Below are 57671 nucleotides of genomic sequence, written 5' to 3' on the forward strand. Positions count from 1 at the left end.
AGGACGGCGTCCCCGGCGTCGTGACCGCGCACATCGTTGACGTTCTTGAAGCCATCCAGGTCGAGCAGGAGCAGAACGCACGGGGTGCCCTGCTCCGCGCAGCGGTGCAGGGCCCGCAGCAGTCCCCGCCGGTTCGCCAGGCCGGTCAGGGCGTCGGTGTGTGCCAACTCCCGGAAGTGCGCCTCTCCCTCGACCAGCCGGCGCGCGTACCGGCGGACGTCGTGCAGGGTCAGGTACTGCCGGGCGACCAGGGCGAAGACCACGACGCTGGCAGCGGCCACGCCGCACGGGTCGAAGCGGCCATCCTGGAGGAAGTGGTACGCCGCCGCGCCCGCCATCACCAGGATCGGCAGGACGGCGTGCTCCCCCTCGCGCCGGGTCGGGTCGATGTCCGACTGGCAGGGACGATCGAACCCACGAAGCACCAGCGCCACGGTCAGGAGACCGGCGACGCCCACCGTCGCGCCACCGAGCGCCAACCCCGCCTCGGCCCGGAGCAACCCGGTGGCGACGCCGAGCCCACCGACGGTCGTCGCGGCGGAACCGGCGCCGAGCGCGGCGAGCCGGCGCCGCGGCGACGAGACCCGAAACACCACGACGGTGGCGAGGCCCACGATCAGCGCCGCGCTGGCGGTGGCGAGCAGGATCGGCGCACCGGCCTCCGGGGCGGATCCGAGCAGGCGGGTCGGCTCGGCGAGGAGCACCCAACCCACGAACCAGAGCGCGGTGGAGATGATCATCCCGTCCAGCAACAGCCGGGTGGCCACCCCGACGGTGGGGGCCATGCCGGGGAGGCGGAGCAGCCCGACCCCGAAGAGCAGCCCGCTGGTCGCGATGGCCAGGGCGACCATCTCGGCCCAGCCGACCGAAGGGACCGGCTCGGGCTGCCCGGCAGCCGTCAGCAGCACCGCCACGCCGGCCACGACCGCGATCAGACCGATGACGGCGGCCACGGCGAGGAGGAGGAACGCTGCGGGCCGGCGCGCCAGCAGCGGGCCCACCGCCGGGATGGCAGCCGGCTTGCGGGTGAGCTCACCCCGCACCGCGCTGCGAGACTGACCCGTGGGTAACAACACAGCCCAACTCTGCCGGATGAACGCCCGGCACGGGGGGTGGGGTGTGCATCTGTTGGGACACGTCCTGCGCGGGCTCCGGTCGGCCCCGTGGGGATGCCAGACTGATACGCATGCCTGAGCTGCGGTCGAGGACCTCCACCCACGGTCGGACGATGGCGGGCGCCCGAGCCCTGTGGCGCGCCACCGGGATGACCGACGACGACTTCGGCAAGCCGATCGTCGCCATCGCCAACAGTTTCACCCAGTTCGTTCCGGGGCATGTCCACCTCAAAGAGCTCGGTGGCCTGGTGGCCGAGGCGGTAGCCGAGGCCGGCGGGGTGGGTCGGGAGTTCAACACCATCGCCGTGGACGACGGCATCGCGATGGGCCACGGCGGCATGCTCTACTCGCTGCCCAGCCGGGAGCTGATCGCCGACGCCGTGGAGTACATGGTCAATGCCCACTGCGCCGACGCCCTGGTCTGCATCTCCAACTGCGACAAGATCACTCCTGGGATGCTGCTGGCCGCGCTGCGGCTGAACATCCCGACTGTCTTCGTCTCCGGCGGCCCGATGGAGGCCGGCAAGACCGTCGCGATCGAGGGGGTCGTGCACTCGAAGATCGACCTGATTGACGCGATGATCGCTGCGTCCAACGAGGCGGTCACCGACGACCAGCTCAGCGAGATCGAACGCTCGGCCTGCCCCACCTGCGGTTCCTGCTCCGGCATGTTCACCGCCAACTCGATGAACTGCCTCACCGAGGCGATCGGCCTGGCCCTGCCCGGCAACGGGTCAACGCTGGCGACCCACGCCGCCCGCCGGTCGCTCTTCGTCGAGGCCGGCCGCACCGTCGTCGAGATCGCCAAGCGCTGGTACGACGGGGACGACGCCACGGTGCTGCCCCGCGCGGTCGCCAACCGCGCAGCCTTCGACAACGCGGTCGCCCTCGACGTGGCGATGGGCGGTTCGACGAACACCATCCTGCACCTGCTCGCCGCCGCCCGCGAGGCCGAGCTGGACTTCGGGGTGGTGGACATCGACGCCATCTCCCGGCGGGTGCCCTGCCTGGCGAAGGTCGCACCGAACTCCCCCCACTACCACATGGAGGACGTCCACCGCGCCGGCGGCATCCCGGCCATCCTCGGTGAGCTGGACCGGGCCGGCCTGCTCAACCGGGAGGTCCACGCGGTGCACTCCCCTTCGCTGGAGCGCTGGCTCGCCGACTGGGACGTTCGTGGCGGCACCGCGACGCCGGAGGCGGTCGAGTTGTTCCACGCTGCACCCGGCGGGGTCCGCACCGTCGAGCCGTTCTCCACCACCAACCGCTGGTCCACACTGGATACCGATGCGGCCGGCGGCTGTGTTCGAGACCGGGCCCACGCGTACACCGTGGACGGGGGACTGGCCATCCTGCACGGCAACCTGGCGCCGGAGGGCTGTGTGGTGAAGACCGCCGGGGTACCCGAGCAGTGCCTGACCTTCCGCGGCCCGGCCAGGGTCTACGAGTCCCAGGACGACGCGGTCGCCGCCATCCTGGCCAAGGAGGTGGTCGCGGGAGACGTGGTGGTGATCCGCTACGAGGGCCCCCGGGGCGGGCCCGGGATGCAGGAGATGCTCTACCCCACCTCGTTTCTCAAGGGCCGGGGGCTGGGGCGGACCTGCGCGCTACTCACCGACGGCCGGTTCTCCGGCGGCACCTCCGGGTTGTCGATCGGACACGTCTCACCGGAGGCGGCCGCCGGGGGGCTGATCGCCCTGGTCGAACCGGGCGACGAGATCGTCATCGACATCCCGAGCCGGGCCATCGAGTTGGCCGTACCGGCCGAGGTGTTGGATGCCCGCCGAGTCGCACAGGAGAAGCGAGACCGGCCGTACACGCCCGCGGAGCGGCAGCGCCCCGTCTCCGCCGCGCTGCGCGCGTACGCCGCCATGACCACCTCGGCCAGCGACGGCGCCTACCGCCGCGTCCCCGACTGAACGGACGGCGCCCGGTCACGCTGCGACCCCAAGGACGCGGACCGCAGACCGCCTCCATCGACCACACCTGGTGGGGACAGGCCACGAGTCTCGAGGCCCCAGCGACACCTGACCACCGATGTCCGATTTAGTGATATTCTTCGTATTCGTATTCTTCTGGGGTTTGTGTCGGTTTAGCGTGCGGGTGGCTGCTACCGCCTGCTCGGTAGCCGAGGACGACACCACCCCGGTCTGCCCCCGGGGCTGGTGCCTCCTCGCCACGCACGGGGGAAGGACACCGACACCGCGATGAACCAGCAGGACCACACCCACGGACCCGAACCGGACCGCCCCGGCGGACACCGGACGAGGTCACCGCGGCGCTGGTGGGCCGTCGGGCTCGCCGGCGTGACCGGCCTCGCCCTCACCACCGTCGGCATCGCCGCCACCCCGGCCGCCGACGCCATCGGACGCGCCCTGACCACCGACAACCGCACCGACACACCCCACCAACCCAACGCCGACAACCGCGACAAGCACGGCGACAGCCAGGGCAACCACGACGACAAGGGCAAGGGCAACGGCAAGAGCGAGGGCAACGGCAAGGGCAAGAAGGAGAAGAAGCCACCGGGCACCCCCGTGCCCTGCGACACCGACGCGCTCATCGCCGCCATCACCCTCGCCAACGCCCGCGGCGGCGCCACCCTCAACCTCGCCAGCAAGTGCACCTACCTGCTCACCGCCGACATCGCCGGCGCCGGACTGCCCGCCATCACCACCCCCATCACCCTCAACGGCCACACACACACCACCATCGAACGCGCCGCCGCCGTTGACGAGTTCCGCATCCTCACCGTCAACACCGGCGGCGACCTCACCCTCAACAAACTGAAAATCACCGGCGGACAGACCACCGACAACGGCGGCGGCATCCTCGTCGACCCCGGCGGCACCCTCACCACCAACCACAGCACCATCACCCGCAACATCGCCGACGGCGCAGGAGGCGGCATCGCCAACAACGGCACCACGACCGTCAAACACTCCACCGTCAGCCGCAACACCGCCGGCACTTCCGGCGGCGGCATCGTCAATGCCAATGGCCTCCTCACCGTCACCACATCTCAGGTAAAGGCCAACACCGCCGACATAGCCGGCGGCATAGCAAGCCTCGGCAGCGCTGGCACGGTGCACATGACGAAGAGCGTCATCGCCGACAACCAGGCACAGAATGCGGCCGGCGGCTTGCTGATCAGCCAAGGTGTCAACACGATCTCCGACACCACAATCACCGGAAACACTGCGCTCCAGTACGGCGGACTGCTCGTCAGCGGGCAACTCACCCTGCGAAAGGTCGAGATCACCAAGAACACCGCGTCGGCGGGGATCGGAGGTGGGCTAGTCACCGACTCCGGCGCCACTGTGGTCATCGAGAAGAGCCTCATCAAGGGCAACGCCGCCGCCATGAACTCCGGCGGCGGCATCTACAACACGGGCCAACTGGTGCTGCGGGACAGCAAGGTTGTCGACAACCAGGCCACCCTGGGGGGCGGCATCTACAACATCGACGGCGTCACCACCCTCTTCAACACCCAGGTGGTGAAGAACCTCGCCACCACCGATGGCGGCGGCATCTTCAACGACAACGGCACGGTGAACCTGAACACCGCCACCGGCACCGTCGTCATCAAGAATCGGCCCAACAACTGCGTTGATGTTCCCGGCTGCCCGGCCTGACCCGGCACTCTGAGTAATTGGCGGGGTTTCGCCCCGCGCCGACGGGCGCGGGGCGAAACCCTTCGGCCGTGCCTCCGGGCGCCGCAGCCACCACCTGCGGTGCCCCGTCCCGACACCGCTTCCGCGCAGATGGGATTATCAGCGGGTGAGCAGCTCCGACACCCTCCGGTTCCGGCACAACCAGGCCCTGCTGGTCGCCGCGGTGGTCGCCTTCTTCGGCGCCCTGCCCCTGGCCGCCGCCCGGTGGTACCTCTTGCCGGTGCTCCTCGTGCCGCTCGCCCTCGGCGGGTGGGCCTGGCGGGCCGGCACCGACGTCACCGCACAGGGGCTGCGCCTGCGGGCGCTCGCCGGCCAGTGCCGAATCCGCTGGGACCAGATCGTCGAGCTGGGCGCGGACCCGGACGGCCGGGCGGTCGCCCGGCTCACCGACGGCCGGGCGGTCCCGCTGCCCGCCGTCCGCCGGGACGACCTGCCCCGGCTCGTCGCGGTCACCGAGCGGCCCGAACCCGGCTCGGCCGACCAGTCGACTCAGTAGCCCGCCACCACCACGTTGGTCGGCGGCTCGCCCGCGGCGCAGCGGCGAATCTGATCGCCCACCAGCCGGTACGCCCGCGGGAGCAGACCCTGTACCGAGCCCGCGACATGCGGGGTGAGTAGCACGTTCGGCATCGCCCACAGCGGGCTGTCGGCGGGCAGCGGCTCGGGGTCGGTGACGTCCAGTACGGCCGAGATCCGGCCGGTGCCCAGCTCGGCGACGAGCGCCTCGGTCTGCGCCACCGGCCCCCGCGCCGCATTGACCAGCAGGGCGCCGTCGCACATCGCCGCGAGGAAGCCCTCGTCAACGAGCCCACGGGTCTGCTCGGTCAACGGCACCAGCAGCACCACCACATCCGCCTCGGGCAGCAGCCGGGGCAGCTCCGCGACGGCGTGCACGCCGGGCCGCGCGGTCCGGGCCACCCGGGTGAGGCGTACCTCGAACGGGGCGAGGCGCGCCTCGAGCGCCGTGCCGATCGAGCCTGCGCCCACGATCAGCACCCGCTTGCCGGCCAGTTCGTCGGTGGGCGCCACCTCGCGGTAGGCCCACTCCCGACGGTCCTGTGCCCGGACCAGCGTGGGAAAGGAGCGCAGGTGCGCCAGGATCGCGGCGACGACCCACTCCGAGGTGGCCTGGTCGTGCACTCCCCGCGCATCACAGAGCGTCACGCCCGGCGGCATCCGGCCGACCCACGCGTCCGCACCGGCGGTCAGGAGCTGCACCACTTCCAGATCCGGCAGGTCCCGCAGCAGGTCGGTGGTCTCCGCCTCGGCCAGGAACGGCGGCACCCAGAACCGGACGTCGGTCACCGGGGACGGGAGCCGGCTCGGCTCCGCCACCTCCACCCTGACACCCGCCGGCAGGTCACCGAGGAGGGACGTGCCGTCCTCATGGGGGATCCACACCTTCACACCCGCCGACGATAGAGCCTCGGGCCGGCCCGCCATCTTCCGGGGCCCGCACTGACCCACCCCTTTCCGCAGCCCACCGGCCCACCCTTTCCGGGACCCGCAGTGGCCCACCGGCCGTTACCCTGTTCCGGGTGAGTGCCCGTCCCGCGCATCCGCGCACCCGCCGCTTTCGGGCCACCCTCGCGGCGTTCTGCACGGCGCTGCTGGTCGCCACCGGTTGCAGCTTCGGCGAACCCGCACCCGACCCGGCCGGCGAACCCCCCACCTTCCCCACCCCGACCAACACCGACCCGGGGAGCACCGGGCCGGAGGTGGTCGCCACCGTGTTGGCGAAGGGTCTACGCGCCCCGTGGGGCATCGCCTTCCTGCCGGACGGGGGCGCACTGGTGACCGAGCGGGACGCCGGCCGGATCCTCCGGGTCGGGCCCGAGTCCGACCCCGGCGGGCTGCGGGTGACCGTGGTCCAGACCATCGCCGAGGTGACGGCGGGGGGCGAGGGCGGGCTGATGGGGATCGCCGTCTCCCCGGACTACCAGCGGGACCAGACGGTCTTCGTCTACTACACCGCCGAACAGGACAACCGCATCGCCCGGCTCACCCTCGGCGAGCCGCCGCACCCGATCCTGACCGGCATCCCGAAGGCGCGCACCCACAACGGCGGTGGCCTCGCCTTCGGCCCGGACGGGCAGCTCTACGCCAGCACCGGCGACGCCGGCGACCGGGAGCAGGCACAGGACGACAACCGGCTCGGCGGGAAGATACTGCGGATCACCACCGACGGCCAGCCGGCCCCGGACAATCCCTTTCCCGACTCGCCCGTCTGGTCGCTGGGACATCGGAACGTGCAGGGCTTCACCTGGGCTGCCGACGGTCGGATGTACGCCGTCGAATTCGGCCAGAACACCTGGGACGAGATCAACGAGATCGAGCGGGGCGGCAACTACGGGTGGCCGGAGGTCGAGGGCCGCTCCGACGACAGCCGATACGTCAACCCGATCGTCTGGTGGCCACCGGCGGACGCGTCCTGTTCCGGACTGGCCCGGACCGAGCGTCTCCTCGCCACGGCCTGCCTGCGCGGACAGCGACTCTGGCTGGTCGAGCTGACCGACACCGAAACGCTCGGCCAACCGCGCGACCTGCTCACCAAGCAGTACGGCCGGTTGCGGGCGGTCGCCGCGGCACCGGACGGCTCGCTCTGGGTGGGCACCTCGAACCACGACGGGCGCGGAGCTCCGATGGCGGAGGACGACCGTCTCCTGCGCCTGGTGTTCGCTGATGGCGAAGCCGGACGAAGTTGAGCACGAGAACCGGACAAAAGCTGACTGCGAAGCCGGATTGGCCGACAGCCAGGCCGGACAAAGCCGACGGTAGAGCGGGATAGAGCCGACAGCAGGCAACACCCGGCCAAGATTTTCCCGAGGCTTTCGACTGGGCAGGTCAGAATTTCAGCATGGACGGTCAGGAGAACGAGCAGCAGGACAGCCGAGGCAGCCGGCCGCCGAAGACGGACCGGAGTTGGCGGTTCCGGCTACGGCACCGGCCAAGCGACGGTCGTTCGACCCGCTGGCGGGCGCTGCGAGCCGTCGGGATGACCCTGGCCGTACTCGCCGTCACCCTGGCCGGAGTGTTGATCGGCACGCTGGCCGGAGGCCGGGTCAGCACCGAGGTCGGGCCGTTTCAGGCGGATCTGACGGTGACCCCGACGCTGCACGGCGGCACCACCTTCGACATACCGCCGCTCGGCGCGCTGCTGCTCGACAGCCACGACGGCCCCACCCAACTGACCGTGCAGTTCGGCGCCCTCGACCAGGACCGCACCGAGGCGCTGCTGCACGACCCGGAGAGCCTCAACCGGGCGAGCCAGACCGCCGTGGACGACGTCCGCGAGGGCATCCTGCGCCTCGCTGTCCGTACCGTCGCCGCGACGGTGCTGGTCACCCTGCTGCTGGCCCTGCTGGTATTCCGCGACACCCGCCGTACGGCCTGGGCGGGGGTGCTCGCGCTCGTGATCGTCACCGGCAGCCTGGGCACCGCGGCGGCCACCCTGCGACCGCAGGCGATCGAAGAGCCTCGCTACGAGGGGCTCCTGGTCAACGCGCCGGCGCTCGTCGGCGACGTCCAGCGGATCGCCAACGACTACACCCGCTACGCCGAGCAGCTCCAGCGCCTGGTCGGCAACGTCAGCCAGCTCTACTCCACCGTCTCGGAGTTGCCGGTCTTCGAGCCGCAGCCCGGCACCACCCGGGTGCTGCACATCTCCGACCTGCACCTGAACCCAGCTTCCTGGCCGGTCATCCAGACCGTGGTCGAGCAGTTCGGAATCGACGTCGTGGTCGACACCGGCGACATCACCGACTGGGGCAGCGAACCGGAGGCGAACTACGTCGCCTCGATCGGGCTCCTCCGCAAGCCCTACGTCTACATCCGCGGCAACCACGACTCGGGGGGCACGACCGCGGCAGTGGCCCAGCAGCGCAACGCCATCGTGTTGGACAACACGACCACGGTCGTCGCCGGGCTGACCATTGCCGGCATCGGGGACCCGCGCTTCACGCCGGACAAGAGCACCTCGCCGGCGGGCAGCGGCCTGACCGGGGATACCGCCGACCAGCTCATCGACACCGGCGACCAGTTGGCAGCCACTGCGCGCAGCGCGCCCCGGCCGGTGGACCTGGCGCTGGTGCACGATCCCGCGGCGGCGGGACCACTCTCCGGTGCCACCCCGCTGGTGCTCGCCGGGCACACCCACAACCGTGAGGTGTACCGGCTGCCCCAGCAGCCGGACCAGACCCCCACCCTGCTGATGGTGCAGGGTTCGACCGGCGGTGCCGGCCTACGTGGGTTGGAGGGCGAAGAGCCCACCCCGCTGTCGATGACCGTCCTCTACTTCGACGAGAAGAGGCTGCTCCAGGCGTACGACGACATCACTGTCGGCGGCACCGGCCAGGCCCAGGTGAACCTGGAACGACACATCGTGGAGGACCCGGAGGCCGGCGCACCGGCCCCGGTCACCCCCACCCCGACCCGCTGACCGTGACCGCCGGACGAGCCGGCGGTCAGCGATCGGATCAACGCAGGGAGAGCGCGGCGAGTGCGGCGTTGACGATACTGCCCGGCAGCAGGTCGTGGAGCTCGTACAACTCGGCGACGCTGCCCGACTGACCGAACTCGTCCACGCCAAGGGGCACCGCTGGGGCACCGACCGCCGAGCCGAGCCACGCCATCGCGTGCGACGCGGCGTCGTGCACGGTGACCACCGGCACCCGGTCGACGAAGGCCGACCGCAGCGCGCCCGGAACGCTCGGCACGGTAGCGGTGCGGACCCCCTGGCGCAGGGTGCGCTGCCAGGCCCGGTAGAGGCGGTCCAGGCTGGTGACGTCCACGACGTGCGCGGCGATCCCCTCCTCGGCCAACTCGGCCGCGGCGGCGAGCACCTCGGGCAGGACCGCGCCGGAGGCGGCGAGCTGCACGACCGGGGCGTCGGCGAGCTGCGGGTACGCCTGGTGGGCGTCGACCAGCCGGTAGGCGCCGGCGAGCACCTGCCGACGCAGCACCGCGTCGCCGAGCCGGCTCCGGGCAGCCGCGAACGGAGCTTGGTCAACCGGGCGGGTGCTGAGCCGGAAGTAGTAGGCGCCGTCCTCTCCGGGCGCGGCGGTCGCGGCCGGCGCCGTACCCCCGGCGATCTGCCCCAACGCGTCACAGAGCAGCCAGTCCAGGGTGGTGGCGTAGGCGGGCTCGACGAAGGTGACCCCGGGCAGTTCCAGGCCGACGCTGGCGGTGAGCGTCGACTGGTGCGCGCCCCCCTCCGGCGCGAGGGTGACTCCCGAGGGGGTGCCAGCGACCACGAACCGGGCGCCGGAGTAGGTGCCGTGGAGGAAGGCGTCCAGGCCCCGCAGCACGAACGGGTCGTACACGGTGCCCACCGGCAGCAGCGGCTGCCCGGAGTGGTCCCAGGCCAGGCCGAGCTGTCCGAGCAACAGGAACAGGTTCATCTCCGAGATGCCCAGCTCGATGTGCTGGCCGGCCGGGCTCTCCGTCCAGCGCAGCATCCGGTCCTCAGACCACGCGCGCTGCGAGGTGGGCGCGAACACCCCAGACCGGTTGATGAACCCGGCCAGGTTGGTCGAGGTGGCCACATCCGGTGCGGTGGTGACGAGGTAACGCCCGACCTGCGGGTCACGGGCCAGGTCAACCAGCACCCGGCCGAAGACCTCCTGGGTGGAGAGCGGCTTGTTCGCGCGTACCCGGGTCGTCTCCGGAACGCTGACACCCAGCGCCCGCGTGCGCGGTGCCCGGGACAGCGCCTCCCGGCGCTCCCCGGCCCGGACACCGGCCGCCGACGCCGGGTCGAGCCGGTCCCACTCGGTGTCCCCGGTGAGGCCGTGCGCGGCCCGCAACGCATCCACCTGCGCCGTGGTGAGCAGTGCCGAGTGGTTCCGCGGGTTGCCGGCCATCGGCAGCCCCCAGCCCTTCACCGTGTACGCGAAGACCACGCTGGGCCGGTCGGTGACCGCGTCGCACTGGGCGTAGGCATCCAGCATCGCCGCCAGGTCGTGCCCGCCGAGGTCGGTGACGAGCGGGCCCAGTTCGTCGTCGGGAATGTCGGCAATGGACTCCGCGATCCCCGCCGGCGCGCCGTCGAGGAACTGCTTACGCAGCAGCGGGCCGGCGAGCCCGAAGAGCGACTGGTACTGCTCGTTCGGCATCGCGTCGATCCAGTCCCGCAGCGCCGCCCCGCCCGGACGGGCGTACGCGGCAGCGAGCCGGCGGCCGTACTTGACCTCCACGACGTGCCAGCCCGCGGCTTCGAACTGGCCCCGCCACTGGTCGATCCGGATGCCCGGAACGACCCGATCCAGCGACTGGCGATTGAAGTCGACCAGCCACATCACGTTGCCCAGCCCGGTGGTGGCCGGGTCGGCGACCGCCTCCCAGATGTTGCCCTCGTCCAGTTCGGCATCGCCGATGAGGGCGACGAACCGGGACCGGGGCCGGGCGCCGAAGTGCGCGTCCACGTAACGGCGGGTGACCGCCGCGAAGAGCGGCGCCGCCGCGCCCAGGCCCACCGACCCGGTGGAGAAGTCGACCTCGTCCGGGTCCTTCGTCCGGGACGGGTACGACTGGAGGCCACCCCGGGCGCGCAGCCGGGTCAGGTACGACCGGTCCAGGTTGCCGAGCAGGTACTGGATGGCGTGGAACACCGGGGAGGCGTGCGGCTTCACCGCGACCCGGTCCTCGGCGCCGAGGTGCGCGAACCACAGCGCCGTCATCGCGGTGACCAGCGACGCGCTCGACGCCTGGTGCCCGCCGACCTTCACCCCGTCACCGGTGTCCCGGTCGTGATTGGCCGCGTCCACGATGCGGGTGGCGAGCCACAGCACCCGGCGTTGGATCTCGTCGAGGACATCGAGGTCGTGCTGGTTCACGGGGGACTCCATCCGGGCGCCGCCGTTGGCGCCCTCCGAGGGGGTGGGCACGGGTCAGCCCCCCGGCACCAGCCGGAGGGCCTGCCGCGCACGTCGTCAGCCCTGGACGCCGAGGCGCTCCAGGATCAGCTCACGCACGGTCTTTGCGTCAGCCTGCCCACGGGTGGTCTTCATGACCGCGCCGACCAGGGCACCGGCCGCGGCCACCTTGCCGCCGCGAACCTTGTCGGCGATGGCGGGGTTGGCGGCGATCGCCTCGTCCACCGCCGCGGTCAGCGCGCCGGTGTCGGAGACCACCTCCAGCTTGCGGTCAGCCATGATCTTGGCCGGCGAGCCCTCTCCCGCCACCACGTGCTCCAGCACCGTACGGGCCAGCTTGTCGGTGAGCTTTCCGGCGTCAACCAGGCCCTGCAACTCGGCGACCTGCACCGGGGTGGCACCGATGTCGGCCAGTTCCACCCCGGTCTCGTTGGCCCGGCGGGACAACTCGCCCAGCCACCACTTGCGGGCGGCGGTCGGGGTGGCGCCCGCCGCGATCGTCGCCTCGATCAGCTCGACCGCGCCGGCGTTCAGGATCGACTGCATGTCCGGGTCGGACAGGCCCCACTCCTGCTGGAGCCGACGCCGGTGCAGCCGCGGCAACTCCGGCAGGGCGGCCTTCAACTCGGCCACCCAGGTCGGGTCCGGCGCGATCGGCACCAGGTCCGGCTCCGGGAAGTAGCGGTAGTCGGTCGCGGTCTCCTTGGACCGGCCGGAGGTGGTGTCCCCGGTGTCCTCGTGGAAGTGCCGGGTCTCCTGGGTGATCCGGCCGCCCGCCGCGAGCACCGACGCCTGCCGGATCATCTCCGAGCGCACCGCGCGCTCCACCGACCGCAGCGAGTTGACGTTCTTCGTCTCGGTACGGGTGCCCCACTGCTCACCCGGGAGGTTGAGGGAGGTGTTGACGTCGCAGCGCAACGACCCCTCCTCCATCCGGACGTCGGAGACGCCGAGCGAGCGGAGCACGTCACGCAGCTCGGTGACGTACGCCCGGGCCACCTCCGGCGCCATCGCACCGGCACCGGGGATCGGCTTGGTGACGATCTCGACCAGCGGGATACCGGCCCGGTTGTAGTCGACCAGCGACTCGGTCGCGCCGTGGATGCGACCGGTGGCCCCACCCACGTGCAGGGTCTTGCCGGTGTCCTCCTCCATGTGGACCCGTTCGATGCTGATCCGCACCGGTTCGCCGTTCACCTCGACATCCAGGTAGCCGTCCACGCAGAGCGGCTCGTCGTACTGGCTGATCTGGTAGTTCTTCGGCATGTCCGGGTAGTAGTAGTTCTTCCGGGCAAACCGGCACCACTGCGCGATCGAGCAGTTGAGCGCGAGCCCGATCCGGATGGTCGCCTCCACGGCCGCCCGGTTGGCCACCGGGAGCGAGCCGGGCAGCCCCAGGCAGACCGGGCAGACCCGGGTGTTCGGCGCCCCGCCGAAGTCGGTCGGGCAGCCGCAGAACATCTTGGTGTTCGTGCCCAGCTCGACGTGGGTCTCCAGGCCGATCACCGGTTCGTAGCGCGCGACGACCTCGTCGTACGCGGGCAGTGTCGTCGTCATCGGTGCTCCTGCCTCACAGTGCCGGTGGGGTGAACGGGCCGACGGCGCTCTCCAGCGCGGCCGCGACCCGGTACATCCGGTCGTCGGCCATCGTCGGTGCCATGACCTGCAGACCGACCGGGAGCCCGTCGGCGAGGCCACAGGGCACCGAGATGCCCGGCCCGCCGTACAGGTTGCTCGGAATGGTGAACAGGTCGGCCAGGTACATCTGGTACGGATCAGCGGTGCGCGCCCCGACCTGGAACGCGACGAACGGCGTCGTCGGCGAGATCAGGGCGTCGACCTGGTCGAAGGCGGTGGTGAAGTCCCGACTGATCAGGGTGCGAACCTTCTGCGCCTGACCGTAGTACGCGTCGTAGTAGCCCGACGAGAGGGCGTACGTGCCGAGCATGACCCGGCGCTTGACCTCCGGGCCGAAACCGGCCTCCCGGGTCGCCGACATGACCTCCTCCAGCGACCGGATGCCGTCGTCACCGACCCGCAGGCCGAACCGGACACCGTCGAAGCGAGCCAGGTTCGACGAGCACTCGCTCGGGGCGATCAGGTAGTAGGCCGGCAGCGCGTACTGGAAGTGTGGGCAGGAGACCTCGACGACCTCGGCGCCCAGCTTGGTGAGCGTCTCCACCGCCGCCCGGAACGCCGCCAGCACGCCCGGCTCGGCTCCCTCCCCGGCGAACTCCCGGACCACACCCAGCCGAACCCCGGTCAGGTCACCGCTGGCACCGAGCCGGGCGGCGGCCACCACATCCGGCACCGGCGCGGGGATCGAGGTCGAGTCGAGCGGGTCGTGGCCACCGATCACCTCGTGCAGCAGCGCGGCATCCAGCACCGTACGGGCGCAGGGGCCGGGCGTGTCCAGCGAGGACGAGAAGGCGATCAGGCCGTACCGGGAGGTCCCCCCGTAGGTGGGCTTGACGCCAACGGTGCCGGTGACCGCCCCGGGCTGACGGATCGAGCCGCCGGTGTCCGACCCGATCGACAGCGGCGTCTCGTACGCGGCCAGGGCGGCCGAGCTGCCGCCGCCGGAGCCGCCCGGGATCCGGCTCAGGTCCCACGGATTGTGGGTCGGCCCGAAGGCCGAGTACTCGGTGGAGGAGCCCATCGCGAACTCGTCCATGTTGGTCTTGCCCAACATCACGGTGCCGGCCGCCCGCAGCCGTCGCACGATCGTGGAGTCGTAGGGCGGGCGCCAGTCGGCCAGGATCTTCGACCCGGCCGTGGTCGGTACGCCCTTCGTGGTGAGCACATCCTTGACCGCCACCGGCACACCGGCCAGCGGGCCGAGCGGTTCGCCGGCGGCGCGGCGCGAATCCACGTCGCGGGCGGCGTCGAGGGCACCCTCCGTGTCCACGTGCAGGAAGGCGTGCACCCGGTCGTCAACGGCCGAGATCCGGTCCAGGTGCGCCTGGGTGACCTCGACCGCCGAGGACTCACCCCGCGCCACCAGGCCGGCGAGTTCAGCGGCGGAGAAGCTGGTCAGGTCGGTCATGAAGCCACATCCTCGTCCAGGATCCGCGGTACGCGGAACCGCTGCTCGGCGGCGTCGGGCGCGCCCGACAGCGCCTCCTGGGGCGTCAGGCACGACGCCACCACGTCGTCGCGCAACACGTTCGTCAGCGGCACGGAGTGCGACGTCGGCGGAATGTCCGCCGCGGTGACCTCGCCGACCTGGGCAACTGCCTGGAGGATCACGTCGAGTTGACCGGCGAGGGTATCCAGCTCCTCCTCGGTCACGGCGAGCCGCGACAGTCGCGCCAGGTGCGCGACCTCCTCGCGGGAGATGGCGGCCATCGGTGCCCCCTTCGTGGCTGTCCTGCTGATCTGTCCGCGCCGACCGCGGGCGTGCTGCGCTACCCGCGGTGACCGCAGCGAGTCTATTGCTCCCGCCCGGCGCCGCTGCCTCGACTCCCCCCTCGACAGCGGGGCCGGCGGGTGGTTGACGGTCAACGGGCGGGGCGCTGCCCGATGGCGGCCTCCGGCCCCGCCGTCGGGCGTACCGGACGATGCCGGGCCAGCCAGGCGACGAGCTCCTCGGCCGGCATCGGCCGGGCATAGAACCAGCCCTGCGCGGCGTCGCAGCCGATCGCGTGCAGCATCCGCCAGGTCCGCTCGTCCTCCACCCCCTCGGCCACCGCCCGTAGCCCGAGCGCCCGGGCCAACTCGACCACCGAGGTAACGATCGCGGCGTCGTCGGCGTCCTCGGTCATCCCAAGCACGAAGGAGCGGTCCACCTTCACCTCGGAGAGCGGTAGCCGCCGCAGGTGTTGCAGGGAGGAGAAGCCGGTGCCGAAGTCGTCCAGGGCGATCCCCACGCCGAGCCGGTGCAGCCGGGTGATGGTGGCGAGCACCCGCCGCGGGTCGGCCATCAGCGCCCCCTCGGTGATCTCCAGCTGGAGGTGCTGTGGTGGTACGCCGTGCCGGGCGAGCCGCTCCGCGATCCGGTCGGCGATCTCCTCGGTGTGCAGGTCCCGGACGCTGACGTTCACGGCGGCCCGGAGGACCACACCCGCCGCCTGCCACCGCGCCAGCTGCGTCACCACGTCGTCGATGACCCGGAAGGTGAGCAGGCGCATCACCGTGCTCTGCTCGGCCACCCGGATCAGCTCCTCCGGGTCGACCATCCCGCGCCGGGGGTGGCGCCAGCGCAGCAGCGCCTCGACCCCGACCACCTCCCCGGTCGCGATGGCGACCTGCGGCTGGTAGTACATGGTGATCTCACCCGCGCCGGCCGGGTCAGCCAGCCCGCCGGTGCGCCCCACCGCTGAGCGCAGCTCCGGCGCCCCGGCTCCGTCGGCGGAGGCGGCGAGCGGATCCACGGTCCCGCCGGGGGCCAGCGGAGCGGCCGGGCCGAGGGTGGTGTGGTGGCGAGTCGGGTCGGCCGCGGTGACGATCCGCTGGATCAGCTCGTCGGAGTGGACCAGATGTACGCGCTGCCGTCGGCCCCACCGCGACCATCGGCCCGGGTTCGGCCCGCCCGTGCGGGGTAGCACCGCGCCGTCACCGCCGATCACCGGGAGCGCCGAACCGTTGCGCCCCGGGTCCGCCCCGCCGCCGTCCGCCTCCGGGCACAGCCCGGAGGCGAGGACCCGACGCAGGTCGGCGAGGAGACCCAGCCGCTCGGCCGAGTTGTGGTCGGACTCGGGCACATAGACGGCGACCGTGTCGCTGCGCTGCTTCGCGTCGTACATCGCCACGTCGGCGTGGCGCATCAGGGTGGTGAAGTCCTCGCCGTGGTCGGGGAAGAGCGCGACCCCGATCGACCCGCCGACATCCAGCGGCAGCCCGTCCAGCGTGACCGGCTCGGCCAACGCGGCCACCACCCGGTCGGCCCGCTCGCGCGCCTCGGCGACATCGGTCAGCCCGGTCAGCACGATGGCGAACTCATCCCCGCCGAGCCGGGCCACCAGGTCCCCGCCGGCGACCTCGGTCAGCCGGGCACTCACCTCGACCAGCAGGCGATCGCCGACGGCGTGCCCGAGCGCGTCGTTGACGTGCTTGAACCGGTCCAGGTCGAGCAGCAGCAGCGCCAGTCGGGCCGGCGCCGAGCCATCCGCCGCCCGCTCCGCGTGCTGGTGGAGTTGCTCGCCGACCTCGGCGACCAGTGCCTTCCGGTTGGCCAGGCCGGTGAGGGGGTCGAGGGCGGCGAGTTGCTGCTGCTCGCTGCTGAGCCGGGCCATCTGGTAGACCGCGAACAGCGGCACCACCACCAGCGGGACCAGCGCTGCACTCGCCTGGGCCGCGGTTACCAGCACCGGCGCAAGGAGCAGCAGCGAACCGGTGGCGAGCAGCTCGAAGCCCATCCCCTGCCGCCGACGAGTCCCGAAGCGCAGCCACACCGCCGAGTTGACCAGCCCGTTGTTGACCACGAACCAGGCGAGCATCGCGCCGCTGACCGCAGCCACGTCGGTCCAGCTCAGCGGCCCAGCACCGAAGAGGTCGCCCGGGCCGAGGCCGATGAGAACATGAGCGGCAGCGAGGGCGCAGGTGTACTGGCCGGCGTTGAAGGCGATTCGCCAGCTTGCGTGCCCCGTCCGGACCCCGGACACCACGACCGCCACCACCTGCACCGCGACCGCCGGGCCCAGCCCCCAGCCGAGCAGGATGGCGAAGGTGAAACAGGTGGACGGAAAGACCGCCGACGACTGCCGCCGCCCCGGCGGGACGAACGGCCGGGCGTCCCCGGCGACCGCCAGCACCGCCATGGTCCAGAACGCGGCGGGCAGCCGGAACACCTGGTCGGGAAGGGCCAGCAACGGACCCGCCGACGTCAGCGTGGCCACGGCGAGGACCACCGCCACGAAGGCGAAGAACGGCGCGCTCCGTCCTGGTGGAACGAAGTTGCGCGGGTCGGCCGTCGCCATCACACCTCCCGCGGGTCAGGTCGGCGCACCCATGCGTACGCCGTGTCCCCCATGTAACGCCCCAGGAGCCGGAATTCCCCGTACGACAGTCACGAATCGGTCGTAGTCGTAATTAAGTTGGTATACGCGCCCGCGTCCGCCGGTCAGCCCTCGACCTGGGCCACCGCGCGAGCAGCCTCGGGGCCCGCGTCGAGCAGCGTGTGGAAGCCCTCCTCGTCCAGCACCGGCACCTTCAGGCTCGCCGCCTTCTCCGCCTTCGTCCCCGGGTTGTCACCGACGACCACAAAGGCTGTCTTCTTCGAGACCGAGCCGGTGACCTTGCCACCGCGAGACTTGATCGCCTCGGCCGCCTGGTCCCGGGAGAAGCCGGCGAGCGTCCCCGTCACCACCACGGTCACCCCCTCCAGCGGGCGCGGCCCCTGCTCGACGGCCTCCTCCGCCATCCGCACCCCGGCCTCGGCCCACTTGCGCACCACCTCGCGGTGCCAGTCCACGGCGAACCACTCCCAGACGCTCGCCGCGATGGTCGGCCCGACTCCGTCAACAGCCGACAGCTCCTCCTCGCCGGCTTGGTCAATCGCCTCGACCGACCGGAAGTGCCAGGCCAGGGCCTGCGCCGCGGTGGGGCCGACGTGCCGGATGGAGAGCGCCACCAGCACCCGCCAGAGCTCGCGCTCCTTGGCAACGGCCAGGTTCTCCAGCAGCTTGACGGCATTGCTGCCGAGGCTGCCGTCCTTGTTGACGAAGAACGGGGATCGCGCCAGCTGCGCGGTGTCCAGGGTGAACAGATCGCCCTCGTCGGTGATGATCTGGGCGTCGAGCAACGCGGCGGCCCCCTTGTAGCCCAGGACCTCGATGTCGAAGGCCCCCCGCCCAGCGAGGTGGAAGACCCGCTCCCGGAGCTGGGCCGGGCAGCTACGCGGGTTGGGGCAACGGATGTCGATGTCGCCCTCCTTCGCCGGAGCCAGCGGGGTGTCGCAGCACGGGCACCTGCTCGGCATCACGAACGGCCGAGCCTCCGGTGGGCGCAGCTCGACCACCGGGCCGAGCACCTCGGGGATCACGTCACCGGCCTTACGGATCACCACCGTGTCGCCGATCAGCACCCCCTTGCGCTCCACCTCGCGGGCGTTGTGCAGGGTGGCCAGCGCCACCGTTGACCCGGCCACCAGGACCGGCTCCAGGACCGCGAAGGGAGTGACCCGGCCGGTGCGCCCGACGTTCACATCGATGTCGAGCAGCCGGGTGTTGACCTCCTCCGGCGGGTACTTGAACGCGATCGCCCAACGCGGGGCCCGGCTGGTCGAACCCAACCGGCCCTGGATCGCCACCGGGTCAACCTTCACCACCACGCCATCAATCTCGTGCTCGACATCGTGCCGGTGCGCGGCGTAGTGCGCGATGTACTCCGCGACACCGGCCAGCCCCGGCACCACCCGCCACCGGTCGCTGGTCGGCAGCCCCCAGGCCCGCAACGCCGCGTACGACTCGGACTGGGTGCCCGGCGCCCAGCCCCGGCGGGCCCCGAAGCCATGCACGACCAGCCGCAGTGGCCGGGACGCGGTGACTCGGGGATCCTTCTGCCGCAGGCTGCCGGCGGCCGCGTTGCGCGGGTTGGCGAAGGGTGCCCGCCCCTGCTCGACCAGCCCGGCGTTCAGATCCGCGAAGCCGGCGACCGGGAAGTAGATCTCACCGCGGACCTCCAGGAAACCGGGGATCTCCGGAAACTCGGCCGACGGCGTCAGCTCCCCCGGCACGTCCCGAATGCTGCGGACATTCGCCGTCACGTCCTCGCCGGTGCGGCCGTCCCCGCGGGTGGCCGCTCGGACCAGGCGCCCCTGCTCGTAGGTCAGGTTGATCGCGAGGCCGTCCACCTTCAGCTCGCAGAGGTAGGGAACCGGGCCACCGGCATCCCGCTCGACCCGCTCGGCCCAGGCCGCCAGCTCCTCGTCGGAGAAGGCGTTGTCGAGCGACATCATCCGCTCAGCGTGCGCCACCGGCGTGAAGTCGGTGGAGAAGGCGCCCCCCACCCGCTGCGTCGGTGAGTCCGGCGTGCGCAGGGCCGGGTACTCCGCCTCCAGCGCCACCAGCTCCCGCAGCCACTCATCGAAGGCCGCGTCGGAGATGGTCGGCGCGTCGAGCACGTAGTAGCGGTATTGGTGCTCGGTCAGTTCCCGGCTGAGCGTCGCATGCCGCTCGCGCGCCACCGGGGTCGGCTCCGCGCCGGCCGCCGCCTCCTGCGCAGCAGAAACCTGCTGGCCGATGGCATCCTCGGACATCGCCCTGACCTCCCATTCTCCCCACTACCCGGGAACCGTATCGGGGCGGTGAGACATTGCGCCGCCCACCCGCCCGCGCCAGCAACGGCGTGGTCGCGCTGGCCGTCGAGTACCGGCGGGGCGGTCGCCCGGGTCAGGCAGCACCCGCAGACCGGGCGCACTCACCCCTGCTCGCGTAACCGCCGTCCCGCGTCCCGGCAGGCGGTGAGGACCGCTCGGGTGTGCCCTCCGGTGGCGTTCGCCAACCCGCAGGCCGGCGTGATGACAACCTGCTCGGCGAGCCCCCGGCGGGGGAACCCGAGGCGGTCCCAGAGCCGGCGGACCCGCTCGGCGACCTGCGCCGACGTCGGTGGTTTGCCGGCCGCCGCCGGCCCCGTGGGCACGGCACCGGCCAGTAGGCCCAGCCCGGCGTCGATCGCCTCGCCCAGCGGATCCAGGTCGGTGACCAGGTCGAGATCGAGGGCCACACCGACCGCACCGACCTCCCGAATCAACTCCAGCGGCACGTCCGGGGCGCAGCAGTGCACCACGACCGGGACGTCGGCGGCGGCGACGACCTCGCGCAGCAGGCCGCGGGCCCGGCCCGGCTCCACCGGCTGATACGTCCCGAACCCGCTCTCGGTCGGCACCCGCCCGGCGAGCACCGCCGGCAACGACGGCTCGTCCAGCTGGAGCAGCACCGAGGCCCGCGGTAGCCGACGCGCGACGGCAGCGACGTGCTCCCGTACCCCCTCGGCCAGGGAGCCGGCCAGGTCCCGCACCGCACCGGGATCGCGGACCAACCGGCCGCCCACCGGCAGCTCCACCGCCGCGGCGAGGGTCAGCGGCCCGGCGACCTGGATCTTGATCGGCCCGGCGTACGCCTCGGCCTGCGCGGCGAGGATGTCCAGATCCCGCTCCATCAGGTCCCGGGCCCGGCGCCGGTCCCGACCGGGGCGGGAGGCGACGCGCCACCGGGCGGCGTAGAGCTCGACCGGTAGCTCCACCAGCAACCCGGCGGTCCGGCCGATCACCTCCGCGCCCGGGCCACGGGCGGGCAACTCGGGCAGATGTGGGAGGAGGGGCAGCTCACCGAGGGAGATCCGCTGGGCCTCCGCGATGTCGGTGCCGGGGAGCGACCCGACACCGGTCGCCGCACCCGCGGGCCACGGCCACGGCTGATCACTCACGGTCGAAGACTATCGGATTCGCGCCCGACCGCCGCCGGGCCACCCGGATGGGTCAGGCCGCGATGGTGGCGGAGCCGAGTACGACGTCGCCCGCCGGATCCGGGCGGTAGGCCACGATCGCCTGGCCGGCCGCCACTCCGCGGACCGGCTGATGCAACTCGGCCCGCAGCCCGTCGCCGGTCACCGCCACGGTCGCGGGCACCACGTCACCGTGCGCGCGCAGCTGCACCTCGCACTCGACCGGAGCAGCCGGCCGGGGCCCGCCAGTCCACACCGGACGCCGTGCCTGCACCTGGGACACCGCCAACGCCTCGGCCGGGCCCACCGTCACCGTGTTGGTCTTCGGGGTGATCGACAGGACGTAGCGGGGGCGACCGTCCGGGGCCGGGCGGTCCAGGTGCAGCCCGCGTCGCTGCCCGACGGTGTAGGCGTACGCCCCGGTGTGCCGGCCCACCACCTCACCGGTGGCGGCGTCGACGACATCGCCGGGCGCCGCACCGAGCCGCTGGGCGAGGAAACCCCGGGTGTCCCCGTCGGCGACGAAGCAGATGTCGTGCGAGTCCGGCTTGTCGGCCACCGCCAGGCCGCGCCGGGTTGCCTCCGCTCGGACCTGCGGCTTCGTCGAATCCCCCAGCGGGAACATCGACCGGCTTAGCTGCTCGCGGGTGAGCACGCCGAGCACGTACGACTGGTCCTTGGCGAGGTCGACGCTACGGCGCAGCAAACCGTCGGCGCCGAGCCGCGCGTGGTGGCCGGTGACCACGGCGTCGAAGCCCAGGGCCACGGCCCGGTCCAGCACCGCGGCGAACTTGATCTTTTCGTTGCAGCGAAGGCAGGGATTCGGGGTACGGCCGGCCGCGTACTCGGCGACGAAGTCGTCCACCACGTCGGCCTGGAACCGCTCGGCCATGTCCCACACATAGAACGGGATGCCGAGCACATCAGCGGCCCGGCGGGCGTCCCGGGAGTCCTCCAGCGTGCAGCAGCCCCGGGCGCCGGTGCGATAGGTCTGTGGGTTGCGGGCCAGCGCCAGGTGCACCCCGGTCACGTCATGCCCCGCCTCGACGGCCCGCGCCGCCGCGACCGCGGAGTCCACGCCGCCCGACATCGCCGCCAGCACCCGCACCCCGACCACCTTCCCCACACCGTCGGGCACCGTGGTGGTGCCCGGACGAGCGTAACCACCCCGGCCGCCGCCCCCAAACCCAGCGCGCCCGCCCTCCCGGACGGCGCCTCCGGAGCGAGTCGCTGTCGCTGTGCGGCGATGGGGTCAGCGCGAAGCGCGGAGGCTACCGGCCCGCCGGGCCCGGTCGACCGCCTCCGGCAGGGCCGCGATCAGCGCGTCAACCTCCTCCGGTGTGCTGGTGTGGCCGAGGGTGAAGCGCAGCGAGGAGCGGGCCCGGGCGCTGTCGGCGCCCATCGCGAGCAGCACATGGCTCGGCTGGGCGACCCCCGCCGAGCACGCCGAGCCGGTGGAGCAGGCGATGCCCTGTGCGTCGAGTAGGAGCAACAGCGCATCGCCCTCACAGCCCGGGAAGGAGAAGTGGGCGTTGCCGGGCAGGCGATCGTTCGGGTCACCGTTGAGTACCGCCTCCGGCACCGCCTGCCGCACCCGCGTCACGAGGTCGTCCCGGAGGGCCGTGACCCGGGCCGCGTACTCCTGCTGGTGCCGGACCGCCGTCTCCAGGGCGACCGCGAACGCGACGATTCCGGCCGTGTCCAGGGTCCCCGAGCGGACGTCCCGCTCCTGGCCACCGCCGTGCAGCAGCGGGGTCACGGCGACATCCCGGGCGAGCACCAGGGCGCCGACCCCGGCCGGCCCGCCGAGCTTGTGCCCGGTCACGGTGAGCGCCGAGACGCCACTGGCGGCGAAGTCCACCACCACCTGGCCGACCGCCTGAATCGCGTCGGTGTGCAGCGGCACCCCGTGCTCGGCAGCCACCGCGGCCAACTCGGCGACCGGCTGAACCGTACCCACCTCGTTGCTGGCCCACATTGTCGTGATCACCGCCACCTGGTCGGCGGCGGCGGCCAACTCGGCGTGCAGCCGCTGCGGGGTGACCCGGCCGAGGGCGTCGACCGGAAGCGAGCTCACCTCGGCGCCCTCCTGCGCGGCCAGCCAGTCGACGGCGTCGAGCACCGCGTGGTGCTCCACCGCACTGGACACCACCCGAGTTCGCCGACGATCGGCCGACCGGCGGGCCCAGAAGATGCCCTTGACCGCGAGGTTGTCGCTCTCGGTGCCACCCCCCGTGAAGATCACCTCGGCGGGGCGGGCACCCAGCGCGGCGGCCACCCGCTCGCGGGACTCCTCCACTCGGCGGCGGGCCTGGCGGCCCGCTCCGTGCAGGGCGGAGGCGTTGCCGACCTCGCGGGCGGTGTCGACGTACGCCGCCAACGCCACGTCGAGCATCGGAGTGGTCGCCGCATGATCCAGATAAGCCATCAGGTTCAGCCTAACGACCGGATCGGCGTCAGCCGGAAGCCGGCCGGCTCCCCGGCAGAGTCGCGCCGCGCGGGAGCCGGTGCCGCTCAACCGAGCCGGCGGCCGAACCAGCCGAACCGCTTGTCGAGTCCCACCACGGCACCGGCCACGAGTGCGACACCCAGGATCCGTAGCCACGTTCCGAGGCCGATGGGCGCCGTCCGGAACAACGTGTTCAGCACCGGCAGGTAGGTGAGCGCCATCTGGCCGAGGGCCTGAAGCAGCACCCCACCGATCAGCCAACGATTGGTGAACAGTCCCAGCCGCCACGCCGAGTGGCGCAACGAGCGACAACTGAACAGATAGAAGACCTGCACGGTGACGACGAGGTTCACCGCCGCCGTACGGGCCTGTGCCAGCTCCGCCCCGCTGCCCAGTTCCCACTCGAACACCCACCAGGCGCCCGCCACGACGAGTGCGGACACGAGCAGAATCCGCACCACCAAAGCGCTGGTCAGCAGCGGCTGAGCGGGATTTCGGGGCGGCCGGGACATGATCCCGTCCTCCTTCGGCTCAAACGCGAGCGTCAGGCCGAGCAGCACCGCCGAGGTCATGTTGATCCACAGGATCTGGCTGGGCAGGATGGGCAGCGCGGTACCGAGCACGATGGCGACGAGGACCAGCATGCCCTCCGCCGTGTTGGTGGGCAGCGTCCAGGTGATGAACTTGGTGAGGTTGGCGAAGACGCCCCGCCCCTCCTCGACGGCCGCCTCGATCGTGGTGAAGTCGTCATCGGTGAGGATGATGTCCGACGCCTCCTTGGCCACCTCCGTACCGCTGCGCCCCATCGCCACCCCGATGTCGGCCTGCCGCAGGGCCGGCGCGTCGTTGACGCCGTCCCCGGTCATGGCGACCACCTGCCCATCGGCCTGCAACGCCTCCACCAGCCGCAGCTTCTGCTCCGGCGACACCCGGGCGAAGACCGCCGCCCGGTCCACCGCCGCCGGACGGTCGGCGGGGGAGAGCCGCGCGAGGTCGGAGCCGGAGAGCACCTCGTCGGGCCCCGGCTCCGCGTCCAGCAGCCCGAGGCGACCGGCGATGGCGCTCGCGGTGGTCTGATGGTCACCGGTGATCATCTTCACCGAGATTCCGGCCCGCTGGCTGGCGGCGACCGCATCGGCGACCGCGGCCCGGGGCGGATCGAGCATGGCGTGCAGGCCGGTGAAGACCAGGCTGCCGGGCAGCTCCTGCTCCGCCAGCTCGGCGTCACCGTCCAGCCGCACCTGCGCCGTGGCCAGCACCCGTAGCCCCTCGCCGGCGAGCGCTCCGGCGGCGGCCAGCACCTCGTCCCGGTCGAGTGGTACCTGTTGCCCCTGCTCGTCCAGCGCCGCGACGCTCCACTCCACCAGCCGCTCGACCGCACCCTTGACCAGCACCACCCGTCCGCCGTCCCGGATGTCGTGCAGGGTCGCCATGAACTGCCGCTCCGAGGTGAACGGGATGGACGCGACCCGGGGCAGCTCGTCGGCCACAGCCGCCGCCCACAGGCCGCCCTTGGCCGCCACCACCAGCATCGCGCCCTCGGTCGGGTCGCCGAGCACCACGTACTGCTCGTCCCGCTCGGCCAGCCGGGCATCGTTGCAGCCCACCCCGGCCAGCAGCGACCAGCGCAGCGCCCCGGCATCGGAGATCCGCGCGGCCTCGCCGTCGGGCCCCCGGATCTCGCCGGATGGCTGGTATCCACTGCCGGTGACCTCGTGCCGGCCGGCGACCGTCCAGAGCGTCCGCACCGTCATCTGGTTCTCGGTCAGGGTGCCGGTCTTGTCCGTGCAGATCACCGTCGTGCTACCCAGCGTCTCCACCGCCGGCAGCCGCCGGACTACCGCCTGCCGGCGGGCCATCCGCCCAACCCCAATCGCCAGCGTGATCGTCACCGCCGCCGGCAGCCCCTCCGGGATGGCCCCCACCGCCAACGCCACGGCGGCGGTGAACATCTCACTGCCACTCTCCCCCCGGAGGATGCCGACTCCGAAGGCCACCCCGGCGAGCACCAGGATCACGACGGTGAGCAGCCGGCTGAATCGGGCCAGCTTGGCCGTCAGCGGGGTGTCCAGCACCTGGGCGCTGCCGACCAGGCGATGGATCCGACCCAGCTCCGTCTCGGCCCCGGTGGCCATGACCAGGCCGGCGGCCGAGCCGCTGGTGACGAGCGTGCCGGAGTAGAGCACGTTCCGGCGATCGGCCACCGGCGTCTCGTCCGGGACGACGACCTCGTCCTTGCGGACGGGCTGCGACTCACCGGTCAGGGTCGACTCGTCCGCCCGCACCTCGTCGGCCCGGGCCAGGCGCAGATCGGCGGGGACCTTCTCCCCCGCCTCGATCAACACCAGGTCCCCGGGGACGACCTCCGCCGACGGCACCCGCCGCGGTTGACCATCCCGGATCACCCTGGTCTCGGTCCGCACCATCGACCGCAACGCGTCCAGCGCGGCCTCGGCCTTGGACTCCTGCAGGAACCCGACCAGGGCGTTGACCAGGACCACACCGAAGATCACGACCGAGTCGACGTACTCGGCGAGCAGCGAGGTGACCAGGCCGGCGCCCACCAACACGTACACGAGGGGGTTCTGGAACTGGCGGAGCAGCCGGCGGAGCAGGCCGTTCCCGGTGGCGGCCGGCAGGACGTTTTCCCCGAAGCGCTCCCGGCGGTCAGCCGCCGCCGCGTCACTCAGGCCACGCTCGGTGTCAGTCTCGAGCAGCAGCACGACTTCGTGCAAAGCCAACGCGTGGTGGCCCTGGTCGGGCGTCCTCGGCATCCGCGTTCCTCGTTCCCTGCCTCGGCGGGGTGCGTGCGGGGCACGCAGGCCATCCTCGCAGGTTGACGCGGCGATCGTACGGTTGTGGGCGGACCCGGACCAGCCAGTGCCGGGAACCCGTCGGGGTTCCCGGCACTGGCTGGTCCGGCAGTCAGCTCACCGGCGCTTGCGAATCTCCTCGGCGGTCTGCGGTACGACCTTGAACAGGTCGCCCACCACACCGAAGTCGGCGAGCTCAAAGATCGGCGCCTCGCCGTCCTTGTTGACCGCGACGATCGTCTTCGAGGTCTGCATGCCGGCCCGGTGCTGGATCGCGCCGGAGATACCGAGCGCGATGTAGAGCTGCGGGGAGACCGTCTTGCCGGTCTGGCCCACCTGGAACTGGTGCGGGTAGTAGCCCGAGTCGACGGCGGCGCGGGATGCGCCGACGGCCCCACCGAGCAGGTCCGCCAGCTCCTCGACGAGCGTGAAGTTGTCGGCGGTGCCGACCCCACGCCCACCGGAGACGACCACCGACGCCTCGGTCAGCTCCGGACGGCTGCCCTTCTGCTCGGCGACCCGGTTGACGACCCGGGCCAGCTTGTCGGCGGCCGGGACCGAGACGGTGAGCTGCTCGACGGCCGGGGTGGCCGCGGCCGGTTCCGGGGTGACCGAGTTCGGCCGAACGGTGACCAGCGGCAGGCCACGGGTGACCTTGGACTTCACAATGGTGGAGCCGGCGAAGACGACCTGCGTCGCGGTGCCGTCGGCGTCCAGCCCGACCACGTCGGTCAGGATGCCGTTGTCGAGCTTCACCGCGAGCCGAGCGGCTATCTCCTTGCCCTCCTGGGCGGAGGCGAGCAGCACGGCGGCGGGCTGCACCCGCCCAACCAACTCAGCCAGGACGGTGGCCTTCGGCGCGACCAGATAGCCGTCGATCTCCGCACTCTCGGCGGCGTAGATCTTCGCTGCCCCGTACTCACCCAGCTTCGCGCTCAACGCCTCGGCAGCGCCGGGGCCGCCGAGCACGACCGCGCTCGGCGTACCCAGGCCACGGGCGAGGGTGAGCATCTCCAGGGTGACCTTCTTGACGCCGAACTCCCGGGTGGCTTCGACGACGACGAGAACCTCAGACATGTCCAGACCTGCTCTCACACGAACTTCTCGGTGGCGAGGAACTCGACCAGCTGCGTGCCGCCGGCGCCCTCGTCGGTGACCTTCGTGCCGCTGGAGCGCGGCGGGCGCTTGCTGTGCTCCAGCACGACGCTGGTCGCACCGGCGTGGCCCACCTCGGCCGGAGCGACACCGAGGTCACCCAGGGGCAGGGTCTGCACCGGCTTCTTCTTGGCGGCCATGATGCCCTTGAAGGAGGGGTAGCGCGGCTCGTTGATGGTGTCCCAGACGGAGACCACGGCGGGGGCCTCGGCGGTGACCACCTCGTAGCCCTCCTCGGTCTGCCGCTCGATGGTGAGCGTGCCACCGTCGACGGTGAGCTTGCGAGCACCGGTCAGCGCGGCGACGCCGAGCCGCTCGGCGATCATGTGCGGCAGGACCTGGACCCGGCCGTCGGTGGACTCAGCGCCGCAGAGCACCAGATCGGCGTTCAGCCGCCCGAGCGCGGCGCTGAGCACCGTGGAGGTGGTCACCGCGCAGGATCCGGCCAGGGCGTCGTCAAGGACGTGCACGGCCTTGTCCGGGCCCATGGAGAGCGCCTTGCGGATCGACTCGGTCGCCTGGTCGGGCCCCATGGTCAGGATGGTGACCTCACCGCCGTGGGCCTCCTTGATCTTCAACGCCTCCTCGATGGCGTACTCATCCATCTCGTTGATGACGTTGTTCGCCGAACCGCGGTCGACGGTGTTGTCGTCAGTACGCAGGTTGCGGTCCGCGCCCGAATCGGGCACCTGCTTGACGAGTACGACGATATTCATCGCGCTTCGACGACCCTCCTGTGTTTGGTGCGATTCGCTCGCCCGGTCTGGGGCGCAGCCTCCCGCGTAACTCAACGCGCGGTCAACCGCGGGCGCTGTGCGGTTGCCCACGACGCCATGTTACCCACAAGTAGCTTCCAGCTCCGGCGCCCGTATGGTGACACAGCTCACCGGGCGCGGCTCAGCCCGGCTCCGCCAACGCACCCCGAATGCGCTCAATCATCGCCGCCTCCTGCGGAGTGACGCCCCGGTGCGCCCCGGCCGCCTGGTCGGCAGCGGCCAACACCACCTCCCGGTAGGTCCGCACATCCTGCGGCGACTTCTCCCGCAGGATCGCCACCGCCCGGGTCAGCGCCGGCAGCACCACAGACTCGATCTCCCGCTCCGACCTGCTCGGCAGCCGGGGCAGGGGACCACTGGTCAGCACCGCCTTGACCATTCCGCTGGAGTCAGCCAGCGCGGCGGAGGCGGCGAAGCTCTCCCGGACCAGCGCCAGCACACCGGGCTCCACATTTGACACGAGGGCAACCGCGCCGAAGGCGCCCGTCTTGAGGGTCAGCCGCTCCTCGGCCGTCAACCGCTGCTCCATGATCACGGAGTGTAAATGTCGCGCCCGCCGCGGGGTGTGGCAACAACCACGGGTACGTCATGATGGTGTCATGGCTCGGCTGTACGTTCTCCTCTTCCTCGCGCAGGTCGTCCTCGCCGTCGTCGCGTTGATCAGCTGCCTCTCGGCCGAGGAGGGCGACATCCGCGCCCTGCCCCGGATCGCCTGGGTGCTGGTCATCCTCTTCTTCCCCCTGGTCGGCTCGATCGCCTGGTTCGTCGCCGGCCGCGAGGCCAGAGCCGGTCAGCCAGGAGCCGGGCGGCCGGTCGGCAACGGTCTCACCGGGCGCCGGCGCCGCCCGATCGCTCCGGACGACGACCCCGAGTTTCTCCGTTCGGTCGAGGAACGCACCCAGAACCAGGCCGACCAGGAGCTCTTCCGCCGCTGGGAGGAGGACCTGCGCCGCCGCGAGGACGATCTTCGCCGCCGGGACGGTGAGCAGAAGCGGCCCGAGTCCTGACCCGCCTCAGGCGAGATTCGACGACCGGGGGTAGGCATCAGCCGGGTCGGTCACCACGTTGACCAGATACGGCACCCCGGACTCGAAGGCCCGCCGCAGCGCCGCCCCCAGGTCGGCGGCCTTCGTCACGGTCTCGCCCGCCCCGCCCAACGCCTGGACCACCTGGTCGTAACGCAGCTCCGGCTGAAGGTCGGCGGCCACGTCGTAGCCGTACAGCGCCCGCATCGGATGCTTCTCCAGCCCCCAGATGCCGTTGTTACCGACCACGATCACCACCGGCAACCGCTGCCGGACCAGCGACTCCACGTCCAGCAGGGAGAAGCCGGCGGCGCCGTCCCCCATCAGTACGCAGATCTGCCGGTCGGGGTGGGTCACCCGAGCCCCCATGGCGTAGCCCATCCCGGTGCCGAGACAGCCGTACGGACCGGGGTCGAGCCAGGTGCCGGGCTGGGCGGGCTCCAGGTACCGGCCCGCGTACGAGACGAAATCACCACCGTCGCCAATGGTGATCGCGTCCCGGGCCAGTACCCGGCGTAGCTCGCCGTAGACCCGGGCGGGCCGGATCGGGTCGGTCTCCGCCGCCATCTCCGCGGCGTCGCGGGTGCGGGCGGCGTCCTCCGCGGCCCGCAACTCGACGACCCACTCCGTGTGGTCGGCGCGGGGGCCGGGATGGTCGGCGAAGGCGGACAGGATCAGTCGCAGGTCGCCGGCCGGCGCGGCAGCCGGCTGGCGGTGCCCGGCACGTTGACCCGGCGCGTCCACCACGTGCACCACCGCCGCGGCACCGAAGTCGCCAAAATTGAGCCGGAAGTCCAGCGGCGTGCCGACGACCACCACCACGTCCGCCCGCTGCAACGCCACCCGACGGGACGCGGCGAAGGCGAGCGGGTGCTCCGGCGGCAGCACGCCCCGGCCCATGCCGTTGGTGAAGACCGGCACCGCGAGGGCCTCGGCCGCCGCGCGCAGGGGGTCAACGGCATCGCCGGCGTAGACGTCGGAGCCGGCGATGAGCACTGGGCGCTGACCCCGGGCGATCAGGTCAGCGGCCTTCGCCACCTCCGCCGGGTCCGCCTCGATCGGGGCGATCGGGGCGACCGCGGGCAGGTCGGCGTCGGCCACCGAGAAGGCCACCTCCAGCGGAAGGTCCACAAAGACCGGGCCACGATGCGGGGTGAGCGCCGTGGTCACCGCGGCACCCACCACCCGGGGGATGTCCTCGGGGCGCAACACCGTCTCGGCATGCTTCGTCACCGGGGTCACCAACGGCAGGTGGTCCAGCTCCTGGAGGCTGCCCGCCCCCCATCGAAACTGTGGTGCTCGCCCACCGAGCACCAGGATCGGTGACGCGTTGAAGAAGGAGCTGGTCAACCCGGAGATGCCGTTGGTGACGCCCGGACCGGCGGTCAGCACCGCGAGGCCGGGGCGGCGCTGTAGCTTTGCGACCGCCTCGGCCGCGAAGACCGCCGACTGCTCGTGCCGGACGTCATAGATCGGAAACCCGAGCTGGTACGCGGCGTCGTACAGCGGGAAGACATGCCCACCGGAGAGGGTGAACATCTCCCGCACCCCGTGTGCCCGCAACGCCGCCAGCGCGAGTGCGCCGCCGTGCCCCTCGATCCGCTCCGACATGACCAGCTCCCCTGCCCGCGGAAGATCCGGGCATACGCTACCCAGCGGTAGCCGGGATGGGAACGCCCCGGATCAACGTCCGGTGAAGTCCGGCTTGCGCTTCTCCACGAAGGCCGCCATACCCTCCCGCCGGTCGTCGGTGGCGAACAGCGCCGCGAAGAGCTGGCTCTCCCAGGCCAGGCCGGAGGCCAGATCCATCTCCAGGCCACCGTCGACCGCCAGCTTCGCCGCACGCAGGGCCTGCGCCGGCCCGGTCAGGTACGGCTGTACCAGGGCCACCGCTGCGGCATAGACCTCGGCGGCGGGGACCACCCGGTCGGCCAGCCCGATCCGGAGCGCCTCCGGCGCGTCCACCATCCGGCCCGACATGATCAGATCCTTGGCACGGGCCGGGCCAACCAGGCGGGCCAGCCGCTGGGTGCCACCGGCGCCGGGAATGACGCCGAGCTTGATCTCCGGCTGGCCGAGCTTGGCGTCCTCGGCGACCACCCGCCAGTCGCAGGCGAGGGCCAGCTCGCAGCCGCCGCCGAGGGCGTACCCGGTGATCGCGGCAACCACCGGCTTGGAAATCTGGGCGATCGCCCCCAGCGCGCTGGAGAGCGCGACCGCCCGCTCAGACATGTCCACGTAGGACATGTCGGCCATCTCCTTGATGTCCGCCCCGGCGGCGAAGACCCGCTCTCCGCCGTACACGATGACCGCGCGGACCGCCGGGTCGCCGCCCGCCTGGGTCGCCGCGGCGCGCAGCTCCTCCTGCACCTGGGTGTTCAGCGCATTCATCGGCGGCCGCTCCAACCGGATGGTGCCGATCCCGTCCTTGATCTCCAGCCGCACGAACTCGCCCACGCTGTCCCTCACTTCCTCGTCGAAGTCGCGTGCCAACCTTACGGCCCGAGCGCTGGGGCCGTAGTCTGGCGCCAGCCCCGGCACCGGGAGTTCCGAGATGGTCACGCTTTATCACGATAAATCGATACACGTCACCTCCACGGCTGTCCAGGTCGTGGACCAGATCTTTCCGCTGGCCGAGATCAGCGCCGTGTGGCACCACCGTGGCAGCCGCTCCTGGCGAGTGCTGGCCGGCCGCGGCGCGATCGGCGCGGCCCTGGCTGGTCCGCTGGTCGCCGCTGCGGCGGGCATCGCGCTCGCGCTCTGGCTCGGCCACTCCCCCACCGTCACCATCGCCATCATCGGCGCCTCGGTGCTGGTCGGGCTCGCGGTCGGGCCGGTCGCCGACTTTCTCTTCGAACACCTGGACCGCTCGTACGCCCGGGGCAGCCGCCAGCTGGAGATCTGGATCCGCTGGCAGGGCCGGCCGATGCTGCTGCTGGCGACCGCAGACGCGGTGCGGTTCGGGCAGGTCTACCGAGCGCTACAGCGCGCCATCGAAGCCAGCCAGCCGGCTCCCCAGCCACCGCGCCGGCGGGGAGACCGGGCCGCTCCCGCGCCACCGGCCCGTAGCGGCCCGGCGCCACAGTAGGGGCCGGCCCGATCGGACCGACCCGCACCGACCGACCCTCGGTTAGAGTTAGTGATGACCCTCTATTACCGGGACGACGCGGTGCAGGTGACCTCCGAGGCGATCCGGTCAGGCGGGCACCGGGTGCCGATAGCCGAGATCAGATACGTCTGGCACACGAAGGGGCGCACCACCCTCGCCGTCCGCGGGCGGCTGCTCAGCCGCAGTGTCCTGGTGCTGCTGTTGTCGCTGCCGCCCCTGGCGGCAGTGGTCTGCGCGCTCTCGCTGGTCTGGTCAGCGCCGGAGCGAGGGTGGCTGCCGGTGCTGCTCACCCTCGCCGGGTGCCTGCTACTCGCGCTGGCCGTGCTGCCCTTCCTGGAGATCCCGCTCGGCTGGCTGGACCGCTCCTACGAGCGGGGAAACCGCGTACACGAGCTGTGGGTGCAGGCGCAGGGCCACGAGCTGCTGCTCCTACGCACGCCGGACGCGCTCCGGTTTGGCCAGATCTACCGCGCCGTGCAGCGCGCCGTCGAACAGCAGCCCCACGACCGGTGACCTGGCGGCCAGCACCTCCCGACCGGACCACCTGCCATGGCGTGCGGTGCGGGCAGAGTCAGCCCGGCCGGTACAGCTCGTCGATCTCGTCCCGGCGGGGCAACGCCACCGAGGTGCCGAGCCGCCGGACGCACGCCGCGCCGGCGCCCGTCGCCCACCGCGCCGCATCCACCAGGTCGCGCCCCTCCCCCCAGCCGACCGCGAGCGCGGCCGAGAACGCGTCCCCGGCCGCCGTCGAGTCAACCGTCTCGACCGGCACCGCCGGGATGCGCACCCCGCCGCCATCCCGGTCGCCGTACCATGCGCCGGCGACGCCGAGAGTGAGCACCGCCCGGGGAGTCAGCTCCAGTAGGGCCTGCGGCTTGTCCCGGCCGTGACCGGTGAAGGTCTGCGCCTCGCTCTCGTTGACCACCAGCACGTCGGTGGCGGCGAAGAGCTCCGGCGGCACGGTCCGGGCGGGCGCGGCGTTGAGCACCACGCGGGTGCCGCCGGCCCGCGCCGCCACCGCCGCCTCGGTAACTGTCTCCACCGGGATCTCCAACTGGGCGACCAGCACATCCGCTTCACGTATCGCGGTCAGCTCCGGCTCGGTCAGCCCGGTCATCGTGGCGTTGGCGCCGGGACTGACCACGATGGCGTTCTCCCCCTCGGCATTGACCATCACCAGGGCGACCCCGGAGGCGCCGTACGCGACCCGCAGTTGGCTGGTGTCCACTCCGGCCGCGGTGATGCGGGCGCGCAGGGTGACGCCGAAGGCGTCGGAGCCGATGGCGCCGAGGAACGTGCAGGCCGCGCCGGCCCGGGCCGCCGCGATGGCCTGGTTGGCACCCTTGCCGCCCGGCACCATGACGAAGTCCGCGCCGAGCAGCGTCTCCCCCGGTCGAGGCAGCGCCGCAGCGGTCGCCACGAGGTCCATGTTGGCGCTACCCAGGACAACCACCCGGGTCTGTGGCATTGAGCACCTCCGGTTCTGCGGGTCGGGGGCCGCATCCCCACCCGGTCACGGCCCGGCGCGGGCCGGTCCGTGCCCTAACCGGCGCGGGCGGTGTAGCGGTCGCCGTGCCGCTCCAGCACCAGGGACAGCCCGAAGGTCTCGCTGAGATTCTCCCCGGTGAGGACATCGGCCAGCAGGCCCTGCGCCACCACGTCCCCGTCGCGCAGCAGCAGCGCGTGGGTGAAGCCGGGCGGGATCTCCTCCACGTGGTGGGTGACCAGCACCAACGCCGGGGCATCCGGGTCCGCCGCCAGCTCCGCGAGCCGGGCCACCAGCTCCTCACGGCCCCCGAGGTCAAGCCCGGCGGCGGGCTCGTCGAGCAGCAACAGCTCCGGGTCGGTCATCAACGCCCGGGCGATCTGCACCCGCTTGCGCTCGCCCTCGGAGAGGGTGCCGTACCGGCGGTCCGCGAGGTCACCGACGCCGAGCTGGCCGAGCAGGGCTCGGGCCCGGGTCTCGTCGCCGCTGTCGTACTCCTCCCGCCAGCGGCCCACCACGGACCAGGACGCGGTCACCACCACGTCCACGACCCGCTCCTCGGTGGGGATCCGCTCGGCGAGCGCTGCGGTGGAGAGCCCGATCCGCGTCCGCAGCTCGGTCAGGTCGGTACGACCGAGCAGCTCGCCCAACACGTGTGCGAGCCCGGCCGTCGGGTGCAGTCGACCACCGGCCAGGTTGAGCAGCGTGGTCTTACCGGCGCCGTTGGGACCGAGTACGACCCAGCGCTCGTCCAGCTCGACCTGCCAGTCAACGTCGTGCAGCAGGGCCGCACCAGCGCGGCGCACGGTCACGCCGTCGAGGCTGACCACCAGATCCGCGTCCACGGAGGCGGGGGCGGCACCGGAGAGGCCGGAGATCAAGGCACCAGTCACGACTCCATCCAACCACGCACCGGTGAGCCACACCCGGGCCCCCGACGTCGAGCTACCGGAGCGAAGCGCGGTCGACCGACGGAGCGTCGACCAACCGCACCGCCACACCGTCCCCGCCGGTCAGCTCGTCGTGGAGCCGAACACCTCGTCCCGCGCCGCCGCCAGGGCGGTGTGCAGCGCCCCGCGCAGAATCGGCTCCTCGGTCAGCCCGGTCGGCACCACCCGCGGCCGGACCAGAGCGATCGCCGCCACCTCTCGCTGCACTCTTTCGGCCAACGCCGCCCCGCCGGCCCCGCCGACCGCACCAGCCAGGACCACCAGCGGCGGATCCAACACCACACAGGTACTGGCCACGCCGAGCGCGAGCCGACGGGCCAGCTCATCAAGCATCGGGGCACCCGCCGCGCCGTCGGCGACCGCCGCGGAGACCCCACCGGCCGCCGTCTCGTCGGGATACCCGTGCTCCCGGGCCAGCGCGCGAACCGCCTCCGCGCCGACGAGCTGCTGGAACGCAGGCTTCGTACGAAGGGCAGCGGTACGCGGGATCGGCACCCCGGGCACCGGCAGCCAGCCGATCTCTCCGGCGGCGCCGGTGCTGCCGTGGTGCAGCCGCCCGCCGATCACGATCGCCAGGCCGATCCCGGCATCCACCCAGGCCAGGACGAAGTCAGCGACGCCCTGCGCCGCTCCCGACCGCGCCTCGGCCATCGCCACCAGGTTGACGTCGTTCTCGAAGACCACGGGGGTGTGCAGGTCGTCCCGAAGCGCGCCGAGCAGGCCGGCGTGCCACCGCGGTAGGTTGAACGCGAACGTGATGTCACCACTGGTCGGGTTGACGAGACCGGGGGCGCCGAGGACGACCCGGCGTACGGTCGACAGCGGCGCCTCAGCGCTGCTCGCGGCCGCAACGACGGCGTTGTGCACCACGCCGAACGGGTCGTCGGTATCGCCAGTTGACTGTTCGGAGCGGCCGACCACCTCCCCGGTGATGTCCGCACAGGCAGCGACCACCCGTTCGGCCCCGAAGTCCACCCCGACCACGTGGGCGCTGCCCGGCCGGACGGCATACAGCTGGGCGTTGGGACCTCGCCCGCCCGCCTGCTCACCGACCCGCGCGACCAACCCCCGCTCCTCGAGCCGCTCGACCAGCTGGGAGGCGGTCACCTTGGACAGACCGGTCAGCTCGCCCAGCCGCGCTCGGGTCAACGGGCCCTGCTCCAGCAGCAACTCCAGCGCCGCGCGGTCATTGAGTGCCCGCAACAGGCGGGGGGTGCCGGGGAGCCGGGTCATAGTCATGCCAGTCCTCGAGTTTTTCATAACCAGCCACGCGCAACGACGAAAGAGGTAACCGTAGCGTAACGACCACCGACGGAGTGGGTAGTCGACCGTATCGACGGGGAGGCAGGGAGCATATGAGACCGGATCCAGGAATTCGCCGCGTCGCGCCGGGCACCCCGCTCGCCGCCTACCGGGCCCGATCCCCGCACAGTGGGCAGTCGTAGGAGATGTCACCCGCCTCGGGCACGCGACCGGAAGCCCGCACCCCGGCAACGCCGCACGCCCCCGTCTTCAGCTGCTGCCCGTATCCCTTGGAATAGATCGCCTAGTACGCTCCGTCACCGTTCGCCTCAGCCGGTCGTGCAGCTTTTACTGCAGGTCAAAGTCCAGTTTTCGACACACCAACACCTCCGAGCACCCCTTGCCTACCCGCCGCTAAATACGTAGCGTCACAACTGCATCCGGCGATCCGCCCCCGGGCGGCCGGCGGGGGCCTGGGGGAAGGACGCGGACCGGGGTTCCGGCCCGGGAAATCCGGTCCGCGCCCTACCCACTCCCGGTGGCACGAGTCGGCCGGTCAGCCCGGGTAGACCCCACACGACCGCCAGCCCGATCGGGGAACCCGGCCGCCGCGGCCACCCGGGCCGACGCCGCGTTCCGCCGACTGTGCAGGTACGTCGGCGCCGCCCCCTCGGTGAGAACGTGGCGCGCCGCCTGGGCGACCAGCCGACGGGACGAGCCGACGGGACGAACCCCGGGCCAGCCGGCCACTGCCCCAGCCAGGTGGTCAGGTGCAGGTGACGCCGACGGCCGCCCATCGCACTCCTTCGAGGCCTGCTCGTCGCGCGCCGTACGCGCAGCCGGGGTGCCCCACGGGTCGCGGGCCACCGCCGCTGGTGACGGCCGTAACCGCCTCGCAAGATCTTAGCTGATCGTCGCGGCTACGCTGGGCAACGACGAGGGAGGCCCGGTGACGCAACGGGTACTGGTCGTTGACGACGACAGGACAGTCAGTGACGTGGTCTGTCGCTACCTGGTTCACGCCGGCTACCAGGTGCGGCACGTCGGGGACGGCGACTCGGCGCTTGCCGCGGTCGCCGCCGAACCGCCGGACCTGGTTGTGCTCGATCTGATGCTGCCCGGGCTCGACGGCCTGGAGGTGTGCCGGCGGCTACGGGCCACCCCGGGCGGGGTGCCCATCATCATGCTCACCGCGCGCGGCGACGAGGCTGACCGTGTCCTCGGGCTGCAGCTTGGTGCCGACGACTACCTCGGCAAGCCGTTCTCGCCCAGGGAGTTGGTGCTGCGGGTCGGGTCGGTACTGCGGCGCAGCGGTGAGCCCCGGACGGCACCGGCCACCGTGCTCCGCGACGACGCCCTCGTGGTCGAGACCGGCCCCCGGATGGCCCGGCTGCACGGCCACGAACTGACCCTCACCGTGCGCGAGTTCGACCTGCTGGTGTACCTGATGCGACACCCCGCCCGGGCGTTGGGCCGGGCCGAGCTGTTGGAGCGGGTGTGGGGCTGGAACTTCGGCGACCAGTCAACGGTGACCGTCCATGTGCGGCGGCTACGGGAGAAGGTGGAGGTCGATCCCGCCAACCCGCGCCGAATCGTGACGGTCTGGGGCATCGGCTACCGATACGAGCCGACCGATGCGTGACCTGGCGCTGATCTTCGCGTTCGCACTCGGTCCGGCGCTCTGCGTCGGCGCGGTCGGCGCGCTCACCCTGCGCCTGCTGCGCGGACGCTCGGTGACCGTACACATCGTCACCCTGCTGGTCGTCGCGGTGACCGCAGTGGTCGCCGCGGTGGCCATGGTCGCCGACCAGATGTTCCTCTCCCCGCATGACCGGAACGTGGTGCTGATCACGGTGGCGGCGGCGGCCATGGTGAGCCTCACGGTCGGCTGGCTCTTCGGGCGCCGCCTGGCCGCCGCCGCGGTCTGGGCGGACCAGGCCCGGCAGCGGGAACGCCAGATCGAACAGGGTCGGCGGGATCTCGTCGCCTGGGTGTCGCACGACCTGCGGACCCCGCTGGCCGGGCTGCGCGCGATGGCCGAGGCGCTGGAGGACCGGGTGGTTGACGATCCCGCGACAGTGAGCGAGTACCACCGCCGGATCCGGGTGGAGACCGATCGGATGACCCGGCTGGTGGACGACCTCTTTGAGCTCTCCCGAATCAACGCCGGCGCCCTGCGCCTGACCCTGTCGGCGGTGCCCCTGGGCGATGTCGTGTCGGACGCCGTCGCCAGCACCGCACCGCTGGCAGCCGCCTGCCGAGTCCGCCTGCTGGCACCCGACTCGGGCTGGCCGACCGTCCTGGCCAGTGAGCCCGAGCTGGCCCGGGTGGTGGGGAACCTCCTGCTCAACGCCGTCCGCTACACCCCGTCGGAGGGGACCGTCCGGGTCGAGGCCGGGACGGACACCGACTGGGCGTGGCTGGCCGTGGCGGACACCTGCGGCGGCATCCCCGAGGCGGACCTACCCCGCGTCTTCGAGGTCGCCTTCCGCGGCGAGCGAGCCCGCACCCCCCGCCCCAGCACCGGGGAGATGGCCAGCTCCGGAGGGCTGGGACTGGCGATCGTCCGAGGGTTGGTCGAGGCGCACGGCGGCCGGGTGCAGGTCCGCAACACCAGCGGTGGGTGTCGGTTCGAGATCCGGCTACCTCTTCCGGGAACCGCCTAGCACCAGCACCATCGACTGTTACCACTATCTTAAATAGACGTACACCATTCCCTGGCACGCTGGGGCCATGCCGAACCAGCCGCAGAACCGCCGCCACCACGACTCCAGGGCACTCTGGCCCACCGCCTGGATTGCCGCGGAGCGCCTACCGGCCCAACCACCACACCGCGGCACCCGCGCCTCGCCGCTGCTCACCTGGGTTGAGCTGAACCGCCGGCCCACCGGCGACCCCAACGCCCACTGACCAACCGTCGGCCCGCCGGGGCGGCACCGGGGATCAACACCACCGCCCCGCACCGACCGGCGAGCCGACGCCGGCATTCGCACACCTGTCGGGTAACGTCTGCTGGTCCTCCAGACCGGCCTACGACAGGAGAAGTTCCGCGCATGGGCAAGAAGACGATCCGCGTCTCCGACTTCAGCGGCCGGGTGCTCCAGCCCGACGACGAGACCACCCGGGTGGTCGTCCTGGAGCATCCGGACCTGGTGGCCGGGCCCGTACAGTTGGACGCCACCCCGGCCGAGGTGGAGAACATCGACGACGCGGCCCTGGATGTCGCGATCGTGGAGATCCACGACAGCCACGGTGGGGGCGAGCCACGCCGGGTCGTCCTGACCGCCAGCGAGTTCGACGCGATGGCCACCGACACACCGATGGCGCAGCTACTGCGGACCGCCGAGCGGGTTCGCCCGCCGAAGACCCGCCGCGCCGCCGAGAAGGTCGACTACGGCACCATCGAGCACGCGGGCCGGCCGCACCGGGGCCGGGTCACCGAGGAGGAGGCCCGGCTCGTACGGGAGCGGCTGGACGAGGTCAACAAGCGCCTCGCCGACTCCGGCGTACGCCAGATCGACCCGACTGATCCGGAGCACGCCGCCCGGTACGGCTTCCCCACCCAGGACTGACCCAGCTCGTTTCCGGCGGGTGGGGTCGGGGCGACGAGCGTCGCCCCGACCCCACCGCCCGGGGACCTCCCCGCTCCAGCCCGACCGCCCCGCCTCGACCGCCCGTTTGGCGCGGTGACCGGCGCTGGTACGCCGACCGCGTGGGGCCGGCGGGGCTGGGTCAGCTGTCGGCGTTTCGGCGAAGGGATACCGTGTGCGGCTCCAGGTGGGATGCGCGATGTGGACGCACAAGGCGTGGCAGGGACGCTTGGTGGCCCACCCGCTACCGGCACCCGAACGCCTGCGGCACTACGCCGGGTGGTGCACGGCGGTGGAGGGAAACACCACCTTCTACGCGACCCCCTCCCGGGAGACGGTGTCCGTCTGGGCTCAGCAGACCGACCCGGCATTCGGGTTCGTGCTCAAGCTCCCCCGGGTTGTCACGCATGAGCGCCGCCTCGGTGCGGTGGACGAACCCCTGCGTGCCTTCCTCGACGCGATCGAACCCCTGGGCCCCCGGGCGCAGGCCCTCTGGATCCAGCTACCGGGTTCCTTCGCTCCGGGCGACGTGGCCGCCCTCGCCCGCTTCCTGCGGCGCCTTCCCCCGACCCACCGGTACGCGGTCGAGGTGCGCCACCCCGCGTTCTTCGTCGACGCCAGCGCGGCCCAGCTGCTGGTCCGGACGCTGGCCGCCACCGACACCGAGTGGATCCCCTTCGACACCACCACGTTCTTCGCCCGCCCCCCGACCAGCGACGCGGAGCGGGATGCCTGGACGAAGAAGCCACGGATGCCGCTCCGCTCGGCGGCGCTGACCGACCGGCCGATCGTCCGTTATCTTGGCCGCGACGATCCCGACCAGACCAGTGCGGGCTGGCAGCGCTGGGTCGACACCGTCGTCGGCTGGCTCCGCGAGGGCCGCTCGCCCACCTTCTTCGTCCACACTCCCGACAACGCCGACGCCCCGGTGTTCGCCCGCCGTTTCCACGACGAGGTACGCGCCCGCGTCCCCGCGCTCGCGCCGCTGCCCCGACCGGCTCCGGTGCAGCCGTTGACGCTCTTCTGAGCGCCGCTGCTGCTCAGCACAGCCGCTCCTGAACGCCGCTGTTGCCGGCTACCGCCACCGGCGCTGACCCAGGTCGCGGACGTCCCGTCAATCGTCCTTTTGCCCAGACCGACACCCTTAACGCCCGGCACGCGTTGATCCTGACGGTAGAGACATTTCTACCCGCACAGGGGTATAGGTGGCTAAAGGTGGCTGCTGCCCTATTAGCGGTCATTTGTCGGCTGGAGGTACGCACGATGCAGGGAATCGGTCAACGGCTCGGCCGAGGCGTTGGAGGGCAACAGACGAGACGCGCCGCCGCCGGATGGGTATCCCTCGCGCTGACCGTGACGGTCACGCAGGCGGTGGGCGTGTCGCCCGCATCCGCGCAGAACAAGCCACCGACGGCCGCAGCCGTGACGGACACCGCCCTGGCCTGGGGAGATAACAGGGAGGGCCAGGTGGGCGACGGGACCACCGACCAGAGGGACACGCCCGTCGAGGTCAGCCTGCCCGCGGGAACCCTGGTCACGGACATCGCCGGCGGTGGCTCTCACAGCCTGGCGTTGACCAACACCGGCAGCCTGCTCGCCTGGGGCAACAACTCCGCCGGTCAACTCGGCGACGGAACGCTAACCGACAGAGACACCCCAGTCTCGGTTGACCTGCCCACGGGAGTTGAGATCACCGCCATCGCCGCCGGCGACAGCCACAGCCTGGCGTTGGCCTCCAACGGCACCGTCTATGCCTGGGGCGACAACTCTCGGGGGCAGCTCGGGGACGGAACCTTCGACGACACCAGCACACCCGTTGTCGTCGGCCTGCCCACGAACACCACGGCCACCGCCGTCGCCGCCGGCTCCGCCCACAGCCTGTCCCTGACCTCCGACAACACCGCACTCGCCTGGGGCAGCAACAGCCAGGGGCAGCTCGGGGACGAGACCATCAACGACACCAACGAGCCGACCACCGTCGCCCTGCCGTCGGGAACCACGCTCACCGCGATCGCCGGCGGCGACGCCCACAGCCTGGCGATAACCACCGACAACACCGCCCTCGCCTGGGGCGACAACGAAGAGGGGCAGCTCGGGGACGGAACCTTCGACGACGCCCTCGCGCCGGTCAACGTCGCCCTGGCACCGGGCACCACGGTTACCGCCGTCGCCGCCGGCCTTATCCACAGTGTGGCGTTGCTGGGCAACGGCACCGCCGCCAGCTGGGGTAACAACGCCACGGGCCAGCTGGGCAACGGGAACAACATCACCAGCGGCACCCCGGTCGAGGTCGTCCTGCCCACCGCCACCACGCTGACCGCCATCGCCGCCAACAGCAGCAACCACACCGTGGCGATAACCAACACCGAAACCGCCCTCGCCTGGGGCGACAACACCTCCGGTCAACTCGGCGCGGTTCTCAGCAGCAGCGGCGGGGTCAGCATCGCCAGCAGCAGCAACACCCCCGTTGCGGTCAGCCTGCCCACCGGCACCACCGTGACCACCACCGCCGTCGGCGGCAACCACAGCCTGGCCCTGCCCACGCTCCAAGCGGCATCCACCACGGACCTGCAGGTGTCGCCGCAGGACCCGACCGCGGATCAGGACGTCACCCTCACCGCCACCGTCACCTGCAACCCCGGACCCGCGACCGGCGACATCACCTTCCGCAACAACAACACCGACCTCGCCACCGTGCCCCTGGACAGCAACAGCACCGCCACCTACACCACCCGGCTCCCGGTCGGTACCAACACCATCACCGCCCACTACACCAGCAGCACCACCCTCTGCCCCAACAGTGACTCCGATGCCGTCACCGTCACGGTCACCGAGCCGACCGACCCCACCGATCCCACCGACCCGACCGATCCCACCGACCCCACCGATCCCACCGACCCGACCGACCCAGACCTACCCATCACCGGGGCCAGCCTGCCCAGCCTGCTCGGCACCGCCACCCTGCTCATCCTCATCGGTGCCAGCTTCATCTTCCTCACCCGCCGAAGCCGGTCCAGCCACCACCAGAATTAGCAAGTAGCAAGCACAAAAGTCCGGCCGGGGCTGCTCGTCGCCGATAGCGACGAGCAGCCCCGGCCGGACCGTCAGTGCCGGTGGTAGTTGTCGGGCTGGTGCGGATCGCCCGGGTGTTCCAGCCCCGGCACCAGCCGAAGCCGATGCGCGCGAGCGTGGTCAAGCCACCGGACAAAAGCCACCCGACGTGCGGAGTCGTTGATCCGATCAGTCGGGTCACGAGCCGGATCGACCAACTCCCGACGGCCCCGAAGCACCACCGTCCACGAGTCGACGGTGACCGTCTCCCCCGGCGTGGTCGAGCGCAGCGCCTCCGCCAACGCCGCCGGCAACGAATCCGGGGTCGCTTCGAAGTCGCCATCCGCCGAGGAGAGCTGCCACACGACGCCGGCCGACCGCGCAGCGGTCGCCGCACGATAGGCAGCGACCTGCTCCGCTGGCGCGGTGACCTCCGCGGTCAGCTCCGCATACAGGGCCCGGACCGCGGCGCAGCCCTCGAACGCCGCGGCGGTGATGGATCCGAACTCGACAGCGGCCAGCTGATCCAGCCGAACCAGTGGGGCATCCGTCCCGTCGAGACCACGGGCCTCGGCCTCCGCGACGCAGAGCTGTTCGGTCAGGATCACCTGCGCCACCCAGCGGGTCAGCTGCCGGTCCTCCGCACTCCCGGGCACCGGCAGCGCGGAGGACCGCAGCCCGCCGCGCAGGGCGGCGAGCCGGCGGTCAAGTTCCGTACGGTCCAGTGGCCGTCCGTCGAGCCAGCCCAGCACCGACTCGTCGCGCTGCGCGGTGGTCATGGCTCCAGCACCAGTTCCACCGTCGGGGCGTACTGGCAACGGCCGAACCACATCACCTTCACCAGCGCCCAGAAGCGGCCCGGATCGGCGTCCCGCGGGGGAACGACGTCGAAGGTGATCGTGTCGGACTCGCCCGCGGGCAAGGCGACGCCGCGGATCGGCTCGGCGATGGCGTCCCAGGTGCCCCAGGGCGAGACGAGCTGCAGCTCAGCCCGGATCTCCCCCCGAGTGCGGTTGTGCAGAGACACGCCGATGGTCGCCCGCCCACCGGGGGCGACGGTGACCGAGGTGGTGGTGACGTCCACCGTGAGCCCGGTGTCACGTCCCGTCTCGGCCTTCGTGCCCTGCGCCGCGTCCCAGTCCTCCGGAATGTCCCCGGGCACCGGCAGCAGCGCGGGCAGCTCGCCGACCGCGACGGTGGTGACATCCTCGATGGTCTGCCCAAGGTGCTCGGTCCGCGCCGTGATGAAGTACAGCCCGGACTCCACCCCCTCCGGCGGCGTCACGGTGACGTCGAAGCGAAGCTGACCATCGGGGTCGAGCCGGTACGGGCGGCTGCCCAGCGAGGCAGTCCACCCCTGTGGGGCGAGGATGCTGACGGTCCCCTCGACGGCCGCGTCCCGCAGGTGCGAGGCGAGCACCACGGAGACCTCGACCGGCTCGCCGACGGTCCGCAGCAGCCCCGGGGAGACACCCACGGAAACCGGCAGGTAGCCCATCGGCGCCGGGCCCCGGTTGTGCAACCAGTACCGGGAGTGCACCGGCTGGGCGATCTCGACCTCGGGCCCGAGCGGTTCCTCGCTACGCGGGGCCGCTGCCGGTACGCCGACGACCGTGGTGACCTGCGAACCCGCCAACTCGATCGAGTCCGCGAGCGCCGCACCACGACGTTCCAACAGGTCAGCCTGGTGCTTGTCGGACAGGGCCAGCGCACCGGTCAGGGTCGCGGAGCGGCCGAGCCCGGTGGACTCGAGCAGCCGCAGACTGACCGCGTCCGCCGGGTCCGAGAACGCGGCGGCGCCGTGCGCGATCGGGTTGCCGGTCGGCTTGAGCGTGCCGATCAGCACCTCCCGGGCGGGTTCCACCCCCAGGTACGAGTGCGTCGCCGGCTTCGGACCCGAGTGGTTCTCGGCGACCCGACCGTACAGCGGGTGGTTGTACTCCTGGCCCTGCGCGGGCAGCGTGAGCGCCCGCCAGTCGCCGTCGCCACTGGTCACCGCGTAGGTGAACTCGTGGGTCCAGTGCTGTAGCTGGAACGACGCGCCGTCGGGCAGGGTCCGCTTCGGCGGGTCGATCCACACCCCGGACGGCCAGCCGGTGCACGAGCGCATCAGCGACAGGTGCAGCGCGCCGGTCGGGTCGATGGCGAAGCCGGGCAGCCCGTAGGTGAGCATCGCGACAGTGTGGTCGACCAGCAGCTCCGAGGTCGGCACCGTACCGGGGCAGCGTGCCTGGATCTGGGCGTCGGCGACATCCTCGGTGAGCGCGGCAACATCGGTGACCACGAGCGCCGGCAGCGCCCGCAGGTCCCGCAGGTCGGCGTTGGGCTGCCACACCTCGTGCAGCGGCTTCTCCGCCGGGATCCAGACCCGGCCGTGCTGCTCCAGCGCCTCGACATACTCCGGGCCCGCCCGCTCCAGCAGTTCCCGGGCGGCGTCGTTGGTCTGCGACCCCCCGATGACGATGCGGAAGTCGGGCAGGTTCGAGTCGACATCGAGCCAGCCGTACCGCGCCCAGTCGGCGCTGGCGGTGGTCACGGTGACACCGACCGCGGCCAGCGCGACGACCAGGTCGCGGGCGTCGGCCGCCTCGTCGAGCGTGGGCGTGACCACCTCGGCGACGCCGAGGGCCCGGTCACCCAGCGGGGAACCGGCGGCGTCGGAGAGCGAGACCCGCGCCGTGGAGCCGAGCCCGAACCAGGTGTTGGCCGGGTTGTCCAGCGTCCAGGGTGCCTCCGCGGCATCCACGTCCGGCAACGCGAACCCACGGCCGACCACCGCGGCGGCAACCTCGGAGACCGGCAGCGCGCCGGGCAGGTCGACCGGGAACCGGACCCGGACCAGCCGGTCAGCGCCGGCGAAGTCGACGATGCGGGTCCGGCAGTCCACGCGGCGCACACCGTGCCACAGCGTGATCGTCTGCTCGTAGCCGATCTCGTCCACGACGCCGGAGACCACCAGGCGGGAACCGATCGGGCTGGTCTCGACGCGGACCGTCGCACCCGCCGCCGCGCTCCCCACGACCGGGCCCTTCGGGATCAGGTGCCACGGGCCCTCGCCGAAGTCGGGGTGGGCCGGGTACTCCTCATAGATCCGCAGCTCGTTACCGAGGTGGTCGGCGCGGATCAGCTCCCGCTTCGAGATCTTGTCGTAGATGCTGTCGAGGCCGCCACCGCGCTCGGCGTCGGCGGTGACCCGGTAGTAGGCGTTCTCGATCGCGGCACCGTCGGCGGGCGTCCAGGCCGGCTCGGCGCTGGAGGCGCCCGGCAGCAGCCGCCAGGTCCGCCACCCCAGGGCGGGGACGTCGGCGGCGTGGAACCGCAGCGTTCCCCGGTCAACGACGGCCGGCACCTCGGCGCCGGTGTCGTCGATCACCCGGCCACCGTCGTGGCCCTCGGGAAGCCGTACCGACACCAGGTCGGAGCGGACGAAGGAGAGCGTGTTCGCGACGACGATCGGGGTCCCGTCACCGGTGGTGTCGACCGTCCCGACGAGCACGTCCAACGCCCGGTCCCGGACAGCGGCCGCCAGGTCGTACGCCTCCCGCCAGCCGGAGAGCAGGTCGATGTAGACCTGGTCGGACTCCGATCCGGTGATCGCGTCGTGGTGGGCACCGTAGGCGAGCTGCCGCCAGACCTTGTCGAGCGCGGCGTCGGGGTAGCGGCCGAGCCCTTCCAGCGCGGCCAGCGTCGCCAGCTTCTCCGCGTCCACGGCGGCAACCTCGCCGGCCCGCTGCGCCTGCTTGGTGTCGATGTAGGAGACGTCCTTGCCCGTGTAGATCGGGTTCATGTCCCGCGTCTGTGGGCTGGGCCGGCGTCCGGTCGCGGCCAGCTCCGCGCGGACGGCGTCGAGGAAGTCCCGCGGGTTACCGCAGACGAAGCGGGGCCAGACATACTTCTCGGCCCACGAACGGTGGATCTCGGTGACCCACTTGTTCGGCGGGGTGTAGTCGGTGCCGACCGGCAGCAGCAGGTTCTTCGTCGCGCCGACCGGCTTGAGGCGCTGGTACAGCTCGTAGACGGCCTTCTCGGCGCTGGCCAGGTCCGGGGAGGAGTCCATCCACCAGCCGGCCGAGTAGTGGTGCGGCATGAAGTGGGTGAGGACACCGAGCCCCGACGGCGAGATCCACTCGAACTCGCTCGGGAACTGCATCACCGTCGCGTCGTTCTTGGCCTCGCGGAAGTTCTTCTGGATCGGCCCCCACTGGTGGAACGGGCCGCGGGCCCAGGCCGAACCGGTCAGCCCGGCGTCGGCGAGGTAGCCCGGGAACTGCGGGTCGTGCCCGAAGACGTCCAGCTGCCAGGCCGTCTGCGGGTCACCGCCAAGGATGTCCCGCTGGTAGCCGACGCCGTAAATGATGTTACGGATCGTGGTCTCGGCGCCGGTGAGGTTGGTGTTCGGCTCGTTGTAGGTGCCACCGATCAGCTCGACCTGGCCGCGCTCGATCAGCAGGCGCAGGTCCGCCCGCCGCTCGGGATGCAGATCGAAGTACGGCTTCAGGTAGTCGATCTCGGCGAGGACGAAGGTGTACACCGGGTCGCGCAGGGCGAGGTCCATGTGCGCGTCCACCAGCGCGAAGCCGTTGCGCTCCCAGAGCGGCCGGGTGGTGGCGTCACCGGAGAGCAGCTCCCACGGCGAGGTGTACGCGGCCTGCGTGTTCCACCACACCGGGTCGTAGTGGAAGTGTGAGACGAGGAACATCGTCCAGCCCGGCTCGGCGACCTCGACCGTGGCTTCCGCGGTCGCGTCGCCGGCCGTGACGGTTACCGGCAGCTTTGCGCCGGGGGTTCGGTCGTCGATGTCCAGGGGGACCTCGACGACGCCCGTGCCGGTCGCGTTACCGGAGACACCGGGCCCGGTTACGGTGACCGGGCCGGCGGGACCGTCAAGTGTCACGCGGAGCACCTGACGCGGATTGTCCTCGGTACCGACGAACAGGTCGGTGGACTCGACGGCGGTAATCATGACCGACACGGGGTCATCCTTTCTGCTGGTACGCCCACCAGCGCGCACACGTCGCGCCGGTGGCAGGTGGGGAGGCTACTCGCCGCTGGCCACAGACTCGTGGGCGCAGGCGACGAGGTCGTCGTTCTGGGGCAGGGTGGTGACAACCAGCCGCACGTACCGGATGTTGACGCTCACTGGATGTGTCGTCATCTCGGCGGGTTCGCCGGCCGGTCGAGCGCCGGGTTGGTCGTGGTCGGCGCGGTGCCGGACCAGGTGACGGTGGTGGTCGCCGGGGTGGAGCGACCGTACTCGGTCGAGACCGCCTCGACCTCGATGGTCACGCTGGTCTCGGTGCCGACCCGGTCGAGCTGCGGCACGAAGTACGCGTCGTTCGGCGTGGCACCCAGAAGGGTACGGCTGCCGTCCGGGTTGCGACGGTACACCTCGTAGTGGTGCACCGTCCCCTGGGCCGGGGGGGTCCAGGCCAGCCGCAGCGTCTGCCGGCTCGCCGAGACGTCGGTGCTGCCCAGGACGGTCAGATCGGTCGGTGGGGCGACCTGGTCCACCATGCCGTCGTAGACGGCGAGCTGGCCGACCTTGATGTCGTAGGACGGGACCGCCTCGGCGGCCGATGCCCGCAACCCGATCTGGGCGATCGTCTTGCCGGCGTACTCGGACAGGTCCAGGACGCGGCGCTCCCAGCCAGTGCCGGAGGTCGAGCCCAGGTCAAGGGGGATGAAGGTGTCCGGGGCGTCGGTGAACGCCACCGCCGCGCTCAGGTGGGTGGCACCGGCCTGCGGGGTCTTGACGACCGCCGACAGCTTGGTGTCCTCGGCGACCATCAGCTTGGTCTGGTAGAGGCGCACGGTGTTCGTGGCGTCCAGCGTGCCGTTGAGGCGCAGCGTCGAACCGCCCTCGTAGGCGTCGGTGAAGTCCAGCGACGGCGTCAGTTTCGTGCCGGTCGAGGAGACGACCCACTGGTAGGTCGGCGGCACGTCCTGCAACGACAGGTTGTTCCAGCCGCCGCTGTGCACCTGCTCACCCAGGACGTGGTAAGCATCACCGTTTCCGGTATTGAAGCTGGTCACGAAGGGCTTCTGGGTCACCGGAGTGGACTCGGCGACGTAGGTGGCGAGCCCCTTCCAGGGCGAGGAGGTCGCGGTGTTCGAGGGGTCGCCGTTCGCACCGACCCAGTAGCGAGAATCACGCTCCCGGAAGTCGGCGGGCCCACTCGACGACTTCCAGGTCCACTCCGGGCGGTAGATGCCCAGGGAGGTGACGTGCGACTCGTCGGCCGGGAACAGGGCGTCCCAGTCGACGTTGGTGTGGTAGCCGTTGGCCTCGGTGTCGATGCCGGCGTGCAGGTCGTACTCGCTGCGCCGCAGCGACTGCGCGTGGTCCCGCGACTCCGCGAGCCGCTGGCTGTTGGACCACCAGAAGTTGAGGAACATCGAGTCGGCGACCGGCTTCCGGCCACTACCCAGGAACGCGTCGTTGGCGTCGGTGAGCGCGTTCTGCCAGGAGATGGGGCCGGATTCGGTCATCGCGTCGTACCACATGAACTCCAGGCCCTGCTTACGGCCGTGGGTCATGGCGTTGCGCATCTCGGTGGCGAGGGCGGCGTCGCCACCGGTCGTCTCCTGGTTGATGAACCAGCCCTCGAAGCCGTAGTACTCGGCCACCTCGGCGAGCTTGTCCACGACCGGATAGGTCGAGCCCGACTTGGTGACGAAGTCATGCACCCAGTCGATCTTCCCGCCGTAGGCGACCGGCGGGAAGAAGACGGTGCCGTACACCTTGACGCCGTTGCGGTGCGCGGCGTCGATCACCGTGGGGTTCGGCGCGAGGATCAGGCCCTCGACGGACGATCCACCCCAGAAGACCAGGGTGTCGATGTACTGCCAGTGACCGAAGGCGTAGTAGTTCTCGTCGAGCGAGCCCTGGGACGGGTTGTCCGACGTCGGGGCGAACGACACCAGCGACGCCACCTCGCCCTCGCCGGCCCGCGCGTTCGGGTTGGCCTTCAGCGCGGGGTCGGAGACCCGCTTCTGGAGCGGAACAGTCGCTCGGTTGAAGCGGGCGTCGGGGTCGGTCGCCGGGTCCCAGTCGAGGATCTCGTTCGGGAACCAGTACGAGGCGTACGGCTGACTGCCGTCCTGCGGGCTGGTGTTGGCTGCCGCGGTGGGGGCCGCGTTGAGGGTGCTGCCAGCCACGACTGTGGCACCAACCAGCAGGGACAGAAGCAGGCGTCGCATCCAGGATCACCTCCGATGGGGGTAGGGGGATGGGGGGTGGGTCGGGGCGGGGGATTACCCCTTGATCGCCCCCTCCTCGACGCCGCGGAAGAAGAACCGTTGCAGCGTCGCGAAGACAATGACGATCGGGATGAACGCGATCATCGTGCCGGCCGCGATAACCCGGGGGTTCGCGGTGAAGGCACCGCTGAGGTACTGCAGGCCGACGGTGAGGGTGTAGTTCTGCGGGTCGGTCAACACGATCAGCGGCCACAGGAAGTCATCCCAGGCGCCGATGAACGCGAAGATCGTGATGACGCTGAGCATGCCCCGCACGTTGGGGAGTCCGACGTGGATCAGCCGTTGCCAGGCTGACGCACCGTCGATCACCGCCGCCTCGTCCATCTCGTCGGGGATCGCCATGAACGCCGCGCGCATCAACAACACGTTCAGCATGGCGACGGTGGTGGGCAGCGCCACACCGATCAACGTGTCGGCCAGACCGAGGCTGCGAACCGTCACGTACTGCGAGATGATCGTCACCTCGCCGGGCAGCACCAGGGTGCCGAGCACCAGCGCGAGGAACAGCGTCCGACCCCGGAAGTGCAGCTTGGCGAGGGCGAACCCGGCCAGGGTGGCGCCCACGGCGTTACCGGTGACCGTCATCGCCGCCACGATCAGCGAGTTCTTGGCGTACGACAGGACGGGGATCGTCTCGGCCACCCGCAGGTAGTTGTCAAACGTCGGATCGGAGGGAATGAACTGCGGCGTCGAGGTGTAGATGTTCTCGCCGGCGCCTTTCAGGGAGGTGGACAGCTGCCACACGAACGGCCCGACGGTCACCACCAGCGCCAGCAGCAGCAGCGCGTACCGGAGCAGCTTCTCGCGCCGCCCCATGGTGCCGAAGCCCGAGCCCCGACGCCGTCGCTTCGGCGCGGGGGCCGGCGTCTTCGCCGGAGCGCCGGCGGGAGGGGTGGTGAGCTGCGTCATGGCTAGGCCGCCTTCCGGTTCAGGCGCAGGAGGAGAAGCATCGGGCCGACAGTGATCACGAACAACAACAGGCTGAGCGCCGAGGCGTAGCCGAGGTGTCCGGTGAAGCCCCGGCTGTACATCTGGATGAGCATGACCAGGGACATGGTCCGCCCGCCGGGCCCGCCGGTGCCGTTGGTGAGGACGAACAACTCGGTGAAGACCCGCAGCGCGGAGACGGTGACCAGGACGCTGACCAGCAACATCGTGGTGCGCACCCCGGGCACGGTGACCGACCAGAACCGACGGATCGGACCGGCGCCGTCAACCGCAGCCGCCTCGTGTAGCTGGCGCGAGACGTTCCCCAAGGCCGACAAGTAGATGATCATGTAGTAACCCAGCCCCTTCCACACGGTGAGGCTGATCGCGCTGAACAGCAGCAACCAGCGCCCGCTGAGGAAGGGCAGCGGTTCGGTGAGGAAGCCGAGCTGTTGGGCCAGCCCGTTGACCAGGCCGCGGTCCTCCAGCAACCAGGTCCAGATCAGCGCCACGACCACCGCGGAGGCGATCACCGGGGTGTAGAAGGCCGTGCGAAAGAACGTGATGCCCGGCAGCTTCTTCTCCAACAGCACCGCGAGCAGCAGCGGCAGGAAGAGCAACAGGGGTAAACAGACCAACATATAGACGATGCTGTTCACCAGCGCGTAGACGAGTTGCTCGTCGTTGAGCATGCGCTCGAAGTTGGCCACTCCAGTGAAGCTTCCACCGCCGAGTGGCTTGGCGTTGGTGAACGCGAGGACCACGGTGTTGATCGCTGGCCAGAGGTTGAACACCAGCAGCCAGACGAGGGCAGGCCCGAGCAACAGCCAGGGGGTGAACCAACGCTGAGTTTTCATTACGTCCCGCTTTGCTTTTCCGGTGGGTGGCGTGGCGATGCGGTAAGTCGCGCAACGACAGGTGACGGCGGGGCCGGCGCCGGGGCAGGGGCAGGGGCGGCGCCGGTGCTCGGCCGGCCGGGTTCCGGTCCGGCCGAGCACCGCTGGTCAGCGTCTGACCGGCCCGGCCGGACCGATCAGTTGTTGAGCAGTTCGTTGCACTTCTCGACTGCCTTGTCCAGCGCCTGCTGCGAGGTGATCTCCCCGCTGATCGCGAGGGAGAACTGCTGATTGATGAAGTCGGTCATCCCCTGGTCGACGATGACTGGCTTCAACAGCTCCGCCTCAGCCAGCGAGGTGAAGGCGATCTTCTTCGCGTCCCCGGCGTTGGTGCCGTCGCTCTCGCTGAACTGCGGATCCTCAGCGGAGACAACTGTACTCGGGAAGATGCCGGGCACGACCTCAGCGAAGGCCGCCTGGTTCTCCGCGTTGGTCACCCAACGGGCGAGGGCGATGGCCGCGGGCAGGTTGTCGCTGCCCTTCGCCACCGACAGCCCCTGGGTGTACAGCGGCGGGGTGCCGATCGCCGGTGACGCGATGATCTTCTCGGCCAGCGACGGGTTGTCGACCTTGATGGTGTTGATCGAGTTACCGCCACCGGTGGTCCAGGCGACCTGCTGCTTCTTGAACAGCTCCATGTTGCCGAGGTAGGCGTCGGTCAGCACGTTGCGGGGCAGGAGCCCCTCGGCGAACGCGTCCCGGTAGGTGTCGAGGACCGCCGCGGCCTCGGGGGTGTTGAAGACGAACTCCTTGCCGTCTGCCGAGAGGATGTCGACTCCGGCCTGGGTCAGGTCCTCGACGCTGGGCATCCGGCTCAGCAGGTGGACCTTGCCGTCGGACTCCTCCTTGACGATCCGGGCCTGGGCGACCAGTTCCTCAATCGTGGTCGGGAGCTTGGTTTCGTCCAACCCGTACTGGGACAGCAGCTCCGTGTTCCAGAAGTTCACGTCGGTGTTGAGGTACCACGGGTAGCCGTAGACCCCGGTCTGACCGGCGTACTCGTAGGAGGCGACGGCGCCCGCGACGTACTCCTCACGGAGTTTGTCGTCGGCCTGGTCGACGTCGAGCAGCAACCCCTGCTCGGCGAGGGGCAGGGCGAAGTCCGGTGGGAGGTTCGTCACGTCGGGCAGCTCATTGCTGGCCGCCTGGCTGAGCACCTTCTCCGAGTAACCGTCACCGGGCTGGTCCAGCCACTTGACGGTCGTTCCCGGGTACTTCTCCTCAAAGCCGTCGATAACACCCTGCATGTAATCGGTGAACTTGGGCTTCAGGGCCCAGGTCTGCAGGGTGACAGTGCCTTTGACCTCGCCGGTGATGTCGACCTGGTCATCGCTGGAGTCCGTACCGGACAGCCCGCATCCCGCCAGCGCCGTCAACACGGCCGACGACAGGGCAAGCCCGGCCAAGCGTGTTCGCATCTCTCTCCGCCCCTAACTTTTAGTCAGCCGGCCACCCCGTCGGATCGGGCGTGTCCGGTGCTCACAGGCGATCCGCCGGCAATGATAAACCGGTCTAGTGAACGGACTATCCCCCCGGTTAGAATCACGTGTCAAGAGCGGCCTACCGACCGTCGCTTCTCGGTAGCCGCGTGGAGGGAGAGCGTCGCCAGATGCAGCGACCGACAATCGCCGACATCGCCCGGCAGGCCGGGGTCTCCAAGGGCGCCGTCTCGTTCGCGCTCAACGGCCGGCCCGGCGTCAGCGAGGCCACCCGGGCCCGCATCCTCCGGGTGGCCGAGGAGATCAACTGGCGCCCACACAGTGCGGCGCGGGCCCTCGGCGGAGCCCGAGCCGACGCCGTCGGGCTGGTGATCGCGCGCCCCGCGCGGACCCTCGGGGTGGAGCCCTTCTTCGCTCGCCTCCTCTCCGGTCTCCAGGCGGAGTTCTCCAGTCAGTCGATCGCGCTGCACCTGATGATCGTCGAGGACACCCGAGCGGAGATCGAGATCTACCGGAGCTGGGTCTCCGAACGCCGGGTGGACGGCCTAATGCTGATCGACCTGAAGGTTCGTGACCCACGCATCGCCGTGGTGGAGCAGCTCAAGATCCCGGCCGTCGTGGTCGGCGGGCCGGGCCGACACGGACGCGTCTCCTCGGTCTGGGCCGACGACCGGGCGGCGATGCTCTCGGCGGTGGAGTACCTCGCTGTACTCGGCCACACCCGGATCGCCCACGTGTCGGGGCTACCCGAGTTTCAGCACACCCAGCGCCGCTCCCGGGCGTTGCGGGACGCCGCCACCCGGCTGACGCTCCCCCGCGCCCGGTCACTGCACACCGACTTCAGCGACGCCCAGGGCGCGGCAGCCACTCGTAAGCTGCTCGCCGGGGCCGGCCGCCCAACGGCGATCATCTACGACAGCGACCTGATGGCGGTCGCCGGGCTGGGCGTCGCGCTGGAGATGGGGGTCGCCGTCCCACACGACCTATCGATCATCTCCTTCGACGACTCGGTGTTGGCCCAGCTCACCCACCCCTCCCTCACCGCGCTGTCCCGCGACACCTACCGCTTCGGCGTGCAGGCGGCCCAGGCCATGATGGCGGTCCTGGCCGACCCCACGAAGACGAAGAACCACAAGACCGAGACGCCACGGCTGATCGCGCGGGAGAGCACCTCACCGACCCGCAGCTAGGACTCGGGTGTCGATACTCGCGTGTCGAGCAATACTCAGGGTGTCGAATAAATCGGTTAAGCATCCCCCCTGCGCCTGGCTATCCACATGGAGGACCCTTTGATCACCAATGCCCGTACGCTGCCCCACCGAAGGTTCCGCCTCGGCGCCAACTACGTACCGTCCGACGGCTGGTTCTACAGCTGGCTCGACTTCTCGGCTGACGCGGCCCGCCGCGACCTCGAGGACCTGGCGAGTATCGGCCTGGACCACGTACGCGTCTTCCCGATCTGGCCATGGATCCAACCCAACCGCGCGCTCCTGCGCCAACGACCAATCGACGACCTGCTCTCGTTGATCGACGTAGCGGCGGAGTTCGACCTCGGGGTCTCGGTCGACCTGCTCCAGGGGCATCTGTCCAGCTTCGACTTCCTGCCCTCCTGGGTGCTTACCTGGCACCAGAGCAGCATCTTCACCGACCGGACGGCACGCGACGGCATCAGCGAGTACGTCCGGCGACTCAGCACCGAGGTCGCGACGCGCCCCAACGTCTTCGCCATCACCCTCGGCAACGAGGTCAACAACCTCTGGCCCGCCAACCCCACCACCCCCGATGCCTCCCACGAGTGGGCGGCGGAGCTACTCGAGGTGGTCCGCGCCGCAGCGCCCGACGCGCTCCACCTGCACTCCGTCTTCGACGACGCGTGGTACGCCCCCGATCACCCCTTCCACCCCGCCGAGGCGGTCGAGCTGGGCGATCTGACCACGGTGCACTCCTGGGTGTTCAACGGCACCTCGCTCATCGATGGGCCGCTCGGGCCGGCCACCACCTCACACGCCGACTACCTGCTGGAGCTCGCCGCCTCGAGCGCCCCCGACCCGACCCGCCCGGTGTGGCTGCAGGAGGTCGGGGTGCCCCGGCCGGACGTACCGGCGGAGCAGGCCGGTGAATTCGTCGCGCGCACCCTGGCGACGGTGGCCAGCAACCCGGCGCTGTGGGGCGTCACCTGGTGGTCCTCGCACGACATCGATCGTCGCCTCGCCGACTTCCCGGACCGGGAATACGATCTGGGTCTGTTCACCGTGGACCACCGGCCGAAGCCGGCCGCGCTCGCCCTGGCCGAGTTCGCCCGCGACACCGCGGCCCACCCGGCGGCCCTGGCTCGACCAGCGCTGGTGGCGCCGATCAACCCGCTCCAGGAGCCCGCACGGCGGGCGGAGGTCGCGCCGGGGAGCGCGTTCCACCGGGAGTGGGTGCAGGCCCGGCAGACCGAACCCACCGCGATCGTCACCCCGGACCGGGCGACCGACGAGGGCCACCGCACCGCCCGCGGCCTCGCCCCGGTCCGCTAACCGGGACCCGACGGCCCGGGTCGGGTCAGCGCCACAGGCGGCTACGGCCGTCGGCGCTGACCCGGCCGGCCGCTCAGGTACGACGCCAGGCGAGCAGGCCGACGAGCAGCCCTGCCGCCCCCGCCACCGACACCATCCGGTGCCGGGACAGCCACGCCTGTGGGCTGTGCCGCAGCGACCGATCGGTGAACGCGCCGTGCGCGCCGAAGTCGTGGCCGCCGGGCCCATCCGCCGGCTGCCACAGGTTCACCGGCTGATCCGGGCCGACCGGCTGGTCGGTCTGCTGCGAGTCGTACCCCGTCCGGCCCAGGTAGCGATCCAGCAGCCCCGGCACCAGCCGGTTCCCGAGAACGGTCAGGACGGTGGGCGTCCCCACCCAGTACGCTCGCCGCTGCGGCCGGGCAGCAGCGGCGACGATGGAGCGGGCAGCGACCTCCGGCTCGTAGATGGGCGGCACCGGCTGGGCGTGCCGCGGCAGCCGGGACAGCAGCCACGAGAACTGTGGGGTGTTCATCGCCGGTAGGTGCACCATGGTGACCTTGACGTTGCTCTTGTCGTGCAGCAACTCACAACGGAGCGACTCGGTGAACCCGACGATGGCGTGCTTGGCCCCACAGTAGGCGGCCTGCAGGGGAATTCCCCGGTACGCCAGCGCCGATCCGACCTGCACGATGGCACCCCGGTCCCGCGGGACCATGTGATCCAGGGCCACCCGGGTGCCATAGACGTAGCCGAGGTAGGCGACCTCGGTGGTCCGGCGGAACTCCTCGGGCCGAATCTGCTGGAAGGGCGCGAAGACCGAACTGAACGCCACATTGATCCACACGTCGATCGGCCCCAGTTCGTCCTCGACCCGCTGGCCGGCGGCGGCGACCTGGTGGTAGTCGGCCATGTCGACCTCGATCGGCACGGCGTGGCCGCCAGCGGCGCGGACATCTTCGGCCGCGGCGTCGAGACCGGCACGACCGCGGGCCAACAGGGCGATCGTGATCCCCGGCCGCGCCAGCTGCCGTACGGTGGCCCGCCCGACCCCGCCGCTGGCACCCGTGACCACCGCCACCTGAATATCCCGTAGCCCGCGCCCCATCCGCGCCACCTCCCGTAACGGGTTGACCTGCTCCGGTTCTACTCGGGTCAGCACGCTGTCTACCCGGCCCCGGTCGAGATACTCGGCGGGCGGGGTGTGGGCACCGCGGACGTCGGCGACCGCGGGTGTGGGGCGCCGCCGAACGGGTACCGGGGACGGGGAGGTGCTGCCGTGGCCCGCAACGAACGGACCGGTCGAGCCGAGGCGCCGCACCAGCATTCACCGACCGTGCTCCGGGAGTACGCCCTGCTCGCCGACGGCCAACGGGCGGCGTTGGTCGGCCCGGACGGAAACATCGTCTGGCTCTGCGCCCCCGGGTGGGCCGACCCACCGCTGTTCAGCAGCCTGCTCGGCGGCCGGGGCAGCTACCTGGTGACCCCGACGAACCCGCGCTTTGTCTGGGGTGGCCAGTACGAGCCCGAATCGCTGATCTGGATCAACAGGTGGGTGACCACCGACGGCATCATCGTCACCCGGGAGGCCCTGGCGTTCCCCGGCGACCAGCGACGGGTGGTCCTGCTCCGCCAGGTCCACGCCCTGGACCAGGACGCGGCGGTCCGGGTGCGGCTCGACCCCCGGGCGGACTTCGGTCGAGCGCGGATCCACCAAATACGGCAGGACGGTCGGCTGTGGCACGCCCGCACCGGCGACCTGTACCTGCGACACCACTGCGACCAGCCCCTCGAATCCGACGCCGAGGGGACGCTCGGCGGCGAACTGCGGGTGCCCGCCGGGGGGCGGATTGATCTGGTGTTGGAGATCTCCACCCAGCCACTCGAGGAGGCGCCGCCCGACCCCGCCGAGCTGTGGCGGATCACGGAAACATCCTGGCGGAACGTGCTGCAACCG

Annotated in this window: 44 protein-coding genes and 2 pseudogenes (2 of these 46 only partly in view); 18 read left to right on the forward strand and 28 right to left on the reverse strand. The window is 71.3% G+C overall.

Annotation, left to right across the window (positions count from 1 at the left end):
• Positions 1–1076 carry the 5' portion of a putative bifunctional diguanylate cyclase/phosphodiesterase gene (locus tag SALPAC6_RS0112595; RefSeq protein WP_026189613.1) on the reverse strand. Its footprint begins 1228 nt before the window's first position, so only the first 1076 of its 2304 coding nucleotides appear in the window; it begins with the start codon at positions 1074–1076; its stop codon lies off the left edge, out of view.
• A 110-nt stretch (positions 1077–1186) separates the two neighbouring features.
• Here SALPAC6_RS0112595 and ilvD point away from each other — a divergent pair, with 110 nt between their 5' ends.
• The 3 genes from ilvD to SALPAC6_RS0112610 all read left to right on the forward strand — a co-directional run bounded on the left by ilvD (position 1187) and on the right by SALPAC6_RS0112610 (position 5285).
• Positions 1187–3034 carry a dihydroxy-acid dehydratase gene (gene ilvD, locus SALPAC6_RS0112600; protein ID WP_026189614.1) on the forward strand — a complete coding sequence of 616 codons (1848 nt, stop codon included), beginning with the start codon at positions 1187–1189 and terminating at the stop codon, positions 3032–3034.
• A 288-nt stretch (positions 3035–3322) separates the two neighbouring features.
• Positions 3323–4750, forward strand: coding sequence for a right-handed parallel beta-helix repeat-containing protein (locus SALPAC6_RS0112605; RefSeq protein ID WP_018253770.1), 1428 nt, complete (start codon positions 3323–3325; stop codon positions 4748–4750).
• Between the two features lie 145 nt (positions 4751–4895).
• On the forward strand, positions 4896–5285 hold the full coding sequence (locus tag SALPAC6_RS0112610; protein WP_018253771.1) for a PH domain-containing protein: 390 nt from the start codon (positions 4896–4898) through the stop codon (positions 5283–5285).
• On the opposite strand, the gene SALPAC6_RS0112615 is transcribed toward SALPAC6_RS0112610, so the two are convergent.
• On the reverse strand, positions 5279–6196 hold the full coding sequence (locus SALPAC6_RS0112615) for a 2-hydroxyacid dehydrogenase (RefSeq protein WP_020493580.1): 918 nt from the start codon (positions 6194–6196) through the stop codon (positions 5279–5281). The two genes, SALPAC6_RS0112610 and SALPAC6_RS0112615, sit on opposite strands and share 7 nt — an antisense overlap.
• 131 nt (positions 6197–6327) lie before the next feature.
• Here SALPAC6_RS0112615 and SALPAC6_RS0112620 point away from each other — a divergent pair, with 131 nt between their 5' ends.
• Both SALPAC6_RS0112620 and SALPAC6_RS0112625 read left to right on the forward strand, forming a co-directional pair.
• The gene (locus tag SALPAC6_RS0112620) at positions 6328–7494 is read left to right on the forward strand and encodes a PQQ-dependent sugar dehydrogenase (RefSeq protein WP_018253773.1); all 1167 of its coding nucleotides are present in this window, start codon (positions 6328–6330) and stop codon (positions 7492–7494) included.
• 152 nt (positions 7495–7646) lie between these two features.
• On the forward strand, positions 7647–9227 hold the full coding sequence (locus SALPAC6_RS0112625; protein WP_018253774.1) for a metallophosphoesterase: 1581 nt from the start codon (positions 7647–7649) through the stop codon (positions 9225–9227).
• A 37-nt stretch (positions 9228–9264) separates the two neighbouring features.
• On the opposite strand, the gene SALPAC6_RS0112630 is transcribed toward SALPAC6_RS0112625, so the two are convergent.
• The 13 genes from SALPAC6_RS0112630 to SALPAC6_RS0112690 form a co-directional block, all read right to left on the reverse strand.
• The gene (locus tag SALPAC6_RS0112630) at positions 9265–11622 is read right to left on the reverse strand and encodes a transketolase-like TK C-terminal-containing protein (RefSeq protein WP_026189615.1); all 2358 of its coding nucleotides are present in this window, start codon (positions 11620–11622) and stop codon (positions 9265–9267) included.
• A gap of 96 nt (positions 11623–11718) precedes the next feature.
• A complete protein-coding gene (gene gatB, locus SALPAC6_RS0112635; protein ID WP_018253776.1) occupies positions 11719–13218 on the reverse strand; it encodes an Asp-tRNA(Asn)/Glu-tRNA(Gln) amidotransferase subunit GatB in 1500 nt (499 codons plus the stop codon).
• A 13-nt stretch (positions 13219–13231) separates the two neighbouring features.
• Positions 13232–14707: an Asp-tRNA(Asn)/Glu-tRNA(Gln) amidotransferase subunit GatA gene (gatA, locus tag SALPAC6_RS0112640; RefSeq protein ID WP_018253777.1), complete on the reverse strand. Its 1476-nt coding sequence runs from the start codon at positions 14705–14707 to the stop codon at positions 13232–13234.
• Positions 14704–15009: an Asp-tRNA(Asn)/Glu-tRNA(Gln) amidotransferase subunit GatC gene (gene gatC, locus SALPAC6_RS0112645; RefSeq protein ID WP_018253778.1), complete on the reverse strand. Its 306-nt coding sequence runs from the start codon at positions 15007–15009 to the stop codon at positions 14704–14706. Before gatC ends, gatA begins: the two co-directional genes overlap by 4 nt.
• 152 nt (positions 15010–15161) lie before the next feature.
• Positions 15162–17579, reverse strand: a complete 2418-nt coding sequence (locus SALPAC6_RS0112650; RefSeq protein ID WP_018253779.1) for a putative bifunctional diguanylate cyclase/phosphodiesterase — start codon at positions 17577–17579, stop codon at positions 15162–15164.
• Positions 17580–17722: 143 nt separating this feature from the next.
• Positions 17723–19858, reverse strand: a complete 2136-nt coding sequence (ligA, locus tag SALPAC6_RS0112655; protein WP_018253780.1) for an NAD-dependent DNA ligase LigA — start codon at positions 19856–19858, stop codon at positions 17723–17725.
• A 161-nt stretch (positions 19859–20019) separates the two neighbouring features.
• Entirely contained in the window at positions 20020–21027 is a 1008-nt protein-coding gene (locus SALPAC6_RS0112660) for a uroporphyrinogen decarboxylase/cobalamine-independent methonine synthase family protein (protein WP_018253781.1), read from the reverse strand.
• Positions 21028–21079: 52 nt separating this feature from the next.
• Positions 21080–22153 (reverse strand): tRNA 2-thiouridine(34) synthase MnmA, encoded by a 1074-nt coding sequence (mnmA, locus tag SALPAC6_RS0112665; RefSeq protein WP_188115254.1) that lies wholly within the window; start codon positions 22151–22153, stop codon positions 21080–21082.
• Between the two features lie 144 nt (positions 22154–22297).
• Positions 22298–23473, reverse strand: coding sequence for a cysteine desulfurase family protein (locus tag SALPAC6_RS0112670; RefSeq protein ID WP_026189617.1), 1176 nt, complete (start codon positions 23471–23473; stop codon positions 22298–22300).
• Positions 23474–23559: 86 nt separating this feature from the next.
• Positions 23560–26268 carry a cation-translocating P-type ATPase gene (locus SALPAC6_RS0112675; RefSeq protein ID WP_020493581.1) on the reverse strand — a complete coding sequence of 903 codons (2709 nt, stop codon included), beginning with the start codon at positions 26266–26268 and terminating at the stop codon, positions 23560–23562.
• 156 nt (positions 26269–26424) lie between these two features.
• A complete protein-coding gene (locus SALPAC6_RS0112680; RefSeq protein ID WP_018253785.1) occupies positions 26425–27384 on the reverse strand; it encodes an electron transfer flavoprotein subunit alpha/FixB family protein in 960 nt (319 codons plus the stop codon).
• Positions 27385–27398: 14 nt separating this feature from the next.
• A complete protein-coding gene (locus SALPAC6_RS0112685) occupies positions 27399–28178 on the reverse strand; it encodes an electron transfer flavoprotein subunit beta/FixA family protein (RefSeq protein ID WP_018253786.1) in 780 nt (259 codons plus the stop codon).
• 181 nt (positions 28179–28359) lie between these two features.
• On the reverse strand, positions 28360–28773 hold the full coding sequence (locus SALPAC6_RS0112690) for a hypothetical protein (RefSeq protein WP_026189618.1): 414 nt from the start codon (positions 28771–28773) through the stop codon (positions 28360–28362).
• Positions 28774–28837: 64 nt separating this feature from the next.
• Between SALPAC6_RS0112690 and SALPAC6_RS0112695 the strand changes: the two genes are divergently transcribed.
• Positions 28838–29245, forward strand: coding sequence for a PLD nuclease N-terminal domain-containing protein (locus SALPAC6_RS0112695; protein ID WP_018253788.1), 408 nt, complete (start codon positions 28838–28840; stop codon positions 29243–29245).
• Positions 29246–29251: 6 nt separating this feature from the next.
• On the opposite strand, the gene SALPAC6_RS0112700 is transcribed toward SALPAC6_RS0112695, so the two are convergent.
• Positions 29252–30874, reverse strand: a complete 1623-nt coding sequence (locus SALPAC6_RS0112700; protein ID WP_018253789.1) for an acetolactate synthase — start codon at positions 30872–30874, stop codon at positions 29252–29254.
• A gap of 72 nt (positions 30875–30946) precedes the next feature.
• Positions 30947–31720, reverse strand: coding sequence for an enoyl-CoA hydratase/isomerase family protein (locus SALPAC6_RS0112705; protein WP_026189619.1), 774 nt, complete (start codon positions 31718–31720; stop codon positions 30947–30949).
• A 97-nt stretch (positions 31721–31817) separates the two neighbouring features.
• Here SALPAC6_RS0112705 and SALPAC6_RS0112710 point away from each other — a divergent pair, with 97 nt between their 5' ends.
• Both SALPAC6_RS0112710 and SALPAC6_RS0112715 read left to right on the forward strand, forming a co-directional pair.
• Entirely contained in the window at positions 31818–32351 is a 534-nt protein-coding gene (locus SALPAC6_RS0112710; RefSeq protein WP_020493582.1) for a DUF6232 family protein, read from the forward strand.
• Positions 32352–32405: 54 nt separating this feature from the next.
• Positions 32406–32885: a DUF6232 family protein gene (locus SALPAC6_RS0112715; RefSeq protein WP_018253792.1), complete on the forward strand. Its 480-nt coding sequence runs from the start codon at positions 32406–32408 to the stop codon at positions 32883–32885.
• A 58-nt stretch (positions 32886–32943) separates the two neighbouring features.
• On the opposite strand, the gene SALPAC6_RS0112720 is transcribed toward SALPAC6_RS0112715, so the two are convergent.
• The 3 genes from SALPAC6_RS0112720 to SALPAC6_RS0112730 form a co-directional block, all read right to left on the reverse strand.
• Complete coding sequence (locus SALPAC6_RS0112720) at positions 32944–33840, reverse strand: ribokinase (protein ID WP_018253793.1); 897 nt, start codon at positions 33838–33840, stop codon at positions 32944–32946.
• 74 nt (positions 33841–33914) lie between these two features.
• Entirely contained in the window at positions 33915–34784 is an 870-nt protein-coding gene (locus SALPAC6_RS0112725) for an ABC transporter ATP-binding protein (RefSeq protein ID WP_018253794.1), read from the reverse strand.
• Between the two features lie 87 nt (positions 34785–34871).
• Complete coding sequence (locus SALPAC6_RS0112730) at positions 34872–36047, reverse strand: ROK family transcriptional regulator (RefSeq protein WP_026189620.1); 1176 nt, start codon at positions 36045–36047, stop codon at positions 34872–34874.
• 116 nt (positions 36048–36163) lie between these two features.
• Between SALPAC6_RS0112730 and SALPAC6_RS31225 the strand changes: the two are divergent.
• Positions 36164–36309, forward strand: a pseudogene (locus tag SALPAC6_RS31225) (glycoside hydrolase family 3 protein); the annotation flags it as partial.
• Positions 36310–36606: 297 nt separating this feature from the next.
• Here the strand turns inward: SALPAC6_RS31225 and SALPAC6_RS30155 are convergent.
• Positions 36607–36770: pseudogene (locus tag SALPAC6_RS30155) on the reverse strand (GNAT family N-acetyltransferase); the annotation flags it as partial.
• 229 nt (positions 36771–36999) lie between these two features.
• Between SALPAC6_RS30155 and SALPAC6_RS0112735 the strand changes: the two are divergent.
• From SALPAC6_RS0112735 to SALPAC6_RS0112760, 6 genes are all read left to right on the forward strand, one after another.
• Positions 37000–37692 (forward strand): response regulator transcription factor, encoded by a 693-nt coding sequence (locus SALPAC6_RS0112735; protein ID WP_018253796.1) that lies wholly within the window; start codon positions 37000–37002, stop codon positions 37690–37692.
• The gene (locus SALPAC6_RS0112740; RefSeq protein ID WP_018253797.1) at positions 37685–38716 is read left to right on the forward strand and encodes a sensor histidine kinase; all 1032 of its coding nucleotides are present in this window, start codon (positions 37685–37687) and stop codon (positions 38714–38716) included. Before SALPAC6_RS0112735 ends, SALPAC6_RS0112740 begins: the two co-directional genes overlap by 8 nt.
• A gap of 67 nt (positions 38717–38783) precedes the next feature.
• On the forward strand, positions 38784–38960 hold the full coding sequence (locus SALPAC6_RS29690) for a hypothetical protein (protein WP_018253798.1): 177 nt from the start codon (positions 38784–38786) through the stop codon (positions 38958–38960).
• 143 nt (positions 38961–39103) lie between these two features.
• Entirely contained in the window at positions 39104–39622 is a 519-nt protein-coding gene (locus tag SALPAC6_RS0112750) for a hypothetical protein (RefSeq protein WP_018253799.1), read from the forward strand.
• 217 nt (positions 39623–39839) lie between these two features.
• Positions 39840–40667 carry a DUF72 domain-containing protein gene (locus SALPAC6_RS0112755; RefSeq protein WP_018253800.1) on the forward strand — a complete coding sequence of 276 codons (828 nt, stop codon included), beginning with the start codon at positions 39840–39842 and terminating at the stop codon, positions 40665–40667.
• Positions 40668–40903: 236 nt separating this feature from the next.
• The gene (locus tag SALPAC6_RS0112760) at positions 40904–42673 is read left to right on the forward strand and encodes an RCC1 domain-containing protein (protein WP_026189621.1); all 1770 of its coding nucleotides are present in this window, start codon (positions 40904–40906) and stop codon (positions 42671–42673) included.
• Positions 42674–42744: 71 nt separating this feature from the next.
• Here SALPAC6_RS0112760 and SALPAC6_RS0112765 read toward each other — a convergent pair whose 3' ends face one another.
• From SALPAC6_RS0112765 to SALPAC6_RS0112790, 6 genes are all read right to left on the reverse strand, one after another.
• Positions 42745–43470 carry a DUF7158 domain-containing protein gene (locus SALPAC6_RS0112765; protein WP_018253802.1) on the reverse strand — a complete coding sequence of 242 codons (726 nt, stop codon included), beginning with the start codon at positions 43468–43470 and terminating at the stop codon, positions 42745–42747.
• The gene (locus SALPAC6_RS0112770) at positions 43467–47663 is read right to left on the reverse strand and encodes a glycoside hydrolase family 38 N-terminal domain-containing protein (RefSeq protein ID WP_018253803.1); all 4197 of its coding nucleotides are present in this window, start codon (positions 47661–47663) and stop codon (positions 43467–43469) included. The genes SALPAC6_RS0112765 and SALPAC6_RS0112770 overlap by 4 nt, the downstream gene beginning before the upstream one ends.
• A 179-nt stretch (positions 47664–47842) precedes the next feature.
• Positions 47843–49891 (reverse strand): endo-beta-N-acetylglucosaminidase, encoded by a 2049-nt coding sequence (locus tag SALPAC6_RS25850; protein WP_018253805.1) that lies wholly within the window; start codon positions 49889–49891, stop codon positions 47843–47845.
• A gap of 54 nt (positions 49892–49945) precedes the next feature.
• Positions 49946–50860 (reverse strand): carbohydrate ABC transporter permease, encoded by a 915-nt coding sequence (locus SALPAC6_RS0112780; RefSeq protein ID WP_018253806.1) that lies wholly within the window; start codon positions 50858–50860, stop codon positions 49946–49948.
• A gap of 2 nt (positions 50861–50862) precedes the next feature.
• Entirely contained in the window at positions 50863–51735 is an 873-nt protein-coding gene (locus SALPAC6_RS0112785; RefSeq protein ID WP_018253807.1) for a carbohydrate ABC transporter permease, read from the reverse strand.
• A 176-nt stretch (positions 51736–51911) separates the two neighbouring features.
• Positions 51912–53192 carry an ABC transporter substrate-binding protein gene (locus SALPAC6_RS0112790; protein ID WP_018253808.1) on the reverse strand — a complete coding sequence of 427 codons (1281 nt, stop codon included), beginning with the start codon at positions 53190–53192 and terminating at the stop codon, positions 51912–51914.
• Positions 53193–53383: 191 nt separating this feature from the next.
• On the opposite strand from SALPAC6_RS0112790, the gene SALPAC6_RS0112795 reads away from it, so the two are divergent.
• Together SALPAC6_RS0112795 and SALPAC6_RS0112800 are read left to right on the forward strand one after the other, a co-directional pair.
• Positions 53384–54403, forward strand: coding sequence for a LacI family DNA-binding transcriptional regulator (locus SALPAC6_RS0112795; protein ID WP_018253809.1), 1020 nt, complete (start codon positions 53384–53386; stop codon positions 54401–54403).
• A gap of 99 nt (positions 54404–54502) precedes the next feature.
• Complete coding sequence (locus tag SALPAC6_RS0112800; RefSeq protein ID WP_026189622.1) at positions 54503–55735, forward strand: glycoside hydrolase 5 family protein; 1233 nt, start codon at positions 54503–54505, stop codon at positions 55733–55735.
• Positions 55736–55808: 73 nt separating this feature from the next.
• Here SALPAC6_RS0112800 and SALPAC6_RS0112805 read toward each other — a convergent pair whose 3' ends face one another.
• The gene (locus SALPAC6_RS0112805; RefSeq protein ID WP_026189623.1) at positions 55809–56822 is read right to left on the reverse strand and encodes an SDR family oxidoreductase; all 1014 of its coding nucleotides are present in this window, start codon (positions 56820–56822) and stop codon (positions 55809–55811) included.
• Positions 56823–56993: 171 nt separating this feature from the next.
• On the opposite strand from SALPAC6_RS0112805, the gene SALPAC6_RS0112810 reads away from it, so the two are divergent.
• Positions 56994–57671, forward strand: partial view of a glycoside hydrolase family 15 protein gene (locus SALPAC6_RS0112810; protein WP_026189624.1) — the start only. It continues 1110 nt past the right edge of the window; 678 of the gene's 1788 nt are visible here — the first part of the coding sequence; it begins with the start codon at positions 56994–56996; the stop codon falls past the right edge of the window.

The sequence above is a fragment of the Salinispora mooreana genome, from assembly GCF_000379065.1.
Lineage (GTDB): Bacteria > Actinomycetota > Actinomycetes > Mycobacteriales > Micromonosporaceae > Micromonospora > Micromonospora mooreana.

Excerpts from the sequence above, each read along its gene's own strand:
- ilvD (WP_026189614.1), top strand. The coding sequence starts at position 1,187 with ATGCCTGAGCTGCGGTCGAGGACCTCCACCCACGGTCGGACGATGGCG.
- SALPAC6_RS0112605 (WP_018253770.1), top strand. The coding sequence starts at position 3,323 with ATGAACCAGCAGGACCACACCCACGGACCCGAACCGGACCGCCCCGGC.
- SALPAC6_RS0112625 (WP_018253774.1), top strand. The coding sequence starts at position 7,647 with ATGGACGGTCAGGAGAACGAGCAGCAGGACAGCCGAGGCAGCCGGCCG.
- gatB (WP_018253776.1), bottom strand. The coding sequence starts at position 13,218 with ATGACGACGACACTGCCCGCGTACGACGAGGTCGTCGCGCGCTACGAA.
- gatA (WP_018253777.1), bottom strand. The coding sequence starts at position 14,707 with ATGACCGACCTGACCAGCTTCTCCGCCGCTGAACTCGCCGGCCTGGTG.
- gatC (WP_018253778.1), bottom strand. The coding sequence starts at position 15,009 with ATGGCCGCCATCTCCCGCGAGGAGGTCGCGCACCTGGCGCGACTGTCG.
- SALPAC6_RS0112650 (WP_018253779.1), bottom strand. The coding sequence starts at position 17,579 with ATGGCGACGGCCGACCCGCGCAACTTCGTTCCACCAGGACGGAGCGCG.
- ligA (WP_018253780.1), bottom strand. The coding sequence starts at position 19,858 with ATGTCCGAGGATGCCATCGGCCAGCAGGTTTCTGCTGCGCAGGAGGCG.
- SALPAC6_RS0112670 (WP_026189617.1), bottom strand. The coding sequence starts at position 23,473 with ATGGCTTATCTGGATCATGCGGCGACCACTCCGATGCTCGACGTGGCG.
- SALPAC6_RS0112675 (WP_020493581.1), bottom strand. The coding sequence starts at position 26,268 with ATGCCGAGGACGCCCGACCAGGGCCACCACGCGTTGGCTTTGCACGAA.
- SALPAC6_RS0112680 (WP_018253785.1), bottom strand. The coding sequence starts at position 27,384 with ATGTCTGAGGTTCTCGTCGTCGTCGAAGCCACCCGGGAGTTCGGCGTC.
- SALPAC6_RS0112685 (WP_018253786.1), bottom strand. The coding sequence starts at position 28,178 with ATGAATATCGTCGTACTCGTCAAGCAGGTGCCCGATTCGGGCGCGGAC.
- SALPAC6_RS0112695 (WP_018253788.1), top strand. The coding sequence starts at position 28,838 with ATGGCTCGGCTGTACGTTCTCCTCTTCCTCGCGCAGGTCGTCCTCGCC.
- SALPAC6_RS0112700 (WP_018253789.1), bottom strand. The coding sequence starts at position 30,874 with ATGTCGGAGCGGATCGAGGGGCACGGCGGCGCACTCGCGCTGGCGGCG.
- SALPAC6_RS0112710 (WP_020493582.1), top strand. The coding sequence starts at position 31,818 with ATGGTCACGCTTTATCACGATAAATCGATACACGTCACCTCCACGGCT.
- SALPAC6_RS0112715 (WP_018253792.1), top strand. The coding sequence starts at position 32,406 with ATGACCCTCTATTACCGGGACGACGCGGTGCAGGTGACCTCCGAGGCG.
- SALPAC6_RS0112720 (WP_018253793.1), bottom strand. The coding sequence starts at position 33,840 with ATGCCACAGACCCGGGTGGTTGTCCTGGGTAGCGCCAACATGGACCTC.
- SALPAC6_RS0112730 (WP_026189620.1), bottom strand. The coding sequence starts at position 36,047 with ATGACTATGACCCGGCTCCCCGGCACCCCCCGCCTGTTGCGGGCACTC.
- SALPAC6_RS0112740 (WP_018253797.1), top strand. The coding sequence starts at position 37,685 with ATGCGTGACCTGGCGCTGATCTTCGCGTTCGCACTCGGTCCGGCGCTC.
- SALPAC6_RS29690 (WP_018253798.1), top strand. The coding sequence starts at position 38,784 with ATGCCGAACCAGCCGCAGAACCGCCGCCACCACGACTCCAGGGCACTC.
- SALPAC6_RS0112750 (WP_018253799.1), top strand. The coding sequence starts at position 39,104 with ATGGGCAAGAAGACGATCCGCGTCTCCGACTTCAGCGGCCGGGTGCTC.
- SALPAC6_RS0112755 (WP_018253800.1), top strand. The coding sequence starts at position 39,840 with ATGTGGACGCACAAGGCGTGGCAGGGACGCTTGGTGGCCCACCCGCTA.
- SALPAC6_RS0112760 (WP_026189621.1), top strand. The coding sequence starts at position 40,904 with ATGCAGGGAATCGGTCAACGGCTCGGCCGAGGCGTTGGAGGGCAACAG.
- SALPAC6_RS0112765 (WP_018253802.1), bottom strand. The coding sequence starts at position 43,470 with ATGACCACCGCGCAGCGCGACGAGTCGGTGCTGGGCTGGCTCGACGGA.
- SALPAC6_RS25850 (WP_018253805.1), bottom strand. The coding sequence starts at position 49,891 with ATGCGACGCCTGCTTCTGTCCCTGCTGGTTGGTGCCACAGTCGTGGCT.
- SALPAC6_RS0112780 (WP_018253806.1), bottom strand. The coding sequence starts at position 50,860 with ATGACGCAGCTCACCACCCCTCCCGCCGGCGCTCCGGCGAAGACGCCG.
- SALPAC6_RS0112785 (WP_018253807.1), bottom strand. The coding sequence starts at position 51,735 with ATGAAAACTCAGCGTTGGTTCACCCCCTGGCTGTTGCTCGGGCCTGCC.
- SALPAC6_RS0112790 (WP_018253808.1), bottom strand. The coding sequence starts at position 53,192 with ATGCGAACACGCTTGGCCGGGCTTGCCCTGTCGTCGGCCGTGTTGACG.
- SALPAC6_RS0112795 (WP_018253809.1), top strand. The coding sequence starts at position 53,384 with ATGCAGCGACCGACAATCGCCGACATCGCCCGGCAGGCCGGGGTCTCC.
- SALPAC6_RS0112805 (WP_026189623.1), bottom strand. The coding sequence starts at position 56,822 with ATGGGGCGCGGGCTACGGGATATTCAGGTGGCGGTGGTCACGGGTGCC.